This is a genomic window from Cupriavidus neocaledonicus (assembly GCF_000372525.1).
GTDB lineage: Bacteria > Pseudomonadota > Gammaproteobacteria > Burkholderiales > Burkholderiaceae > Cupriavidus > Cupriavidus neocaledonicus.
This window is the reverse complement of the sequence record NZ_AQUR01000096.1, coordinates 1-56,484: the sequence shown is the minus strand read 5'-3', so window position 1 is coordinate 56,484 and position 56,484 is coordinate 1. Positions and strand designations below refer to the sequence as shown.

49 protein-coding genes and 1 tRNA gene (1 of these 50 only partly in view) are annotated in these 56,484 nt (G+C 67.9%); 16 read left to right on the top strand and 34 right to left on the bottom strand.

The annotated features are described in order from the left end of the window. The 3 genes in view from A3AG_RS0115350 to A3AG_RS0115340 are tightly spaced (at most 5 nt apart) and all read right to left on the bottom strand, a layout consistent with a single transcriptional unit that may run on beyond the window. Positions 1–766, bottom strand: partial view of a 2OG-Fe(II) oxygenase gene (locus A3AG_RS0115350; protein ID WP_018006261.1) — the 5' portion only. It extends 125 nt beyond the left edge of the window; only the first 766 of its 891 coding nucleotides appear in the window; it begins with the start codon at positions 764–766; its stop codon lies off the left edge, out of view. Next, a complete protein-coding gene (locus tag A3AG_RS0115345; RefSeq protein ID WP_018006260.1) occupies positions 763–1,524 on the bottom strand; it encodes a transglycosylase SLT domain-containing protein in 762 nt (253 codons plus the stop codon). Before A3AG_RS0115345 ends, A3AG_RS0115350 begins: the two co-directional genes overlap by 4 nt. Positions 1,525–1,529: 5 nt before the next feature. Further along, positions 1,530–3,251, bottom strand: a complete 1,722-nt coding sequence (locus A3AG_RS0115340; RefSeq protein WP_018006259.1) for a proline--tRNA ligase — start codon at positions 3,249–3,251, stop codon at positions 1,530–1,532. A 193-nt stretch (positions 3,252–3,444) separates the two neighbouring features. On the opposite strand from A3AG_RS0115340, the gene A3AG_RS0115335 reads away from it, so the two are divergent. Then, complete coding sequence (locus A3AG_RS0115335) at positions 3,445–4,128, top strand: RNA pyrophosphohydrolase (protein ID WP_018006258.1); 684 nt, start codon at positions 3,445–3,447, stop codon at positions 4,126–4,128. Beyond that, complete coding sequence (locus A3AG_RS0115330) at positions 4,121–4,702, top strand: CNP1-like family protein (protein ID WP_018006257.1); 582 nt, start codon at positions 4,121–4,123, stop codon at positions 4,700–4,702. The genes A3AG_RS0115335 and A3AG_RS0115330 overlap by 8 nt, the downstream gene beginning before the upstream one ends. Before the next feature lie 83 nt (positions 4,703–4,785). Here A3AG_RS0115330 and proB read toward each other — a convergent pair whose 3' ends face one another. The 4 genes from proB to rplU form a co-directional block, all read right to left on the bottom strand. Next, positions 4,786–5,904 carry a glutamate 5-kinase gene (gene proB / locus A3AG_RS0115325; protein WP_018006256.1) on the bottom strand — a complete coding sequence of 373 codons (1,119 nt, stop codon included), beginning with the start codon at positions 5,902–5,904 and terminating at the stop codon, positions 4,786–4,788. A 191-nt stretch (positions 5,905–6,095) separates the two neighbouring features. Continuing rightward, a complete protein-coding gene (gene obgE / locus A3AG_RS0115320; RefSeq protein ID WP_018006255.1) occupies positions 6,096–7,193 on the bottom strand; it encodes a GTPase ObgE in 1,098 nt (365 codons plus the stop codon). A gap of 121 nt (positions 7,194–7,314) precedes the next feature. Further along, the gene (rpmA, locus tag A3AG_RS0115315) at positions 7,315–7,575 is read right to left on the bottom strand and encodes a 50S ribosomal protein L27 (RefSeq protein WP_018006254.1); all 261 of its coding nucleotides are present in this window, start codon (positions 7,573–7,575) and stop codon (positions 7,315–7,317) included. 39 nt (positions 7,576–7,614) lie between these two features. Beyond that, a complete protein-coding gene (gene rplU, locus A3AG_RS0115310) occupies positions 7,615–7,926 on the bottom strand; it encodes a 50S ribosomal protein L21 (RefSeq protein WP_006576525.1) in 312 nt (103 codons plus the stop codon). 491 nt (positions 7,927–8,417) lie between these two features. On the opposite strand from rplU, the gene ispB reads away from it, so the two are divergent. From ispB to A3AG_RS0115270, 8 genes are all read left to right on the top strand, one after another. Continuing rightward, positions 8,418–9,347: an octaprenyl diphosphate synthase gene (gene ispB, locus A3AG_RS0115305; RefSeq protein WP_051073525.1), complete on the top strand. Its 930-nt coding sequence runs from the start codon at positions 8,418–8,420 to the stop codon at positions 9,345–9,347. 90 nt (positions 9,348–9,437) lie between these two features. Further along, positions 9,438–9,514 (top strand) — tRNA-Pro (locus tag A3AG_RS0115300). 284 nt (positions 9,515–9,798) lie between these two features. Beyond that, positions 9,799–11,523 carry a type IV-A pilus assembly ATPase PilB gene (pilB, locus tag A3AG_RS0115295; RefSeq protein ID WP_018006252.1) on the top strand — a complete coding sequence of 575 codons (1,725 nt, stop codon included), beginning with the start codon at positions 9,799–9,801 and terminating at the stop codon, positions 11,521–11,523. Positions 11,524–11,588: 65 nt separating this feature from the next. Beyond that, a complete protein-coding gene (locus A3AG_RS0115290; RefSeq protein ID WP_018006251.1) occupies positions 11,589–12,860 on the top strand; it encodes a type II secretion system F family protein in 1,272 nt (423 codons plus the stop codon). A 3-nt stretch (positions 12,861–12,863) separates the two neighbouring features. After that, positions 12,864–13,787, top strand: coding sequence for a prepilin peptidase (locus A3AG_RS0115285; RefSeq protein ID WP_018006250.1), 924 nt, complete (start codon positions 12,864–12,866; stop codon positions 13,785–13,787). A 94-nt stretch (positions 13,788–13,881) separates the two neighbouring features. After that, entirely contained in the window at positions 13,882–14,508 is a 627-nt protein-coding gene (gene coaE, locus A3AG_RS0115280; RefSeq protein WP_018006249.1) for a dephospho-CoA kinase, read from the top strand. Between the two features lie 209 nt (positions 14,509–14,717). Beyond that, the gene (gene zapD / locus A3AG_RS0115275) at positions 14,718–15,476 is read left to right on the top strand and encodes a cell division protein ZapD (RefSeq protein ID WP_012353939.1); all 759 of its coding nucleotides are present in this window, start codon (positions 14,718–14,720) and stop codon (positions 15,474–15,476) included. A gap of 17 nt (positions 15,477–15,493) precedes the next feature. Continuing rightward, the gene (locus tag A3AG_RS0115270; RefSeq protein WP_018006248.1) at positions 15,494–15,682 is read left to right on the top strand and encodes a DNA gyrase inhibitor YacG; all 189 of its coding nucleotides are present in this window, start codon (positions 15,494–15,496) and stop codon (positions 15,680–15,682) included. Positions 15,683–15,704: 22 nt separating this feature from the next. Here A3AG_RS0115270 and A3AG_RS0115265 read toward each other — a convergent pair whose 3' ends face one another. The 5 genes from A3AG_RS0115265 to secA form a co-directional block, all read right to left on the bottom strand. Next, on the bottom strand, positions 15,705–17,744 hold the full coding sequence (locus A3AG_RS0115265; protein WP_018006247.1) for an OPT family oligopeptide transporter: 2,040 nt from the start codon (positions 17,742–17,744) through the stop codon (positions 15,705–15,707). A 90-nt stretch (positions 17,745–17,834) separates the two neighbouring features. Beyond that, positions 17,835–18,281, bottom strand: coding sequence for an NUDIX domain-containing protein (locus A3AG_RS0115260; protein WP_018006246.1), 447 nt, complete (start codon positions 18,279–18,281; stop codon positions 17,835–17,837). Further along, positions 18,278–19,183: an ATP-binding protein gene (locus tag A3AG_RS0115255; RefSeq protein ID WP_012353943.1), complete on the bottom strand. Its 906-nt coding sequence runs from the start codon at positions 19,181–19,183 to the stop codon at positions 18,278–18,280. Before A3AG_RS0115255 ends, A3AG_RS0115260 begins: the two co-directional genes overlap by 4 nt. Before the next feature lie 71 nt (positions 19,184–19,254). Beyond that, complete coding sequence (argJ, locus tag A3AG_RS0115250; protein ID WP_018006245.1) at positions 19,255–20,493, bottom strand: bifunctional glutamate N-acetyltransferase/amino-acid acetyltransferase ArgJ; 1,239 nt, start codon at positions 20,491–20,493, stop codon at positions 19,255–19,257. Positions 20,494–20,634: 141 nt separating this feature from the next. Then, on the bottom strand, positions 20,635–23,412 hold the full coding sequence (gene secA, locus A3AG_RS0115245; protein ID WP_018006244.1) for a preprotein translocase subunit SecA: 2,778 nt from the start codon (positions 23,410–23,412) through the stop codon (positions 20,635–20,637). A gap of 258 nt (positions 23,413–23,670) precedes the next feature. On the opposite strand from secA, the gene A3AG_RS0115240 reads away from it, so the two are divergent. Further along, entirely contained in the window at positions 23,671–24,174 is a 504-nt protein-coding gene (locus A3AG_RS0115240; protein WP_018006243.1) for a DciA family protein, read from the top strand. Between the two features lie 67 nt (positions 24,175–24,241). Here A3AG_RS0115240 and lpxC read toward each other — a convergent pair whose 3' ends face one another. The 18 genes from lpxC to coq7 form a co-directional block, all read right to left on the bottom strand. Next, entirely contained in the window at positions 24,242–25,159 is a 918-nt protein-coding gene (gene lpxC, locus A3AG_RS0115235; protein WP_018006242.1) for a UDP-3-O-acyl-N-acetylglucosamine deacetylase, read from the bottom strand. Between the two features lie 153 nt (positions 25,160–25,312). Beyond that, on the bottom strand, positions 25,313–25,819 hold the full coding sequence (locus tag A3AG_RS0115230; RefSeq protein ID WP_018006241.1) for a peroxiredoxin: 507 nt from the start codon (positions 25,817–25,819) through the stop codon (positions 25,313–25,315). A 475-nt stretch (positions 25,820–26,294) separates the two neighbouring features. Further along, positions 26,295–27,488 (bottom strand): cell division protein FtsZ, encoded by a 1,194-nt coding sequence (ftsZ, locus tag A3AG_RS0115225; protein ID WP_018006240.1) that lies wholly within the window; start codon positions 27,486–27,488, stop codon positions 26,295–26,297. Positions 27,489–27,678: 190 nt separating this feature from the next. Further along, positions 27,679–28,911 carry a cell division protein FtsA gene (ftsA, locus tag A3AG_RS0115220; RefSeq protein ID WP_012353950.1) on the bottom strand — a complete coding sequence of 411 codons (1,233 nt, stop codon included), beginning with the start codon at positions 28,909–28,911 and terminating at the stop codon, positions 27,679–27,681. Further along, on the bottom strand, positions 28,908–29,858 hold the full coding sequence (locus A3AG_RS0115215) for a cell division protein FtsQ/DivIB (RefSeq protein ID WP_018006239.1): 951 nt from the start codon (positions 29,856–29,858) through the stop codon (positions 28,908–28,910). Before A3AG_RS0115215 ends, ftsA begins: the two co-directional genes overlap by 4 nt. 24 nt (positions 29,859–29,882) lie before the next feature. After that, positions 29,883–30,866 (bottom strand): D-alanine--D-alanine ligase, encoded by a 984-nt coding sequence (locus A3AG_RS0115210; RefSeq protein ID WP_018006238.1) that lies wholly within the window; start codon positions 30,864–30,866, stop codon positions 29,883–29,885. Continuing rightward, positions 30,863–32,287, bottom strand: a complete 1,425-nt coding sequence (gene murC / locus A3AG_RS0115205) for a UDP-N-acetylmuramate--L-alanine ligase (protein WP_018006237.1) — start codon at positions 32,285–32,287, stop codon at positions 30,863–30,865. The genes A3AG_RS0115210 and murC overlap by 4 nt, the downstream gene beginning before the upstream one ends. A gap of 21 nt (positions 32,288–32,308) precedes the next feature. After that, entirely contained in the window at positions 32,309–33,379 is a 1,071-nt protein-coding gene (murG, locus tag A3AG_RS0115200; RefSeq protein ID WP_018006236.1) for an undecaprenyldiphospho-muramoylpentapeptide beta-N-acetylglucosaminyltransferase, read from the bottom strand. 109 nt (positions 33,380–33,488) lie between these two features. Next, entirely contained in the window at positions 33,489–34,730 is a 1,242-nt protein-coding gene (gene ftsW / locus A3AG_RS0115195; protein WP_018006235.1) for a putative lipid II flippase FtsW, read from the bottom strand. Then, positions 34,727–36,238 carry a UDP-N-acetylmuramoyl-L-alanine--D-glutamate ligase gene (gene murD, locus A3AG_RS0115190; protein ID WP_018006234.1) on the bottom strand — a complete coding sequence of 504 codons (1,512 nt, stop codon included), beginning with the start codon at positions 36,236–36,238 and terminating at the stop codon, positions 34,727–34,729. The genes ftsW and murD overlap by 4 nt, the downstream gene beginning before the upstream one ends. Positions 36,239–36,302: 64 nt before the next feature. Continuing rightward, the gene (gene mraY / locus A3AG_RS0115185) at positions 36,303–37,472 is read right to left on the bottom strand and encodes a phospho-N-acetylmuramoyl-pentapeptide-transferase (protein ID WP_018006233.1); all 1,170 of its coding nucleotides are present in this window, start codon (positions 37,470–37,472) and stop codon (positions 36,303–36,305) included. Between the two features lie 13 nt (positions 37,473–37,485). Continuing rightward, on the bottom strand, positions 37,486–38,886 hold the full coding sequence (locus tag A3AG_RS0115180; RefSeq protein ID WP_018006232.1) for a UDP-N-acetylmuramoyl-tripeptide--D-alanyl-D-alanine ligase: 1,401 nt from the start codon (positions 38,884–38,886) through the stop codon (positions 37,486–37,488). Further along, positions 38,883–40,454: a UDP-N-acetylmuramoyl-L-alanyl-D-glutamate--2,6-diaminopimelate ligase gene (locus A3AG_RS0115175; protein ID WP_018006231.1), complete on the bottom strand. Its 1,572-nt coding sequence runs from the start codon at positions 40,452–40,454 to the stop codon at positions 38,883–38,885. The genes A3AG_RS0115180 and A3AG_RS0115175 overlap by 4 nt, the downstream gene beginning before the upstream one ends. Positions 40,455–40,464: 10 nt before the next feature. Beyond that, positions 40,465–42,270 (bottom strand): peptidoglycan D,D-transpeptidase FtsI family protein, encoded by a 1,806-nt coding sequence (locus tag A3AG_RS0115170; RefSeq protein ID WP_018006230.1) that lies wholly within the window; start codon positions 42,268–42,270, stop codon positions 40,465–40,467. Then, a complete protein-coding gene (gene ftsL / locus A3AG_RS0115165) occupies positions 42,270–42,581 on the bottom strand; it encodes a cell division protein FtsL (protein ID WP_018006229.1) in 312 nt (103 codons plus the stop codon). The genes A3AG_RS0115170 and ftsL overlap by 1 nt, the downstream gene beginning before the upstream one ends. Further along, complete coding sequence (rsmH, locus tag A3AG_RS0115160) at positions 42,578–43,579, bottom strand: 16S rRNA (cytosine(1402)-N(4))-methyltransferase RsmH (RefSeq protein ID WP_018006228.1); 1,002 nt, start codon at positions 43,577–43,579, stop codon at positions 42,578–42,580. Before rsmH ends, ftsL begins: the two co-directional genes overlap by 4 nt. Positions 43,580–43,586: 7 nt before the next feature. Then, on the bottom strand, positions 43,587–44,015 hold the full coding sequence (gene mraZ, locus A3AG_RS0115155; RefSeq protein WP_018006227.1) for a division/cell wall cluster transcriptional repressor MraZ: 429 nt from the start codon (positions 44,013–44,015) through the stop codon (positions 43,587–43,589). A gap of 437 nt (positions 44,016–44,452) precedes the next feature. Then, a complete protein-coding gene (gene coq7, locus A3AG_RS0115150) occupies positions 44,453–45,076 on the bottom strand; it encodes a 2-polyprenyl-3-methyl-6-methoxy-1,4-benzoquinone monooxygenase (protein WP_018006226.1) in 624 nt (207 codons plus the stop codon). Between the two features lie 336 nt (positions 45,077–45,412). On the opposite strand from coq7, the gene A3AG_RS0115145 reads away from it, so the two are divergent. From A3AG_RS0115145 to A3AG_RS0115125, 4 genes are all read left to right on the top strand, one after another. Further along, a complete protein-coding gene (locus tag A3AG_RS0115145) occupies positions 45,413–46,546 on the top strand; it encodes a porin (protein WP_018006225.1) in 1,134 nt (377 codons plus the stop codon). Between the two features lie 167 nt (positions 46,547–46,713). After that, positions 46,714–47,715, top strand: a complete 1,002-nt coding sequence (locus tag A3AG_RS0115140) for a tripartite tricarboxylate transporter substrate binding protein (protein WP_018006224.1) — start codon at positions 46,714–46,716, stop codon at positions 47,713–47,715. 144 nt (positions 47,716–47,859) lie between these two features. Continuing rightward, positions 47,860–48,363, top strand: coding sequence for a MarR family winged helix-turn-helix transcriptional regulator (locus A3AG_RS0115130; protein WP_018006222.1), 504 nt, complete (start codon positions 47,860–47,862; stop codon positions 48,361–48,363). Beyond that, positions 48,360–48,803, top strand: a complete 444-nt coding sequence (locus A3AG_RS0115125; protein WP_018006221.1) for a hypothetical protein — start codon at positions 48,360–48,362, stop codon at positions 48,801–48,803. Before A3AG_RS0115130 ends, A3AG_RS0115125 begins: the two co-directional genes overlap by 4 nt. Before the next feature lie 75 nt (positions 48,804–48,878). On the opposite strand, the gene A3AG_RS0115120 is transcribed toward A3AG_RS0115125, so the two are convergent. The 4 genes from A3AG_RS0115120 to A3AG_RS0115105 all read right to left on the bottom strand — a co-directional run bounded on the left by A3AG_RS0115120 (position 48,879) and on the right by A3AG_RS0115105 (position 54,715). Continuing rightward, positions 48,879–50,561 (bottom strand): long-chain fatty acid--CoA ligase, encoded by a 1,683-nt coding sequence (locus tag A3AG_RS0115120; protein WP_018006220.1) that lies wholly within the window; start codon positions 50,559–50,561, stop codon positions 48,879–48,881. Positions 50,562–50,749: 188 nt separating this feature from the next. Continuing rightward, the gene (locus A3AG_RS0115115; protein WP_018006219.1) at positions 50,750–51,412 is read right to left on the bottom strand and encodes a TetR/AcrR family transcriptional regulator; all 663 of its coding nucleotides are present in this window, start codon (positions 51,410–51,412) and stop codon (positions 50,750–50,752) included. 64 nt (positions 51,413–51,476) lie between these two features. Further along, the gene (locus A3AG_RS0115110; RefSeq protein ID WP_018006218.1) at positions 51,477–52,610 is read right to left on the bottom strand and encodes an aminopeptidase; all 1,134 of its coding nucleotides are present in this window, start codon (positions 52,608–52,610) and stop codon (positions 51,477–51,479) included. Next, entirely contained in the window at positions 52,607–54,715 is a 2,109-nt protein-coding gene (locus A3AG_RS0115105) for a molybdopterin-containing oxidoreductase family protein (RefSeq protein WP_018006217.1), read from the bottom strand. Before A3AG_RS0115105 ends, A3AG_RS0115110 begins: the two co-directional genes overlap by 4 nt. Positions 54,716–55,004: 289 nt before the next feature. On the opposite strand from A3AG_RS0115105, the gene A3AG_RS0115100 reads away from it, so the two are divergent. Beyond that, on the top strand, positions 55,005–56,207 hold the full coding sequence (locus tag A3AG_RS0115100; RefSeq protein ID WP_018006216.1) for an ABC transporter substrate-binding protein: 1,203 nt from the start codon (positions 55,005–55,007) through the stop codon (positions 56,205–56,207). Positions 56,208–56,484: the final 277 nt, after the last annotated feature.

The following is a 56,484-nucleotide window of genomic DNA, read 5'->3' as shown; positions in this document are numbered from 1 at the left end:
TGAAGTAGACCGCGTTGCCCTTGACCGGCGCCACCTCCAGGCCCACGCGCGGAAACGCGGTGGCGCCGCCCGCCTCGGGCGTGTTCAGGTAGATCACCAGGGTGGCGATGCGCTGGCCGCCGACGGACAGCTGCCGCGCTTCGCCGGGACGCTGCGGATTGAAGTAGTCGAAGTGCGGCTGGTACTCGCCGCCCGGCTTGTAGTTGAGGATCTGCAGCCCTTCGCCGTGCTCGGCCGGCACCCCGGTGACGGCGGCGATGCGGGCCTCGATGCGCGCGATCAGGGCGTGCTCGGCGACCTGGAACATCGCTCCCATGCTGGTGCGGGCATCGATCAGGTTCTCGTCGCCGGTGTCGGGATTGACCACCGGCGAACGCGCCAGCCGGCCGCGCGACAGCGCCACCAGGGCATCGCACTCGTCGTCGCTCAGCAGCTGCTGGAACAGCTGCACCTGCGGCGACGCCAGCCGGAATAGCACCGGCACCTGGCGGTCGCCGCCGTCGGCCGCGTATACCGCGGGCGTGCCGGCGGCCGCCGCTTCAGCTTGCGCCACCCGAGCCGGCGCCGCGGCGACGGTGTCCTGCGCAAACGCCGCGGCCACGGCACGGCGCGCGAAGGCGTCGTCGTAGCCCGAGCGCAGCATCGACAGCACCAGCGCATCGGCGGCAAAGCCCTGGGCGATATGCCGGGCCAGCCATTGTTCGAGTTCGGGCGAGGATTCGGTGTAGCCGGCCTTGCCGCCGGCAACGGATGCTTCGCGGATCATGACGGATTGGCTGCGACGCGCTGCGACGAGAACGGGTTGCGTGCCGGCGGCTCCGCCACCGGCGCGCGCGGGCGCGACGGCGCGATCTCGGCATCGCCGGCCACGGTGACGGTGGCTTCGGAATACTGCCAGCGCTTCCACGCCGCCAGCACCGCGTTGGGATATTCCGGGCGGCCGCGGCTGCCGTTGTAGCGGCCCAGCGCCAGGTACAGGTCGCCCTGCTCGCGGTCCAGGTAATAGCGCAGGATGGTGCAGCCGTAGCGCAGGTTGCTTTGCAGGTGGAACAGCTTGCGCGCGTCGCTGTCGCCGATGGTGCGCACCCAGAACGGCATCACCTGCATCAGCCCGCGCGCGCCGGCCGAACTGATCGCGTACTTGCGGAAGTTGCTTTCGACCTGGATCAGGCCCAGCACCAGCGCCGGCTCCAGGCCGGCGCGCTTGGCCTCGTAGTAGGCCACCTCAATCAGCTCGACCCGCACCTGCGGCTCGGGGATGCGCGCGGCCAGCCGCGCCGACATCTCGCCCAGCCACTTCAGGTAGGCCAGGCGCTCGCCGCCGGACGCGAACACCGGCCGCAACGGCCGGTCATCGGCAATCGCAGCGGCCAGCGCGCCGCGCACGGAATCGGCCAGGTCTTCTTCCTTCTGCGCGCCGGCGTGCGCCGCCGTGGCCGCCAGGGCCAGCAGCGCTACCAGCAGCGCGCCCGCCAGGCGGCGGGCGGCGGCAGCTGCGGCGTTCATGCCGCGGACGGCGCGCATGGGCCTCAGTTCGCCAGCAGGTTGCGTACGTGGCCGACCACTTCGGCCACGCCGACGGCGGTGGCCTGCGCGTCGCGCCGGCCCTGGTACTCGACCTTGCCTTCCTTCAGGCCGCGGTCGCCCACCACCACGCGGTGCGGCACGCCGATCAGCTCCCAGTCGGCGAACATCACGCCCGGGCGCTCGCCGCGGTCGTCGAGGATCACGTCCACGCCGGCGGCGAGCAGCTCGGCATGGATGCGGTCGGCCTCGGCCTTGACGGCTTCGGAGCGGTCGTAGCCCACCGGGCAGATCACCACCGCGAACGGCGCGATCGCGGCCGGCCAGATGATGCCGCGCTCATCGAAGTTCTGCTCGATCGCCGCGCCCAGGATGCGGGTGATGCCGATGCCGTAGCAGCCCATCTGCATCGGCTGGGTCTTGCCGTTCTCGTCGAGGAAGGTGGCGTTCATCGATTCCGAGTAGCGCGTGCCGAGCATGAACACGTGGCCCACCTCGATGCCGCGGCAGATCTCCAGCGTGCCCTGGCCGTCCGGCGAGGCGTCGCCCGCCACCACGTTGCGCAGGTCGGCCACGATCGGCTCGGGCAGGTCGCGGCCCCAGTTGACGCCGGTGTAGTGGTAGTCGCGGTAGTTGGCGCCGCAGACGAAGTCGCTCATGTTGGCGACGGTGCGGTCGGCCACCACCTTGACCGGCTTCTTCATGTCGATCGGGCCCAGGTAGCCCGGCGGCGAGCCGAAGGCCTCGACGATCTCGTTCTCGGTGGCGAAGCGGAACTCGGCCAGCCCCGGCACCTTCGAGGCCTTGATTTCGTTCAGCTCGTGGTCGGCGCGGATCAGCAGCAGCCAGATCTGGACACCGGCCTCGCCCTCGGTGGCCAACACGATCGACTTGACGTTGGTCTCGAGCGGAATGTTCAGGAATTCGGCCACCTGCTCGCACTTGACCTTCTCCGGGGTGAAGGTCTTGACCAGGTCCTGCGTGGGCGCGGCGCGCTCGGCCAGCAGCGGCAGCGCCTCGGCGGCCTCCATGTTGGCGGCGTAGGCCGAGGTCGGGCAGTAGACGATGGCGTCCTCGCCGGTTTCGGCGATCACGTGGAACTCATGCGAGCCCGAACCGCCGATGGCGCCGTTGTCGGCGGCCACGGCGCGGAATTCCAGCCCGAAGCGGCGGAAGATGCGCACGTAGGCGTCGTACATGTTCTCGTACGACTTGCGCAGGCCATCGGTGTCGCGGTCGAAGGAATAGGCGTCCTTCATGGTGAACTCGCGCCCGCGCATGATGCCGAAGCGCGGCCGGCGCTCGTCGCGGAACTTGGTCTGGATCTGGTAGAAATTGACCGGCAGTTGCTTGTAGCTGCGGATTTCCGAGCGGGCGATATCGGTCACTACCTCTTCGGAGGTGGGCTGCACGGCGAAGTCGCGCTCATGGCGGTCCTTCAGGCGCAGCAGCTCGGGGCCCATCTTGTCCCAGCGGCCGGTTTCCTGCCACAGCTCGGCCGGCTGGATCACCGGCATCGACAGTTCCACCGCGCCGGCCCGGTTCATTTCCTCGCGCACGATGTTTTCCACCTTGCGGATCACGCGCAGCCCGATCGGCATGTAGTTGTAGATGCCGGCACCCAGCTTCTTGATCATGCCGGCGCGCATCATCAGCTTGTGCGAAACGATTTCCGCGTCGGCGGGCGCTTCCTTGAGGGTGGAAATGAAGAATTGCGAGGCTTTCATCCGTAATTTCTCTCTGGGCCGCCGCGGTCGGAAAAATCCGTCCCGGCACAATCCGGCGGGCCGGCGGCGCTGAATTATGCGCACGCGCCTGAAACTGCCCTTCCGCTCGGGGAAAACCACCATCCCCCGGTCCGGGCCCGGCTGCGCGCTTCCTTTATAATCAGCGTAATTCTAAAGGATTCGAGGTGCAGTCATGCTCGATCGTGAAGGCTTTCGCCCGAACGTCGGCATCATCCTCCTCAACGCAAGAAACGAGGTTTTCTGGGGCAAGCGAATCGGCGAACACTCCTGGCAGTTCCCGCAGGGCGGCATCAAGTACGGCGAAACGCCGGAACAGGCCATGTACCGCGAACTGCATGAGGAAATCGGCCTGCTTCCGGAGCACGTCAGGATCGTCGGTCGCACGCGCGACTGGCTGCGTTACGAGGTGCCGGACAAGTTCATCCGCCGCGAGATCCGCGGCCACTACAAGGGCCAGAAACAAATCTGGTTCCTGCTGCGCATGGCCGGCAGGGACTGCGACATCCACCTGCGCGCCACCGAGCACCCCGAGTTCGATGCCTGGCGCTGGAGCCATTACTGGGTGCCGCTCGAGGCCGTGATCGAGTTCAAGCGCGATGTCTACCAGATGGCGCTGACGGAATTGTCACGCTTCCTGAACCGGCACCCGCGCGTGCCGCTCAGCCCGTATGGGACGCACGGCAACCATGGTGGCCACGGCGTGCACGGGCGCCACGGCGGGCCGCGCGGCCAGGCGCTGAGCCGCGCCCAGGCCGCGCAGCAGGCCGACGCCGACGGCAATGCCGAAGCCCCGGCCACGGCCGACTTCGATTCGCCGGCGACGCCGGTATCCACTTCACGGAGCACTGATGACTAGTTTGACCGGCGTGGGCCGCCGCGGCGGCCTGAGCGGTGCCGCATTGCTGCTTGCCGCGGCCAGCCTGGCGCTGGCCGGCTGCAAGACCACCGGCAAGGAAATGGCCGAGGAAGAAAGCACCTGGAACAACCCGTTCGCGCCCAAGACCTTCGAGGAAGCTAAGGCCATGCTGCCGGCCTTGCCGCAGGAGGCCAACCTGATCCCGTTCTCGGTGGCGGGCACCGGCACGCTGTCGTTCGCGGTGGACAGCAAGTCGATCTCGGTGGGCAAGGACAACGTGGTGCGCTACACCGTGGTCACCACCAGCCAGAGCGGCGCGCGCAACGTGACCTTCGAAGGCATGCGCTGCGACGCGTTCGAGCGCAAGCTGTACGCCACCCTGCCCCCGGGCGCCACCGAATGGGTGCCCAACAGCAGCGACTACGGCGAGACCTGGCACCGCATGCAGGCCGGGGTGCGCAACGCCTACGCCGCCACGCTGGCGACCGATTTCTTCTGCGAGGGCCGCACCGTGGCCGGCAAGCCCGCCGACATGGTGCTCGAGCTGCAATCGCGCGCGCCGCACAAGCGCTGACGCACCCGCTGACGCAACCGGTGCAGGCATGAAAAAACGGCGGGACTGCCAGGCAGTCCCGCCGTTTTTTTTGCTTGCCCCGCTCAGACCAGCACCAGGTTGTCGCGATGGATCAGCTCGGGCTCGTTCAGGTGGCCGAGCACGGATTCGATCTCGGACGATGGCTTGCGCGCGATCAGCCGCGACTCCGCGCTGGAATAGTTGGTGATGCCGCGCGCCACCTCCCTGCCTTGCGCATCGACACAGGCTATCACCTCGCCTCGGGCGAATTCGCCCTGCACCTCGACCACGCCGATCGGCAACAGCGACTTGCCGCCGCTGGTCAGCTTCTCGACCGCGCCGTTGTCGATCACCACTCGCCCGCGCAGCTGCAGGTGGTCGGCCATCCATTGCTTGCGTGCCGTCAGCCGGCCGGTCGGCGCCAGCAGCTGCGTGCCGATGGCCTCGCCGGCGGCCAGCCGCTCCAGCACGTTGGCCTCGCGGCCCGAGGCGATGGTGGTGTGGGCGCCCGACTTGGCCGCGCGCTTGGCCGCCAGGATCTTGGTCAGCATGCCGCCGCGCCCGATCGAGGTGCCGGCGCCGCCGGCCATGGCTTCCAGCTCGGGCGTGCCGGCCAGGGCCTCGTCGACGAACTGCGCTGCCGGGTCCTTGCGCGGATCGGCGGTGTACAGGCCGCGCTGGTCGGTCAGGATCACCAGCGCGTCGCCTTCGATCAGGTTGGTGACCAGCGCGCCGAGCGTGTCGTTGTCGCCGAACTTGATTTCGTCGGTGACCACGGTGTCGTTCTCGTTGATGATCGGTACCACGCCCAGCGACAGCAGCGTCAGCAAGGTCGAGCGGGCGTTCAGGTAGCGCTCGCGGTCGGCCAGGTCGGCGTGGGTCAGCAGCACCTGCGCGGTGCGGATGCCATAGCGGCCGAACTGGCTCTCGTAGACCTGCGCCAGCCCCATCTGGCCGACCGCGGCCGCGGCCTGCAGCTCATGGATTTCCTTCGGGCGGCGCGCCCAGCCGAGCCGCTGCATGCCTTCGGCAATGGCGCCGGAACTGACCAGCACCACTTCCTTGCCGGCCACGCGCAGCTTGGCGATCTGGGCCGCCCAGCGGGCGATGGCGTCGTGGTCCAGCCCCTTGCCGTCGTTGGTGACCAGGCTGGAGCCCACTTTGACGACGATGCGCTTTGCCTGCGCGATGACCGATTGCATGACGGGAATCCTGTCTCTAGGAACGCGTTTTACACGGGGGCCTGCGCCGCCCCATTGTGTTCCCCTCTCCCTTCATGGGGAGAGGGCAGGGTGAGGGGTGGTTTGACAAGGCGCCACGCCTGATCGGGCCCCCGCCCTCACCCCCGCCCCTCTCCCGCAAGCGGGAGAGGGGAGCAAACCGTTGGCCCTGCTTATGCCTCGCGCTGGTCCTGGTCGACGTTATGCAGGCGGTCGTCCAGGCGGATGTCCGGCTCTGCCAGCGCCGCGGCCTCTTCGGCCTTGATCGCCTGCAGGTGGTCCTTGATCGCGTAGATCAGCTCGCGGCAGCCTTCGCCGGTGAGCGCCGAGATCTGGAACACCGGACCCTTCCACTTGTAGCGCTTGAGGAAGTCCTTCACCTTCGCCGCGCGTTCGTCCTCGGGCACCATGTCGAGCTTGTTCAGCACCAGCCAGCGCGGCTTTTCATACAGCGTTTCGTCGTACTTCTTCAGCTCGTTGACGATGGCCCTGGCCTCGGCGACCGGATCGACTGCCTCGTCGAACGGCGCCAGGTCGACGATATGCAGCAACAGCCCGGTGCGCTGCAGGTGGCGCAGGAACTGGTGTCCCAGGCCCGCGCCCTCGGCCGCGCCCTCGATCAGGCCGGGGATGTCGGCGACCACGAACGATTGCTCATGGTCCACGCGCACCACGCCCAGGTTGGGATGCAGCGTGGTGAACGGATAGTCCGCCACCTTGGGGCGCGCGTTGGAGATATGCGAGATAAAGGTCGACTTGCCGGCGTTGGGCATGCCCAGCAGGCCGACGTCGGCCAGCACCTTCAGTTCGAGCTTGAGCATGCGGCGCTCGCCCGGCTTGCCGTCGACCTGCTGGCGCGGCGCGCGGTTGGTACTGGACTTGAAGTGCAGGTTGCCCCAGCCGCCCATGCCGCCTTCGGCCAGGCACACGCGCTGGCCGTGCTCGGTCAGGTCGGCGATGACCTCGCCGGTGTCCATGTCGGTGATCAGCGTGCCCACCGGCATGCGCAGCGTGATGTCTTCGCCGGCCGCGCCGTAGCAATCGGAGCCGCGGCCGTTCTCGCCGTTCTTCGCCACGTGCTTCTTGGCGTAGCGGAAGTCGATCAGCGTATTGATATTGCGGTCCGCCACGGCGAACACGCTGCCGCCGCGGCCGCCGTCGCCACCATCCGGGCCGCCGAAGGGCACAAACTTTTCGCGCCGGAACGAGGCGCTGCCATTGCCGCCGTTGCCGGCGATGGCTTCGATTCGGGCTTCGTCGATGAACTTCATGATGGGTTTTCCGTGATGGATCGGCAGGGATCGGCAGATCGGGCGCCGGCGTAGTTTACTTCGCCAGAAAAGAAAAAGCCCCGCAAGCGTTGCGGGGCCTTTCGTGCTGCAAAGGCTGTTATCAGGCCGCCGGAACGACGCTGACTTGCTGCTTCTTGGCAGGGCCCTTGACGGCGAACTGCACGTGGCCGTCGACCAGGGCGAACAGCGTGTGGTCCTTGCCCACGCCGACGTTGTCGCCGGGATGCACGCGGGTACCGCGCTGGCGCACGATGATGCCGCCGGCGTTGATGGCCTGGCCACCAAACACCTTCACGCCCAGACGCTTCGATTCGGAATCACGGCCGTTCCGCGTGGAACCGCCGCCTTTTTTCTGTGCCATGTCTTACTCCTGTCGCTTTACCGGATTACGCTCGATCGATCAGGCAACGATCGCTTCGATGCGCAGTTCGGTGTAATTCTGACGATGGCCCTGACGCTTCTGGTAGTGCTTGCGACGGCGCATCTTGAAGATCTTCACCTTGTCGTGACGACCCTGGGAGATAACGGTAGCCTTGACGGAAGCCCCGCTCACCAGCGGCGTACCAAACTTGATTTGGTCGCCGGCGCCCACTGCGAGCACCTGGTCGAGCGTGATTTCTGCGCCAATGTCTGCCGGTATCTGTTCTACTTTCAGTTTTTCGCCAGCAGCAACCTTGTATTGCTTGCCGCCGGTTTTTACGACCGCGTACATTGTCGAACCTCTCGGATGTGAATAAAACGCCGAAACCGCGCGCTGCGGTCCGGTTATCTCCCGCCGGCAAGGACCCGCAAGGCGAGCGACTACCGGAGGAAACCGGGAATTGTAAACGAGATTGGGGAAAACCGCAAAGAAAACAGGCACATAGCCTGTGAGCGGCGCGCCCGGCACAATCGGCGGCGGCTACGCTCAGGTCAGATCGGCGAGAAGGAACCCCGCCAGTGCGGCAAACGCCACCCACCAGGCGGTGCGGCGCAGTTGGCGGCGAGGTATGGGCTTGTCCATGGCTGCAATTATAGTGGCGCCCATGATCGGCGCCGCTGCGCGCATACCCTGAGCCCATTGCCCGGCGGACAGCCCGGCAAACTATGCGGGGCATGCGTAGAACGCCCCCTGCATCGCATATAATCGTCCGGTTTTGCGTAACGGTGATCATCTTGTCCCAGCCTTCCGCCACTGCCTTGCTTGCCCCGGTCGCTGCAGACATGCGCGCGGTCGATGCTGTTATCCGCCAGCGGCTGTCCTCTGAAGTCCCGCTGATCGAGCAGATCGGCGAATACATTATCGGTGCCGGCGGCAAGCGCCTGCGCCCGGTGATCCTGCTGCTGACGGCGCGCGCGCTGGGCTACGACGGCAACCGCCACCACGAGCTGGCCGCCGTCGTCGAGTTCATCCACACCGCCACGCTGCTGCACGACGATGTGGTCGACGAGTCCGAGCTGCGGCGCGGGCGTGATACCGCCAACGCGGTGTTCGGCAACGCGGCCAGCGTGCTGGTGGGCGACTTCCTCTATTCGCGCGCGTTCCAGATGATGGTCGATGCCGGCAGCATGCGCATCATGGAAATCCTCTCCAACGCGACCAACGTGATCGCCGAGGGCGAGGTGCTGCAGCTGCTGAACATGCACGACCCCGACGTCACCATCGAGCGCTACCTGCAGGTGATCCGCTACAAGACCGCCAAGCTGTTCGAGGCCGCCGCGCAACTGGGCGCGGTGCTGTCCGGCGCCGACGCGCAGATGGAAGAAGCCGCCGCCGAATATGGCCGCCGCATCGGCACCGCGTTCCAGCTGATCGACGACATGCTGGACTACACCGCCAGCGCCGAGCAGATGGGCAAGAACGCCGGCGACGACCTGCGCGAAGGCAAACCCACCCTGCCGCTGCTGCACCTGCTGGAGCACGGTACCGCCGAGCAGCGCCAGCTGGCCCGCGACGCGATCGTGCAGGGCGGCACCGAGCATTTCGACGCGGTCTTCGCCGCGATCCACGCCAGCGGCGCGCTCGAGGTCACCTTCGAGGCGGCGCGGCGCGAAGCCGAAGCCGCCGAGCAGGCAGCCCGGCAGTTCCCGCCGTCCGAGCTGAAGGAAACGCTGATCCAGCTCTGCGCATTCTCGCTGCAGCGGCAGTCCTGAGGTTTGCAACACCTCTTCCATTTCAGGAAAAACGCTGTTATAGTTACCTTCTTTGCTGCTGACGCACGGCGACGGCAAGCAAAACCAAATCGGGGTGTAGCTTAGCCTGGTAGAGCGCTACGTTCGGGACGTAGAGGCCGGAGGTTCGAATCCTCTCACCCCGACCAGATTTAGAAAGGCCGAACTCACGTCAGTGGTTCGGCCTTTTGCCATTCTGGCTTCGCACAATGTCTCCGACCTTGGGGATGCTCCAAAGCCCCTAAGCTGTCCTTCATCGGCGCCATTTCTCCCCGCGCAAGTAGGGTTGCGCCCGTGTCGCGCAAACGCCAATACCGGGCCGTCCTCGCCTTTACAAAAAGTGACCCCAGCGTCAAACTGCCCCGAGCCGGGGACGTGGGTTCGTCCGCCCTTGCCTGCATGCCTTACCGCCTAACCGCACTGCGCACCTGCCATGACACTCGGACTTGCCCTGGCCCAGAGCCGGCGTATCGCGCCCGCCCTGCTTGCTCAGCTGGAGCAGGCCGCGCGTGAAAAGCAATCGCAGCTGATCGACGAGATCGTCGGCAGCGGCACCATGAGCGCGCACGACCTGGCGCTGTTCGCCGCCGACAAGTACCAGCTGCCGCTGCTGGACCTGGCCCAGTACAACCTCGCCAAGGTGCCGCCGGCGCTGGCCGGCAACCGTGAATTCCATGCCCACCGGCTGCTGCCGCTGGGCCGGCGCGAGAACCGCCTGGTGCTGGCGCTGTCCGATCCGTCCAACCAGGCCGGCCTGGACGCCATCCGCGACAAGTACAAGCTGCCGGTCGAAGCGGTGGTGGTCGAGCACGACAAGCTGATGAAGCATGTGCGCGCCGCCGGCGAGGCGCTGGGCACGCTGAAGAACATCTCGCCGGTGCAGGCCGAGCGCAAGATGATCGAATACGATCCGGTCGCCGCCGCCGCCAACCCGCGCAACCGCACCACGGCCGACAACATCGACGACGCCCCGGTGGTGCGCTTCCTGCAGAAGCTGCTGACCGAGGCCTTCCACCGCGGCGCCTCGGACCTGCACTTCGAACCGTTCGAAACCTTCTACCGCATCCGCTTCCGTGTCGATGGCGTGCTGCAGGAGGTCGCGCGCCCGCCGCTGGATATCCGCGACAAGATCGCGACCCGCATCAAGGTGCTGTCGCGGCTGGATATTTCTGAAAAGCGCGTGCCGCAGGACGGCCGCATGAAGCTGCTGATCGCGCTGCCCAAGGACAAGGATGCCAAGGAAACCGTCGAGAAGGCGGTGGACTTCCGCGTGTCGACGCTGCCGACGCTGTTCGGCGAGAAGATCGTGATGCGGATCCTGGAATCGTCGTCCGACAAGCTCGACATCGACCAGCTCGGCTATGAGCCGGAGCAGAAGGCGCTGCTGCTGGACGTGATCAAGCGCCCCTACGGCATGGTGCTGGTGACCGGCCCGACCGGCAGCGGCAAGACCGTGTCGCTGTACACCTTCCTGAACCTGCTGAACCAGGGCGACATCAATATCTCGACGGCCGAGGATCCGGCCGAAATCCAGCTGCCGGGCATCAACCAGGTCAACGTCAACGACAAGGCCGGGCTGACCTTCGCCACCGCGCTGCGCTCGTTCCTGCGCCAGGATCCGGACATCATCATGGTCGGCGAAATCCGCGACCTGGAAACCGCCGACATCTCCATCAAGGCCGCGCAGACCGGCCACCTGGTGTTGTCGACGCTGCACACCAACGACGCGCCGACCACGCTGACGCGCCTGATGAACATGGGCGTGGCCGCCTTCAATATCGCGTCGAGCGTGCTGATGATCACCGCGCAGCGGCTGGCGCGGCGACTGTGCACCTGCAAGCGCGAAGGCGAGATCCCGCGCGAGGCCCTGCTGGAAGCGGGCTTCCGCGAGCAGGACCTGGACGGCAGCTGGCAGCCCTACCATCCGGTCGGCTGCGAGCGCTGCAACGGCAGCGGCTACAAGGGCCGCTGCGGCATCTACCAGGTGATGCCGATCACCGAGGCGATGCAGGAGATCATCCTGGCGCACGGCACGGCGCTGCAGATTGCCGAGCAGGCGCGCAAGGACGGCGTGCTATCGTTGCGCGAAGCGGGGCTGCTGAAGGTCAGGCAGGGCGTCACGTCACTCGAAGAAGTGCTGGCGACCACGAACACGTAGGCAAGCGGGACACAACGTAAAGACAAGACGCACAACAAGCGTCATTTACATCGGGGGTCAATACCATGGCGACGCGCGCACCAGCAGCGGCCGCCCGGACGGGGGCACCGTCACGGGCCAAATCAGGGAAGGGACGCAAGGCCCCCACCCAGTACATCTTCGAGTGGGAAGGCAAGGACCGCAAGGGCAAGACCTTCACCGGCGAACTGCGCGCCGAAAACCAGGCCGAGGTCACCGCCACGCTGCGCAAGCAGGGCCTGACCATCGTCAGGCTGAAGAAGCGCAAGGCCGCGCGCGGGCGCAAGATCACCGAGAAGGACATCGCCTACTTCACCCGCCAGCTGTCGACCATGCTCAAGGCCGGCATCCCGCTGCTGCAGTCGATCGACATCATTGCGCGCGGGCACGTCAACCCCAACTTCACACAGCTGCTGTCCGACATCCGCTTCGACATCGAGGCCGGCAGCAGCATGGCAGCGGCGTTCCGCCGCCACCCCAAGTACTTCGACACGCTCTACTGCAACCTGATCGATGCCGGCGAACAGGGCGGCATCCTGGACTCGCTGCTGGAGCGCCTGTCGCTGTACATGGAGAAGACCATCGCGCTGAAGGGGCAGATCAAGTCCGCGATGATCTACCCGATCGCGGTGCTGACGGTCGCCTTTGCCGTCACGGTGATCCTGATGCTGTTCGTGATCCCGGCGTTCAAGGGCGTGTTCTCCAGCTTCGGTGCCAACCTGCCCGCGCCGACGCTGCTGGTGATCGCGATCTCGGACTTCTTCGTCCAGTACTGGTACCTGGTGATCGGCGCGCCGGCGGCCGGCATCAGCTTCTATCTGCGCGCGCTGAAGAAATCCGAGAAGGTGCAGCGCGCCACCGACCGCACGCTGCTGAAGCTGCCGATCTTCGGCAGCCTGTTCCGCAAGGCCGTGATCGCGCGCTGGACCCGTACCCTGGCGACGATGTTCGCGGCCGGCACGCCGCTGGTGGAGTCGATGGAGTCCGTGGCTGGCGCCGCCGGCAACTGGGTCTACTACGACGCCACCCGCGAGATCGAGCAATCGGTGCGCATCGGCACCAGCCTGACCAACGCGATGCAGGCGACCCATGTGTTCGACAACATGGTGCTGCAGATGACGCAGATCGGCGAAGAGTCCGGTGCCCTGGACAACATGCTGCTGAAGGTGGCGGAGTTCTATGAGCGCGAGGTCGACGACGCCGTCGCGGCCATCTCCAGCCTGATCGAGCCGCTGATCATCGTGGTGCTGGGCGTGCTGATCGGCGGCATGGTGGTGGCGATGTACCTGCCGATCTTCAAGCTCGGACAGGTGGTGTAAGCGATGCAGCCGGTGTGGTCCGCTTCCCCTTTTCCGACCGGAGCCGCGACCGGAGCCGCGACCGGCACCGCGCCGCTGCTGCACGCGCTGGCGGCGCTGCCGCCAGTCTTCCTGGTGGCGGCAGCGGCGCTGCTGGGGCTGGTGGTCGGCAGCTTCCTCAATGTGGTGATCCATCGCGTGCCGCGCATGATGGAACGCGACGAGGCCAACTACATTGCCGAGCTGCGCGGCGACCCGCTGCCCTACCCCGGGCGCTACAACCTGATGGTGCCGCGCTCGGCCTGCCCGCATTGCGGCCACGCCATCGCCCCGTGGGAAAACGTGCCGGTGCTGAGCTACCTGTTCCTGCGCGGCCGCTGCTCGGCGTGCAAGGCGCCGATCAGCGTGCGCTATCCGCTGGTGGAACTGGCCTGCGGCGTGCTGAGCGCGCTGGTGGCATGGCGCTTCGGCCCGAACGCGCAGGCGCTGGCTGCGCTGGTGCTGGTGTGGGGGCTGCTGGCGCTGACCATGATCGATGCCGATACCCAATTGCTGCCGGACCAGATCACGCTGCCGCTGCTGTGGCTCGGCCTGCTGCTGAACCTGGCCGGCCTGTTCGTGGCGCTGCCCGACGCGGTGATCGGCGCCGCCGCCGGCTATCTGGTGCTATGGCTCGCCTACTGGCTGTTCCGGCTGCTGCGCGGCAAGGAAGGCATGGGCTTCGGCGACTTCAAGCTGATGGCGGCGCTCGGTGCCTGGTTCGGCTGGCAGGCGCTGCCGGCGCTGGTGCTGCTGTCGTCGGTGGCCGGCGTGCTGTTCGGGCTGGCCAATATCGCGCTGCGGCGCCAGGATCGCGACACGCCGTTCCCGTTCGGGCCCTTCATTGCGCTGGCCGGCGTGGTGGTGCTGCTGCTCGGCCCCGGCGTGCTGCCACTGTTCGCCTGGTAATGGCCGCCTCCGGCGCCCGGCGCCCGGCATCGGACCGGGGCCGAAGCGGCCGATGCTGGTATCGTTGCGGCAACAACGTCTGACAGAACCTCACATGCTGGAAATCGGACTGACCGGCGGCATCGGCAGCGGCAAGACCCGCGTTGCCGACATGTTTGCCGCGCGCGGCGCCGCGATCATCGATACCGACCTGCTCGCGCACGAGATCACCGCCCCGGGCGGGCGCGCCATCCCGGCGCTGGTCGAAGCCTTCGGGCCGGCCTGCCTGCGCCCGGACGGCGCCATGGACCGCGACGCGATGCGCGCACTGGTGTTTGCCGATCCCGCCGCCAAGGCGCGGCTCGAAGCCATCACGCACCCGCTGATCCGCGCGCTGACCACCGAACGCGCGCAGTCGATCCGCGCTGCCGGCGCGCACCCCTACCTGATCTACGTGGTACCGCTGCTGGTGGAGTCGGGCTCGTGGCGCGAACGCGTCGGCCGCGTGCTGGTGGTCGACTGCACCGAAGCCACGCAGGTGGCCCGCGTGATGTCGCGCAACGGCTTCAGCCGCGAACAGGTGCTGGCGATCATGGCCAGGCAGGCCACGCGCGCCGCACGCCTGGCATGTGCCGACGACGTCATCGACAACGACGGACCGGTGCAGGCGCTGGTGGCGCAGGTCGACCGGCTCGATCGCTACTACCGTGAACTGTCGGCCGCGGGCACGGTCCATCCATAACGCGCCGGGCCGGCGCGGTGGCGCATGGCATCATGCGGGCGACATTGTCCTCGGACCTGGTCTCGCATAGAATGCGCTGGAACATGCCGGGAAATCGCCGCATAGTGCCGGTATTCCACACGCATAGATCGCCCTTTCCGGTATTTCCCGGGCCTCATTCTGCACCGGGCCGCCCCTGAAGCGCCCGACGCCCTGCACGGACACAGCACTTGATTCTGTACGAATACCCTTTCAACGAACGCATCAGGACTCTTCTGCGCCTGGAAGACCTGTTCGATCGGCTGGAATACTTCCTCGGCCAGGATCATGCCCAGCAGCACCATGTCGCGCTGACCACGCTGTTCGAGATCATCGACGTCGCCGGCCGCGCCGACCTCAAGACCGACCTGATCAAGGAACTGGAGCGCCAGCGCCAGGCGCTGGCGCCGCTGCGCGCCAATCCGCAGATCGACCAGGACGCGCTCGACTCGGTCATCGGCGAGATCGAGCAGGGCATCGCCATGCTCAACCAGACCGTGGGCAAGGCCGGGCAGTTGCTGACCGACAACGAGTGGCTGACCAGCATCCGCAGCCGCGCCATCATCCCCGGCGGCACCTGCGAGTTCGACCTGCCCGCCTACTATGCATGGCAGCATCGCCCCGCCGAAGACCGCCGCGCCGACATCCTGAAATGGGCGCGTCCGCTGGTGTCGCTGCGCATGGGCACCACCATCGTGCTGCGGCTGCTGCGCGAAGCCGGCCAGAGCGGCAAGGTGATCGCCACCGGCGGCAGCTACCAGCAGATGCTGTCGGGCCGCAGCTACCAGCTGATGCAGGTCTACCTGGACGACTCGCTGCTGGCCTTCATCCCCGAGATGAGCGCCAACAAGTACATGCTGTGGGTGCGCTTCACGCAGCAGGACGGCGACCTGCGCCCGCGCTCGGTCGATGCCGATATCCCGTTCCTGCTGAAACTCTGCAATTTCTGAAGCCCGCGCTGAACGCCATGCCTGCTGTCGTCAAATGCCCCACCTGCGGCACCGAGGTGGCCTGGGTGCCCGACAACAAATTCCGCCCGTTCTGTTCCGAGCGCTGCAAGCAGATCGATCTCGGCGCCTGGGCGTCGGAGAAATACGTGATCGGCGGCAAGCCGGGCGAGACCTCCCCGGACCGGTCCGAAGACGAGGACGACTGAAGGCGCGCCAGCGCCTTCGTCCTCAGTGCGCCGCCGCCAGCACGCGGCGGTAGAAGCCCACGCACACCAGCCCGAACACCGCCAGGCCCAGCCACTGCGCGGTCGCTTCAAACCCGCCCCCGACCACGGCCAGCGGCGCATCGCTGCCTGACAGGCCGATCACCCCGGCCAGCATCACGCCGACCAGGCTTTCGCCGACGATCAGGCCGGAGGCCAGCAGCGTGCCGCGCCGCTCGGCGTGCTCCAGTGCCAGCTGCACGTCGTCGCCGCGCGCGGTGGCGCGGCGGCGCTCGGCGCGCAGCAACAGCCACGACAGTACCGCCCCCACCACCAGCGCCGAGCTGATCGTCGGCGGCAGGTAGATGCCGATGCCCACCGCCAGCACGGGCAGCCGCGCCGCGCCGCCGCGGCGGCGCAGGATCTCGTCGATGGCGATCAGCACCACGCCCAGCCCGATGCCGGTCAGGATCATGTTCCAGTTGAGCTGGTGCGTGAAGATGCCGGTGGCGATCGCAGTCATCAGCGTCGCCTGCGGCGCGGCCAGCGCCTGGTTCGGGTCCATGCCCGCGCGCGGCAGCGCCCCGGCGAAGCCATAGGCGCTGTAAAGCAGCTCGAGCACCGGCGGGATCACCGCGGCGCCGACCACGCAGCCGATCAGCAGCGCCACCTGCTGGCGCCACGGCGTCGCGCCCACCAGCCAGCCGGTCTTCAGGTCCTGCAGGTTGTCATTGGCGATGGAGGCCACCGCCACCACCGCGGAGGTGGTGAAGATCGCCAGCGCGATCGCGAACTTGCCGCCCTCGGGCGTGGCCAGCAGGCCATCGGCCTGGCCCGCCAGCAGGATCAGCAGCGACACCAGGATCACCGCGATGATGCCGATGCCCGAGATCGGGCTGGCCGACGAGCCCACCAGTCCGGCCATGTAGCCGCACGCCGCCGCCACCAGGAAGCCGAAGATGAAGGCGAACACCACCGCGTAGGCCACCAGGCGCCAGCGCGCCCCGCCATCGAGCGGCGCCGGCGCGAGGAACCAGGCGAACACCGTCACCAGCACCACCAGCAGGGCCAGCATCACCAGCCCGATCCACTTCGCCGGCATGTCCTGCTGCGTGCGCGGCACGCTGCCCTGCCCCGCCGGGCCGGCCTGCAGCGCGCCGAACGAGGCGCGGATGCCATAGAGCATCGGCCTGGCCAGTGACAGCAGCGTCCAGATCGCGGCGATGCCGATGGTGCCGGCGCCGATAAAGCGTGCCTGCTGGCTCCACACCATGGTGCCGAAGGCCGACAGCGTGGCGCCGTCCGGGCGCGGCGTGACCGCGGTCAACCACGGCACCGCGACGCCCCAGGTCAGCACCAGCCCGAGCAGCATGGCCAGCCCGCCGACGATGCCGACCAGGTAGCCCGCGCCCACCAGCGCCAGCGAGAACCCCATCGACAGCCGCACCACCGAGGCGCCCGCCGCCAGCCAGAAATTAGCGCCCTCGGCCAGCACGCGCAAGCCGCCGGCGGCGAAGCTGAACAGCCCCGCCACCAGCCCCCCGGCCATCAGGTCGGCCAGGCCGGTCGCCTGTGGCTTCTGGCCCGGCGCAGCGTCAGCCGGCGCGGCGCTGCCCACGCGCAGGATTTCCGCCGCGGCCACGCCCTCGGGATAAGGCAGCTCGCTCTGCACCACCATGGCATGGCGCAGCGGGATGCTGAACACCACGCCCAGCATGCCGCCGGCCGCGCAGATCGCCAGCGTCTGCCAGAACGGGAAGCCCTGCCAGTGGCCCAGCATCACCAGGCCGGGCAGGATAAAGATGATCGACGACAGGGTGCCCGCGGCCGAGGCCTGCGTCTGCACCATGTTGTTTTCCAGGATGTTGGCGCCGGGGAAGAGCCGCAGCACGGCCATCGAGATCACCGCCGCGGGGATCGCCGACGAGAAGGTCAGGCCGACCTTCAGGCCCAGGTAGATATTGGAGGCGGTGAACACGACCGTGATCAGCGCACCGAGGACGATGCCGCGCAGGGTCAGTTCAGGCAGGGAAACGTCGTCGGCGATACGATCGACACGTAGCATGCAGGTTCCTTTCCTGTGGAGCCGGGCCACTGGCCCGGGCGGCGCACAAGCGGGCGCCGCGGCCGCTTGTCGGTGACGCGGGACGGCAGGTCAGCCGTTGCGCGCTTCCTCGGCCAGCCATGCCACCACGGGAATGGTGGCCGGCAGCAGCGGCCCCACCGTCACTGGCGTGCCCTGCCACGAGAAGGCCTGGCCTTCGCGGCCGACGGGCTCGCCCTGCCAGGCCGTGACCTTGCAGAAATGCAGCCGCACATAGGCGTGCGGGTAGTCATGTTCCAGGATGTGCCAGCGCTCGCATTGCGTGACATCAAGACCCAGCTCTTCGTGCAGTTCGCGCGCCAGCGCTGCCTCCACCGACTCGCCCGGCTCCAGCTTGCCACCGGGGAATTCCCAGTAGCCCTCGTAGGGCTTGCCGGCCGGGCGCTGCGCCAGCAGGAAGCGGCCGTCGGGCTGCACCAGCACGCCGACCGCGACCTCGGTCACCTTGCGCGGCGGGTTGCCGCCGGTGATTGCGGGGTTTTGCGTCGCCGCGCTCATGCCTTGGCGTCCCCCGCGACATCGGCGATGTAGGGCTTGCCGTGCTTGCCGCCCCAGTCGCGCGCGAACTGCCAGGCCACGCGGCCAGAGCGCGAACCCCGCTCCAGCGCCCACACCAGCGCGTCGCCGCGCGCCGCGGCGATGTCGGCGTCGGTACAGCCGAAGTGCCGCAGCCAGTGGCCGACGATGGCCAGGTACTCGTCCTGCTTGGGCGGGTAGAACGACAGCCACAGGCCGAAACGCTCGGACAGCGAGATCTTTTCTTCCACCACTTCGCCCGGATGGATCTCGCCGTCGTCGGTGTGGCGGTAGCTCTCGTTGTCCTTCATGTACTCCGGCAGCAGGTGCCGGCGGTTGGACGTGGCGTAGATCAGCACGTTGTCCGACTGCGCCGCGACCGAGCCATCCAGCGCCGACTTGAGCGACTTGTAGCCCGACTCGCCCTCCTCGAACGACAGGTCGTCGCAAAAGATCACGAAGCGCTCGGGCCGCTGCGAAACCAGCTCGACGATATCGCCGAGGTCGCCCAGGTCGTCCTTGTCGACCTCGACCAGCCGCAGCCCGTCCTGTACGAAGGCATTGAGGCAGGCCTTGATCAGCGACGACTTGCCGGTGCCGCGCGCGCCGGTCAGCAGCACGTTGTTGGCGGGCAGGCGGTTCACGAACTGGCGGGTATTGCCGACGATGGCATCCTTCTGGCGCTCGATGTTCTTCAGGTCGTCCAGGTGGATCGGCGGCAGCTGGCGTACCGGCTGCAGGTAGCCGATATTGCCGAACAGGCTCTGGCGCTTGCGCCAGCGGAACGCGACCGCCTCCTGCCAGTCCGCATCGCTCAGTTGCGGCGGCAGCCATTGTTCGAGTCGGGCAAGGAAATTGTCGAGGCGGGCGGCGAGGTCAGACATGGCAGCGGGGCGGTGGCGACAGGCAGGGAGAATCGATGCCCTTCCCGCGTGCGCGGGAAGGACGGACAGGCTCAGGAACGGTAGTCGGCGTTGATCGACACGTAGTCGTGCGACAGGTCGCAGGTCCACACGGTGGCTTCGGCATTGCCGCGGCCGAGCGCGATGCGCACGGTGATCTCGGCCTGCTTCATCACGCGCTGGCCGTCTTCCTCGCGGTAGTCGGGATTGCGGCCGCCGTCGCGGGCGACCCAGACATCGTCCAGCCACAGGTTGACGCGGCCGACATCGAGATCGTCCACGCCGGCGTAGCCGACCGCGGCCAGGATGCGGCCCAGGTTGGGGTCCGAGGCATAGAACGCGGTCTTGACCAGCGGCGAATGCGCCACCGCGTAGGCGATCCGGCGGCACTCGGCCACGTCCTTGCCGCCTTCCACGCGGATGGTGATCAGCTTGGTCGCGCCCTCGCCGTCGCGCACGATCATCTGCGCCAGCTCCTGCGCCAGGCTCGTCACCGCCTCGTGCAGCGCTTCAAAGGCCGGACCTTCGGCGCGGTCGATCACGGCGCCCGACTTGCCGGTGGCGATCAGCACGAACGAATCGTTGGTCGAGGTATCGCCATCGATGGTGATGCTGTTGAACGAGTGGTCGGCGGCGTGCGTCACCAGCGCCTGCAGCACCGGCTGCGCCACGGCGGCATCCATGGCGATGAAGCCCAGCATGGTCGCCATGTTCGGGCGGATCATGCCGGCGCCCTTGCTGATGCCCGACAGCGTCACGGTCTTGCCGTCGATCTGCACCGTGCGCGACGCGACCTTGGGCTGGGTGTCGGTGGTCATGATCGCTTCCGCGGCGGCCAGCCAGTTGTCGGCGCTGGCGTTGGCGATGGCGGCGGGCAGCCCGGCCAGCAGGCGGTCCATCGGCAGTTGCTCGAGGATCACGCCGGTCGAGAACGGCAGCACCTGCGCGGCCTCGATGCCCAGCTGCGCGGCCAGCGCGTCGCAGGTGGCGCGGGCGTTGGCCAGGCCCTGCTCGCCGGTGCCGGCATTGGCATTGCCGGTATTGACCACCAGCGCGCGGATGCCCTTGCCAGCTTTGTTCGCTGCCTCCAGGTGCTCGCGGCACACCTGCACCGGCGCGGCGCAGAAGCGGTTGCTGGTGAAGACGCCGGCCACGGTGCTGCCTTCGGCCACGCGCACCACCAGCACGTCCTTGCGGTTGGCCTTGCGGATGCCCGCCTCGGCCCAGCCGAGCTCCACGCCGGCGACGGATTTCAGGTTCTCTGCCTGGGGCAGCGGAAGATTGACGGGCATGCAGGACTCCTCGATGTTGCTGCTAGCGACTTGCTGGTCTCAGACGAACATGCCCGCGAAGGGCGGGCATGTTCGATTCCTCTTGCGCCACTCCCGTGCTGCGGGGAGCGGCGTCATACCGGATGCCCGGCCTGGCTCAGTTCAGCTGAGCTTGCCGTGGCACTGCTTGAACTTCTTGCCCGAGCCGCACGGGCACGGATCGTTGCGGCCGACCTTGGGCATGCCCGCCAGCGCCAGTTCGGCGGCGGCCAGGGCCGTGCCGGTGCGCGGCGACGGCGCTTCCTCGACCGGCTCGCGGCCTTCGGCGAACTCGTCGTGCTTGTACTGCACGTTCTCCAGGTGCGACAGGCCTTCCTCGATCTGCTCCGAAGCCTGTTCCAGCTCTTCCGGCGACTGGATCTGCACGTTGAAGGTCACGCGCGTGACTTCGTTCTTGATCACGTCGAGCAGGCGCGCAAACAGCTCGAACGACTCGCGCTTGTACTCCTGCTTGGGGTCCTTCTGCGCGTAGCCGCGGAGGTGGATGCCCTGGCGCAGGTGGTCCAGCGCGGCCAGGTGCTCGCGCCAGTGCGTGTCGATGCTCTGCAGCATGACCGAGCGCTCGAAGCCGGCGAACGACTCGCGGCCCACCATGGCCACCTTGCTGTCGTAGCGCTCCGTCGCCGCCTTCATGATCAGGTTGAGCAGCTCTTCGTCCTCGATGCTCTGCGCGCCCTCGATGGTCTTTGCCAGCGGCACTTCCAGGCCCCAGTCCTCGCGCAGGCGCGTTTCCAGGCCGGCAATGTTCCACTGCTCTTCCATGGTGTCGGCCGGCACGTGGTCGCGGAACAGCTCGATCAGCACGCTCTCGCGCAGGTTGGTGACCATCTCGCCGACATCATTGGCCTCGAGCACGTCGTTGCGCAGCTTGTAGATTTCCTTGCGCTGGTCGTTGGCGACGTCGTCGTACTGCAGCAGCTGCTTGCGGATGTCGAAGTTGCGGCCTTCCACCTTGCGCTGCGCCGATTCGATCGAGCGCGTGACGATGCCGGCTTCGATCGGCTCGCCCTCGGGCATCTTCAGGCGCTCCATGATGGCGCGCACACGGTCGCCGGCGAAGATGCGCAGCAGCTGGTCGTCCAGCGACAGGTAGAAGCGCGACGAGCCCGGGTCGCCCTGGCGGCCGGCGCGGCCACGCAGCTGGTTGTCGATGCGGCGCGACTCGTGGCGTTCGGTGCCGACGATATGCAGGCCGCCGGCGGCCTTGACCTGCTCGTGCAGCGACTGCCATTCATCCTTGAGCTGCTGGACGCGCGCGGCCTTGTCGGCGTCGGACAGGTTCGGGTCCGCTTCGATAAAGCCGGCCTGCTTCTCGACGTTGCCGCCCAGCACGATGTCGGTGCCGCGGCCCGCCATGTTGGTGGCGATGGTGATCATCTTCGGGCGGCCGGCCTGCGCCACGATCTCGGCTTCGCGGGCGTGCTGCTTGGCATTGAGCACCTGGTGCGGCAGCTGCTCGCGCTCGAGCAGGCCCGACAGGTATTCCGAAGTCTCGATCGAGGTGGTGCCGACCAGCACCGGCTGGCCGCGCTCGTAGCAGTCGCGGATATCGCGCACCACGGCGTCGTAGCGCTCCTTGCCGGTCTTGTAGATCTGGTCCTGCAGGTCCTTGCGCTGGGTCGGGCGGTTGGTCGGGATCACCACCACTTCCAGGCCGTAGATCTCCTGGAACTCGTACGCTTCGGTATCGGCCGTGCCGGTCATGCCGGCCAGCTTCTCGTACATGCGGAAGTAGTTCTGGAACGTGACGGTCGCCAGCGTCTGGTTTTCCTGCTGGACGGTGACGCCTTCCTTGGCTTCCACGGCCTGGTGCAGGCCGTCGGACCAGCGGCGCCCGGTCATCAGGCGGCCGGTGAATTCATCGACGATCACGACTTCGTCGTTCTGCACCACGTAGTGCTGGTCGCGGTGGAACAGGCTGTGCGCGCGCAGGGCCGCGTACAGGTGGTGCATCAGCGTGATGTTCTGCGGCGCGTAGAGCGATTCGCCCTCGCCGATCAGGCCCAGCTGCGACAGGATCTCTTCGGCCTTTTCATGGCCGGCCTCGGTCAGGTAGACCTGGTGGCCCTTCTCGTCGACGTAGTAGTCGCCCGGCTTCTCGACCCCGGTGCCGTCGGCCTTTTCCTCGCCGATCTGGCGCTCGAGCAGCTTGGGGATGCCGTTCATGCGCTGGTACAGGTCGGTCTGGTTCTCGGCCTGGCCGGAGATGATCAGCGGGGTGCGGGCCTCGTCGATCAGGATCGAGTCCACCTCGTCGACGATGGCGTAGTGCAACGGCCGCTGCACGCGCTGTGACGGGTCGTAGACCATGTTGTCGCGCAGGTAGTCGAAGCCGAACTCGTTGTTGGTGCCGTAGGTGATGTCGGCGTTGTACGCCGCCTGCTTCTGGTCGTGCGCCATCTGCGACAGGTTCACGCCCACCGACAGGCCCAGGAAGTTGTACAGCCGGCCCATCCACTCGGCATCGCGCTGCGCCAGGTAGTCGTTGACGGTGACCACGTGCACGCCCTTGCCGGTGATGGCATTCAGGTACACGGCCAGCGTCGCGGTCAGGGTCTTGCCTTCGCCGGTGCGCATCTCGGCGATCTTGTTGTCGTTCAGCACCATGCCGCCGATCAGCTGCACGTCGAAGTGGCGCATCTTCATGACGCGCTTGCTGGCCTCGCGGCACACGGCGAAGGCTTCGGGCAGCAGCGCCTCGAGCGATTCGCCGCCGGCGTGGCGCTGCCGGAAGGCCTCGGTCATGCCGCGCAGCTCGTCGTCGGAGAGCTGCTCGAACTTCGGCTCCAGCGCATTGATCTGCGCCACCGTGCGGCGGTATTGCTTGATCAGCCGCTCATTGCGGCTGCCGAAGACTTTCTTGAGAAGGCCCGTGATCATCGATTGCTTTCACCTGCGCGGAACCGGGTGGCATCCCCAGGGAAGGCGGACTGCCCCGGAGGCCGGGCGCGGTAATGGATAGATTGGCGCAAAACGCCGAGTTTATCATGTGCCGGGGTCACGCCCGGCGGCGCGGGGCCCCGGCGCGGGCCCTGCGGCAAGCAGTTTGGGATGGTTGCGCCGGCTTCAATCCGGCCGCCCTCGCCTTGGGCCCGCTCTGCCCTGCGTGCACGCGCCGCCCCTTGCTAGAATGGACCCATGCGCCGCTTCACCCATCCCGCCCTGCAGACCCCCGCCGCCAAGCCGCTCAACGACTGGCTGGACAAGGCCGGCCCGGTGTCGGCGCTGCTGCAGACGGCGCGCCAGCTGTCGGTGCTCGAGGCCGAGGTGCTGGCGCTGCTGCCGGCCGGCATGCGCGCGGGCCTGGCCGTGGCCGGCATCAAGCGCGACCCGTCCGACCCGAATGGCCAGGTGCTGCTGTTGCTGGCCGCCCATGGCGCGGCCGCGGCGCGGGTGCGCCAGGTCGTGCCCACGCTGCTGGCACGGCTGCAGCAGCGCGGCTCGCCGGTCACCTCGATCCGCGTGCGGGTGCAGCCCGAGGTGCAGCGCCATTCCGACTGGGAGGTGGAGCCGGTAGCACGGCCTCGCACCGGCGGCCGCATGACCCCCACCGGGCTGGCCAACCTGGACCAGCTCGCGCGCAGCCTGCCCGATTCGCCGCTGCGCGACGCGCTCAATACCCTGCTGTCCCACCACCGCTAAGCGCCGGACCCGCGCCCCAAACAAAAAAGCCGACCGGTCAGGGTCGGCTTTCTGCAGGCGCGGCAGCTCAGGCGAAGGCCGGCTGGGCCTGCGGCAGGAACGCCGCCGGGGCTTCCTCGACGCGCTCGAAGGTAACCAGCTCGTAGGCTTCCTGGTCCGCCAGCAGCGCGCGCAGCAGCTGGTTGTTGAGGCCGTGGCCGGACTTGTTCGCCACATAGGCGCCGATCAGAGGATGGCCCACCACGTACAGGTCGCCGATCGCATCCAGGATCTTGTGGCGCACGAACTCGTCGCCGTAGCGCAGTTCCTCGTTGTTGAGCATGCGGTGCTCGTCCAGCACGATCGCGTTGTCCAGGCTGCCGCCGCGCGCCAGGCCCATTTCGCGCAGGGCCTCGACTTCATGCGCAAAGCCGAAGGTGCGGGCGCGGGCAATCTCGCGCACATAGCTGGTGTCGGCAAAATCGATCGAGAAGGTCTGGCCGGTCTTGTCGACCGCCGGGTGGCGGAAGTCGATGGTGAACGACAGCTTGAAGCCGAAGAACGGCTCCAGCCGCGCCAGCTTGTCGCCCTCGCGCACCTCCACCGGCTTCTTCACGCGGATGAAGGTCTTGGGCGCGTTCTGTTCCTCGATGCCGGCCGACTGCAGCAGGAACACGAACGACGCGGCGCTGCCGTCCATGATCGGGATTTCCTCGGCATCGACGTCGACATAGAGGTTGTCGATGCCCAGGCCGGCGCAGGCGGACATCAGGTGCTCGACGGTGGAAACGCGCGCACCATCCTTCTGCAGCACCGACGCCAGGCGCGTGTCGCCGATGGCCGAAGCGGCCACGGGAATCTCGACGGCCTCGGGCAGGTCGACGCGGGTGAAGACGATGCCGGTACCGGCCGGCGCCGGACGCAGCGTCAGCGTGACCTTGCGGCCGGAGTGCAGGCCGATGCCAACGGTCTTCACCAGGGATTTGATCGTGCGCTGTTTGAGCATGACAGCCTCAACAATTATTAAAATCTATCGTGTTATCTTTTTGATTAAGGGATTTTACCACCACATCCGGGTCGCTGCAGCCGGCTTTTGTTTCTGGCTGTTAACACGCCTGTCACAAGTTGCGTATTATCCACGTTTACCCGGATGACTGTGTCAGCCACGCAACGCCGCCAGAACGGCCTCGGCGCTGCTGACGCGGAATTCGCCCGGCGCCTCGACGTCGAGCCGGGTCACCACGCCATCCTCGACCACCATGGCGAAGCGCTTGGCGCGCACGCCCAGGCCGCGCGCGCTCAGGTCCTGGTCCAGGCCCAGTGCGCGGGTCCACTCGGCGCTGCCGTCGGCCATCATCCGGACCTTGCCGGCCACCTGCTGCTCGCGGCCCCAGGCGCCCATCACGAAGGCATCGTTGACCGAGACGCACCAGACCTCGTCCACGCCGGCGTCGCGCAATGCCTCGGCATGCTGAACGAAGCCCGGCACATGCTTGGCCGAACACGTCGGGGTGAAGGCGCCGGGCAGGCCGAACACGACGATCTTGCGGCCGCGGACCAGGTCCGCCACCTTGAAGGCATTGGGACCGAGCGCGCAGCCGTTGCTTTCGGTTTCGAAGAATTCGTACAGCGTGGCGTCGGGGACGCGGGAACCGACAGTGATCATGGCGCTCTGGTTTTCCTGGGGTGTCTGAACGGGTCTATGAAGGATAGGACGGATGCGGGACCGCATGGCGGCGCATTGCCGCGGGGCAACCTAACGATCATAGGCGCCCGGCCGGCGCTGCTAAAGCCGGATCACATCCGCTTACGTCCGGACCAATATTCGGACGAATTCCGGTACACCTGAAGACGCTACAAAGACGTCCGCGCGGCGCACCTTTTGGGTGCGCCGCGCGGACGCCGATACATCCCGACCGGGAAGGCGGGAAACCAGTCCGGGGAGGCGGCCAGCGGCACGCCCGACCCGGCGACGGGATGCGGGTGAAGTCAGTCCGGCGCAGGCGCGGCGCCGCCGGCAGCCCGGCGGTTCACGTCAGCCATGCAAGGCACGCGCGGATGGGGAGCGCACGTGCATCGCGACCAGGCGACGCGTTCCGTCAGGCGGCCGGTGGAGGCACCGATGCCGCGCCAGGCAGGCTTCAGTCTGCCTGCTTGCGCAGGAAGGCCGGGATGTCGTACGTATCCACACCCTTTTCCTGCAGCGCCGCCACGTGGGCCGAAGCCGACTCACGCGAGCTGCGCCACACCGCCGGCGTATCCAGGTTGCTGTAGTCCGGCGAGCTGTGCTGCGCGGCGGTGGCGGCCATGTTGGCCATCATCTGCACCGGCATGTTGTCGGTGCCGGTCTTGAGCAGCGTCATCGGCTGCTGCTTCTTGGCCGAGCGGCCCAGGCCGGTCGCGACCACGGTCACGCGCAGCGCATCGCTCATCGAGTCGTCGTACACCGTACCGAAGATCACGGTCGCATCTTCCGCGGCGTAGCTGCGGATGGTGTTCATGACTTCCTTGGTTTCCGACAGCTTCAGCGAACGGCTGGCGGTGATGTTGACCAGCACGCCGCGCGCGCCGGACAGGTCCACGCCTTCCAGCAGCGGGCTGGCCACGGCCTGCTCGGCTGCCAGGCGGGCGCGGTCGACGCCCGACACGGTGGCCGTCCCCATCATGGCCTTGCCCTGCTCGCCCATCACCGTCTTGACGTCTTCGAAGTCGACGTTGACCAGGCCGTCAACGTTGATGATCTCGGCAATGCCGGCCACCGCGTTGTGCAGCACGTCGTCGGCGCACTGGAAGCACTTGTCCATCTCGGCATCGTCGCCCATCACTTCGAACAGCTTCTCGTTGAGCACCACGATCAGCGAGTCGACGCTCGATTCCAGCTCGCTGGAACCGTGCTCGGCCACCTTGGCGCGGCGCGCGCCTTCGAAGTCGAATGGCTTGCTGACCACGCCCACGGTCAGGATGCCCATCTCCTTGGCCACCTGCGCGACGATCGGCGCGGCGCCCGTGCCGGTGCCGCCGCCCATGCCGGCAGTGATGAAGACCATGTGCGCGCCGCGCAGCGCGTCGGCGATCTGATCGCGCGCCGATTCGGCGCAGTTGCGGCCCACTTCCGGCTTGGCGCCGGCGCCCAGACCCGTGTTGCCGAGCTGCAGCACGCGCGAAGCGCTCGAACGCTTGAGCGCCTGGGCGTCGGTGTTCATGCAGATGAATTCGACGCCTTGCACGCCGCGGCTGATCATGTGCTGCACGGCGTTGCCGCCCGCGCCGCCCACGCCGACCACCTTGATGATGGTGCCGTCCTGCACTTCCGTTTCGATCATGTCAAAGTCCATCACTGCCTCCGAGAAAAATCAGTCCCCAGACGATGCGGCCTCCCCGCCGCAACCCCTGGTTTCTGAACAAGAAACCAAAAAAAGAAAACCTGAAAACCGTTACCTGGCACGCAAGCCTGTCCGGTAGACCGTCCTGCCCGCGCACCGTTGCATCGCCGGCGCACCGCCGGCGCATCCATTCGCGCGCGGCTCAGAAATTGCCAACGAACCATTCCTTCATGCGGGTCCACACCTGCTTGACCGACCCGCTCTGCACCGCCACCTTGCGCCCGCGCATCCGTTGCACGCGGCCCTCCAGCAGCAGGCCCATCACCGTCGCGTAGCGCGGGCTCTTCACCACCTCGTGCAGGTTGCCGCGGTACTCGGGCACGCCGACGCGCACGGGCTTGAGGAAGATGTCCTCGCCCAGCTCGACCATGCCCGGCATCATCGCGGTCCCACCGGTGATGACCACGCCCGACGACAACAGTTCTTCATATCCCGACTCGCGCACCACCTGGTGCACCAGCGAGTACAGTTCCTCGATGCGCGGCTCGATCACCGCGGCCAGCGCCTGGCGGCTGAGCGTGCGCGTGCCGCGGTCGCCCACGCCGGGCACCTCGATCATGTCTTCCGGGTCGGCGATCGCCTGCTTGGCGATGCCGTACTGGATCTTGATGTCCTCGGCGTCGGGCGTCGGCGTGCGCAGCGCCATCGCGATATCGTTGGTGATCTGGTCGCCGGCGATGGGGATCACGGCCGTATGGCGGATCGCGCCTTCGCTGAAGATGGCGATGTCGGTGGTGCCGCCGCCGATGTCGACCAGCACCACGCCCAGTTCCTTCTCGTCCTCGGTCAGCACCGCCAGGCTCGACGCCAGCGGCTGCAGGATCAGGTCGTGCACTTCCAGCCCGCAGCGGCGCACGCACTTGACGATGTTCTGCGCGGCGCTGACCGCGCCGGTGACGATATGCACCTTCACTTCCAGGCGGATGCCGCTCATGCCGATGGGCTCGCGCACGTCTTCCTGGCCGTCGATGATGAATTCCTGCGTCAGGATGTGCAGGATCTGCTGGTCGGTCGGGATGTTGACCGCCTTGGCGGTCTCGATCACGCGCGCCACGTCGGTCTGCGTGACCTCCTTGTCCTTGATCGCCACCATGCCGCTGGAATTGAAGCTGCGGATATGGCTGCCGGCAATGCCGGTGAAGACCTCCGAAATCTTGCAGTCGGCCATCAGCTCGGCCTCTTCCAGCGCCTTCTGGATCGACTGCACGGTGGCCTCGATGTTGACCACGACCCCTTTCTTCAGACCCTTGGACTCAGACTGGCCCATCCCGATCACCTCGTAGCTGCCGTCGGGGCGCAGTTCCGCCACCACGGCCGCCACCTTAGAGGTGCCGATATCGAGACCGACCAACAGGTCCTTGTATTCCTTGCTCATCGGGTTTTCTCCGCGTTCTTGCTCTTCAGTCGCGTCGGATTGTTGTTGGATGTACCTGAAACCGTTGCGGCCGCCCCCGGCCTGGCGGCGCCGGTCGCCGCACTCGTCGCCGCACTCGCCGCCTTTGCCTTGGCCGCTTTCTCGGCCTTTTCCGCCCGCACCGCCGCCGCGATCTGCGCCTCGGTCAGGAAGCGCGCGTTGGCGGCACGGATGGCAAAGCCGTTCGGATAGCGCAGGTCGGCATATTCGATCTGGCTGCCCCACTGCTGCGTGACCTGCGGCCAGGCCGCGACGAAGCGGCGCACGCGCTGGTCCATCGCGCTGCGGTCCTCGTCGTTCTGCTCGCGCCCCAGTTCGACCTCCATGCCGTTGGACAGGCGCGCGCGCCAGGCGTAACGGCCGGACAGCGCCACCGCCAGCGGCTCGGCCTTGAGCGGCTTGAACCACTGGCGCATGACCTCGAGTTTCTCGATCACGTCGGCTTCGCTATCCGGCGGCCCGTCCAGCGCCAGCAGCTGCGCGTCTTCTTCCGCCTCGGCGGTGTTGGCGACAAAGATCTCGCCATAGGTGTTGATCAGGCGGCCGCTGTCGGGCGCACCCCAGGTGCCCAGCGCCTCGTGTTCCTCGACCTCGACCGCCAGGCCGTTGGGCCATTCGCGCCGCACGCTGGCGCGCCGCACCCACGGCACCGACTCGAACGCCTGGCGCGCCGCGTTCAGGTCCAGCGTGAAGAAGTTGCCGCTCAGCTTGCCCAGCGCGCTGGCGCGCACGCTCGGCGCGTTCACGTGGCGCAGCGCGCCGCCGTCCATCGGGCCGATCTCCACATGCGTGATGGCAAACACCGGCCGCTGCGCCAGCCACAGCAGGCCCGCCGCGAGCGCCATCAGCGCCACCACCGCATACAGCGTGGAGGCGATCAGGTTAAGCAGGCGTGCGTTATGCCACATGGTCCGGTGCGGTCTCGGGTGAAGTTATTCGGGTTTCCAATGCTCGTTGGGATGCAGGTCCAGCGTCGCGGCGGCCAGCACCTGCAGCACGAAGTCCTCGTAGCTGATGCCGACCGCGCGCGCCGCCATCGGCACCAGCGAATGGCCGGTCATGCCGGGCGAGGTATTCATCTCGAGCAGGAAAGGCGTGCCGTCGGCGCGCAGCATCACGTCGGCGCGCGCCCAGCCGCGGCAGCCCAGCACGCGGTAGGCCTGCACCGCCAGCGCCTGCACCTGCCGTTCGACTTCGGCATCCAGGCCCGACGGACACAAGTACTGGGTATCGTCAGTAAAGTACTTATTTTGATAGTCGTAGTTGGCCTCGGGCGCGACGATGCGGATCACCGGCAGCGCTTCGGCGCTGTCGCCCTCGCCCACCACCGGGCAGGTCAGCTCGGCGCCGTCGATAAAGGTCTCGGCGATGACGTCGTTGTCCAGCGCCGCGGCCTTGTCGAACGCCGCGCGCATCTGGTCCGCGGCGGTGACCTTGGTCAGGCCGATCGACGAGCCTTCGCGCGCCGGCTTGACGATCAGCGGCAGGCCCAGGTCGGCCGCCACCGCGTCAAAGTCGGTGTCGGCATGCAGCATGGCGAAGCGCGGCGTGGCCAGCCCGTGCGTCATCCACAGGCGCTTGGTGGCCTGCTTGTCCATCGCCAGCGCCGACGCCAGCACGCCGCTGCCGGTGTACGGCACGCCCAGCTGCTCGAGCAGGCCCTGGATGGTGCCGTCCTCGCCGTAGCGGCCGTGCAGCGCGATGAAGACGCGGTCGAAGCCGGCCGCTGCCAGCTCGGCCACGCCCTGCAGGCCGGGGTCGAAGCCGTGCGCGTCGACGCCGCGCGACTGCAGCGCGGCCAGCACGCCATTGCCGGACATCAGCGAGATCTCGCGCTCGGCCGAGCGCCCGCCCAGCAGCACGCCGACCTTGCCCAGCGAGCCGGGATCGATATTGGGATGCGCGACGAAGCTCATGCCTGGCTCCCTTGCAGCGGTTGCTGGTGCGACACCAGTTGCCCCGGCACGCCGCCGATCGAGCCCGCGCCCATGGTCACGACCACATCGCCGGGCCGTACGGCATTCAGGATGGCCTGCGGCATCTCTTCCATCTGCTCCACGAAAACAGGTTCGACCTTGCCGGCCACGCGCAGCGCGCGGGTCAGCGCACGGCCGTCGGCGGCCACGATCGGCGCCTCGCCGGCGGCATACACCTCGGACAGCAGCAGGGCATCGACCGTACCCAGCACCTTGACGAAGTCTTCAAAGCAATCGCGCGTGCGGGTGAAACGGTGCGGCTGGAACGCCAGCACCAGGCGGCGCCCGGGGAACGCGCCGCGCGCCGCGGCCAGGGTGGCGGCCATTTCCACCGGGTGATGGCCGTAGTCGTCGACCAGCGTAAAGGTGCCGGCGCCGTCGGGCGTAGCCACCTCGCCGTAGCGCTGGAAGCGGCGGCCAACGCCATGGAACTCGCGCAGCGCCTTGACGATGGCGGCGTCGGGCACTTCCAGCTCGGTGGCGATGGCGATCGCCGCGAGCGCGTTCTGCACGTTGTGCAGGCCGGGCAGGTTCAGCACGATCTCCAGCGGCGGCTCGGTATGGCCGTTGAGCTGGCGCAGCACGGTGAAGTGCATCTGGCCGTCGACCGCGCGCGCATCGACGGCGCGGATCTGCGCGTCTTCGGCAAAGCCGTAGCGCACCACCGGCTTGGACACGAGCGGCAGGATCTCGCGCACGTTGGGATCGTCCACGCACAGCACCGCGATGCCGTAGAACGGCAGCCGCTGGGTGAATTCGATGAACGCCTGCTTGAGCCGGGCGAAGTCATGCCCGTAGGTGTCCATGTGGTCGGCATCGATATTGGTGATGACCTCGATGACCGGGAACAGGTTCAGGAACGAGGCATCCGATTCGTCGGCCTCGGCCACGATGAAATCGCCGGTGCCCAGGCGCGCGTTGGCGCCGGCCGAATTCAGCCGGCCGCCGATGACGAAGGTGGGATCGAGGCCGCCTTCGGCCAGCACCGAAGCCACCAGGCTGGTGGTGGTGGTCTTGCCGTGCGTGCCGGCGATGGCCACGCCCTGCTTCAGCCGCATCAGTTCGGCCAGCATCACCGCGCGCGGCACCACCGGGATGCGCCGGCTGCGCGCGGCCAGCACTTCGGGGTTGTCGCCGCTGACCGCGGTCGACACCACCACCGCGTTGGCGCCGCTCACATTGGCGGCGTCATGGCCGTGCATGACGGTGGCGCCGAGCGACGCCAGGCGCCGCGTGGCGGCATTGTTGCCCACGTCCGAGCCCGAGACCTTGTATCCCAGGTTCAGCAGGACCTCGGCGATGCCGCTCATGCCGGCGCCGCCGATGCCCACGAAGTGGATGTTCTTGACGATATGCTTCATTGGATTGCTGCTTCGCTCACTTCAGTCCCTGGCCAGCTCGCGGCATACCTCGGCGACGCGCCGGGTTGCCTCAGGCCTGGCCAGTCCGCGCGCCAGGCGCGCCATGTCCTTCAACTGCGACCGGGTCAGGCTGGCAATGGTTTGCGCCAGGCCCTCGGCCGTCAGGTCTTTCTGCTGCACGAGCAGGGCCGCGCCCTGGCTCGACAAAAACTGTGCGTTGGTGGTCTGGTGGTCGTCCACCGCGTGCGGGAACGGCACGAACAGCGCCGCCACGCCCGCCGCGGCCACTTCCGATACCGTCATCGCGCCGGCGCGGCAGATGACCAGGTCGGCGTCGGCATAGGCCTGCGCCATGTCGTCGATAAACGGCAAGGTCTGCGCCGGCACCTGCGCCGCGGCGTAGTTGGCGCGCAGCGTGTCGATCTGCTTCGCGCCGGCCTGGTGCGTCACCACCGGACGCCGGTCCTGCGGCAACAGCGCGATGGCCCTGGGCACCACCTCGTTGAGCGCGGCGGCGCCCAGGCTGCCGCCCACCACCAGGAGGCGCAGCGGGCCGTCGCGCCGGTCGTAGCGCGCCTCGGGGGCATCCAGTTGCGCCAGTTCCGCGCGCACCGGGTTGCCGGTCCATTCGCTGCCGGGCAGCGCATCGGGGAACGCGCACAGCACGCGGTCGGCCACCCGCGCCAGCACCTTGTTGGCCAGCCCGGCGATCGAGTTCTGCTCGTGCAGCACCAGCGGCCGCCCCAGCAGCGAGGCCATCATGCCGGCCGGGAAGGTGATGTAGCCGCCCATGCCCAGCACCACGCTCGGACGCACCCGCCGCAGCGCGGCAATGCTTTGCCAGAACGCGCGCAGCAGGTTCAGCGGCAGCAGGAACTTGGTCACCAGCCCCTTGCCGCGCAGCCCGCCGAACTGGATGAATTCCATCGGGATGTCGTGCTTCGGCACCAGCGTGGCTTCCATGCCGGTGCGGTTGCCCAGCCAGACCACGTTCCAGCCCTGCGCGCGCAGCGCCTGCGCGACCGCCAGCCCGGGGAACACATGCCCCCCGGTGCCGCCGGCCATCACGAGCAGGGTGCGCGGCTGGGTCATACCTTCCCTCCACGCATCATGACTCTGTTTTGGCTTCGGCCGCTGCGCTTAACTTCCTGCAGTCGCAGGAAGTTAGCCTTCGCCGAAATCGCGTGCTGCTGCGTTCCGGTCATACCTTCCCTCCACGCATCAGCACGCGATTTTCATAATCAATGCGAAGAAGGATCGCCAGCGCCACGCAATTCATCAGGATGCCCGAGCCGCCATAGCTGACCAGCGGCAGCGTCAGCCCCTTGGTCGGCAGCAGGCCCAGGTTCACGCCCATGTTGATAAAGGTCTGCCAGCCGATCCAGACGCCGATGCCCTTGGCCACCAGGCCGGCAAAGGTGCGGTCGAGCTGAAGCGCGGTGCGGCCGATATTGAAGGCGCGCCGCACCAGCCAGTAGAACAGCACGATCACCACCAGCACGCCGATAAAGCCGAACTCCTCGCCGATCACGGCTAGGATGAAGTCGGTGTGTGCTTCGGGCAGGTAGTGCAGCTTTTCGATGCTGCCGCCCAGCCCCACGCCGGTCCATTCGCCGCGCCCGAAGGCAATCAGCGAGTGCGTCAGCTGGTAGGCCTTGCCGAGCGCATTGCTCTCTTCCCATGGATTCAGGTAGGCGAAGATCCGCTCGCGCCGCCACGGCGACGCGGTAATCAGCAGCGCGAACGCGCCCACCGCCACCCCGACCAGCCCGGCGAAGAGCTTGCCGTTGATGCCGCCCAGGAACAGGATGCCCATCGCCACCGCGGCGATCACCAGGAACGCGCCCATGTCGGGTTCCAGCAGCAGTAGCAGGCCCACCACCACCACCGCCACGCCCATCGGCAGGAAGCCCTTGGACACGGTCTGCATCCACTCCTGCTTGCGCACGGTGTAGTTGGCGGCATACAGCACCACCGCCAGCTTCATCAGCTCGGACGGCTGGAAGTTCATCACGCCCAGCGGAATCCAGCGCCGCGCGCCGTTCACGCCCTTGCCGACGAACGGCACCAGCACGATCACCAGCAGGATCAGGGCAAGGATAAAGAGCTTGGGTGCGTAGCGGTCCCATACCTTGACCGGTACCTGGAACGCGGCCAGCCCCACCGACAGCCCGATCCCCAGCGCGAACGCATGGCGCAGCAGGAAGTGGCTTTCGCGATAGTTGGCGTAGCGCGGCGAGTCCGGCAGCGCGATCGAGGCCGAGTAGACCATTACCAGGCCGAGCGCGAGCAGCACGATCGAGACCCACAGCATGGGCTGGTCGTACTCCATCATGCGCGAGCGGGTCGGCTTGACGCCCGACACCGCGTCGCGCAGGCCGCCCCAGGCATTGCCGATGGTGGCGCCGATAAATCCGCTGCGCTTGACCTGTGCGTCACTCATGGCAGGATCCCCCGGGACAGCGCCAGTTCTTCCACCGCGCCGCGGAACACCTCGGCGCGATGCACGTAATTGCGGAACATGTCCAGGCTGGCGCACGCCGGCGACAGCAGCACCGCGTCGCCGGCCTGGGCCAGCGCGGCGGCCTGTGTCACCGCCGCTTCCAGCGTGGCGGCGTCGACCAGGCTGGCGCCGCTGCCCTGCAGCGCATCGCGCAGCTCAGGCGCGGCGCGGCCGATCAGCACCACCGCGCGCGCGTACTGGGCCACCGGCGCCGCCAGCGGCGAGAAATCCTGCCCCTTGCCCTCGCCCCCTGCGATCAGCACCACGCGCTTGTCCAGCCCCGACAGCGCGGCCATGGTGGCGCCCACGTTGGTGCCCTTGCTGTCGTCGAAATACTCGACGTCGTCGATGGTGGCGACCCATTCCACCCGGTGCGGCTCGCCGCGGTACTCGCGCAGGCCGTGCAGCAGCGCGTTCAGCGGCAGGTCGATGGCCCGGCACAGCGCCAGCGCCGCCATCGCGTTGGTGGCGTTATGCATGCCGCGGATATGCAGCGCGTCGGCCGGCATCAGGCGCTTGTGGCGCACCGGCACCGCTTCCGGCACGGCCTCGGCGGCCTTGCGGCGGCGCGGCTTGCCCTCCCCTTCCGCGTCGGGATCGGGCTCGGCCAGCACCAGCCAGGGCATGCCGCCCTCGCGCAGGATGCCAAAGCTGCCCGGCACTTCCGGCAGGTCGATGCCGAAGGTCACCGGCATCGAGCCCGGGCGCGCCATGTCCAGCGTCAGGCGGTCGTTGCGGTTCAGCACCTGCACGCACGTGCTGCCGGCCGGGCCGAAGATGCGCGCCTTGGACGCGGCGTAGGCTTCCATCGAGCCATGCCAGTCGAGGTGGTCCTGCGTCACGTTGAGCACGGTGGCGGCATGCGGCGCCAGCGTATGAGTGGTTTCCAGCTGGAAACTCGACAGTTCCAGCACCCAGACCTCCGGCAGCGAGGCCGAGGCGATGCAGGCCGACAGCTTGTCCAGCGCCGACGGGCTGATATTGCCCGCCACCGCCACGCTCTTGCCGGCGCGCTCGACCAGGCGGCCGGTCAGCGCGGTGGTGGTGGTCTTGCCGTTGGTGCCGGTGATCGCCAGCAGCCTGGGCGCATAGCCGGACTCGGCTTCGAGGTGGCGCAGCGCGCGCACGAACAGCTCGATCTCGCCCCACACCGGGATGCCGCGTGCCTGCGCCGCCGTCAGCAGCGCGCCGGTGGCGGGCTCCAGCGGCGACAGGCCGGGGCTGATCGCCACCAGGCCGATGCCGTCGAGCAGGCTTTCGGCGAAGGGGCCGCCGACGAATTCGGCCGAAGTCAGTTCGGCCTGCAGGAACACAAGGTTGGCGGGCGCCTCGCGCGTGTCGGCCACGCGCACCGCGCAGCCGTTCAGGCCACACCAGCGCGCCATGGCCAGCCCCGACTCGCCGAGGCCCAATACCAGCACATGAGGTTTTTGCAGCTCGCCAAACACTTCGATTTCCTGCCTTTGGTTTCCTGTAACGATAAAGCCGCGCCTCTTCAGCGCAGCCTCTTTCCTAACGCAGCTTCAGGGTCGACAACCCGATCAGCACCAGCAGCATGGTGACGATCCAGAAGCGCACCGTGACCTGGGTTTCCTTCCAGCCGCCAAGCTCGAAATGGTGATGCAGCGGCGCCATGCGGAACAACCGCCTGCCCTCGCCATAGCGGCGCTTGGTGATCTTGAACCACGTGACCTGCGCCATCACCGACAGCGTTTCCACGACGAAGATGCCGCCCATCACGAACAGCACGATTTCCTGGCGCACGATCACCGCCACCGTACCCAGCGCGCCGCCCAGCGCCAGCGCGCCCACGTCGCCCATGAACACCTGCGCCGGATGCGCGTTGAACCAGAGGAAGGCCAGCCCCGCCCCGCCCAGCGCCGAGCAGAAGATCAGCAGCTCGCCCGCGCCCGGGATATGCGGGAACAGCAGGTACTTGCTGTAGACCGCGTTGCCCATCACGTAGGCAAACACGCCCAGCCCGCCGCCGACCAGTACCACCGGCATGATCACCAGTCCGTCCAGGCCGTCGGTCAGGTTGACGGCGTTGCTCGAGCCCACGATCACCAGGTAGGTCAGCACGATGAAGCCGGCCACGCCCAGCGGATAGCTGATCTCCTTGAAGAAGGGCACGATCAGGTTGGACTTGTACGGCATGTCCAGCGACAGCCCGCCCTCGACCCAGTTCAGGAACAGCTCCCAGACCCGTACGTTGCTGCTCTCGGACACCGAAAACGCCAGGTAGACCGCGGCCACCAGGCCGATCAGCGTCTGCCAGAAAAACTTCTCGCGGCTCGACATGCCGCGCGGGTCGCGATACACCACCTTGCGGTAGTCGTCGACCCAGCCGATCGCGCCATAGCCGAAGGTGACCAGCATCACCACCCAGATAAAGCGGTTGCCCCAGTCGCACCACAGCAGCGTCGATACCGCGATCGACACCAGCACCAGCACGCCGCCCATGGTCGGCGTGCCGGACTTGACCAGGTGCGTTTGCGGGCCGATGGTGCGCACCGCCTGGCCGACCTTCAGTTCGGTCAGCTTGCGGATCACCCACGGCCCGAACGCCAGGCCGATCACCAGCGCGGTGACGTTGGCCATCACCGCGCGGAAAGTCAGGTAGTTGACGACCCGGAGGAAGCTGTAGTCGTTTTGCAGCCACTGGGCCAGAGCCAATAACATCGTGTTGTCTTATTTAGTGTGCGGAAGTGTCTGCGACCAGCGCCGCGACCATCCGTTCCATGCGCATGAAGCGCGATCCCTTCACCAGCACGGCGCCCGCTTGCGCCACCATGCCCCCGCTGTCTTCCTCCAAGGCCCTGGCCAGGTCTTCCGCGCCGCCGAAATGGCGGCCGTTGGCGCCGAACGCCTGCACCGCATGGACCGCCAGCGCGCCGGTGGCCCACAGTGCGTCGATGCCGCGCACCCGCGCGTAGGCCCCGATCTCTTCGTGGAACGCCGGCCCCTGGTCGCCCACCTCGCCCATGTCGCCCAGCACCAGCACGCGCGGCGCGGCAAAGCCGGCCAGCACGTCGATGGCGGCGCGCATCGAGTCGGGATTGGCGTTATAGGTGTCGTCAATCACCACCGTGCCGGCCGGCGTGTACTTGACCTGCAGCCGCCCCTTCACGGGCTTGAACTGCGCCAGGCCCGACTGGATTGCCGGCACCTGCACGCCCGCCGCGAGCGCGCAGGCGATTGCCGCCAGCGCGTTGCGCACGTTGTGCTCGCCCAGCAGCGCCAGCCGCACCTCGAAGGCATGGCCCGGCGCGCGCACCTGCATCCCCTGCACGCCGTCGACCAGTTCCACGGTCGCATGCACGTCGGCCTGCTGCGAGGTGCCGAACGACAGCGTGCGGCGCGCGCCCGCGGCCGCGCGCCACACCGGCGCGTAGGCGCCGCCGCTTTCCGCGTCGAGCGGGAACACCGCCACGCCGTCGGCGGGCAGCGCCGCGAGCGCGGCGGCATGCTCGTGCGCCACGCCCTCCACGCTGACCATGAACTCCTGGTGCTCGCGCTGGGCGTTGGTGATCACCGCCACGGTGGGCTGGGCGATGCCGGCCAGGTAGACGGTCTCGCCCGGATGGTTCATGCCGAGCTCCAGCACCGCCAGCTTGTGCGTGGCGCGCAGGCGCAGCACAGTCAGCGGCAGGCCGATATCGTTGTTCAGGTTGCCGCCGGTGGCCAGGCGCTGATCCTCGCCGACGGCCGCGGCGAAGATCGCCGCGATCATTTCCTTGACCGTGGTCTTGCCATTGCTGCCGGTCACCGCCACCGCGGGCAGCGTGAACTGGCGGCGCCAGCCGGCACCGAGCTCGCCCAGCGCAATGCGCGTGTCCGGCGCGACGATGGCCGGCACCGCGGCATCGACCTCGCGGCTTACCAGCACCGCGGCGGCGCCGCGCGCGACCACGTCGGCAATGAAGTCATGCGCGTCGAAGCGCTCGCCGCGCAGGGCCACGAACAGGTCGCCGGGCTCGACGCTGCGGCTGTCGGTATGCACGCGCGCGAACGGCACGGCGCCGTCGCCGCAAATGCGCGCGCCGGCGATCCAGCCGGCGGCTTGCTGCAAGGTGGTCATGGTGGTCTGGCTCATGCCGATACTCCGCGCGTGGCCAGTGCCAGCCGTACGTGTTCGCGATCCGAGAACGGGCGCTTGCGGCCCTGGATCTCCTGGGTGGCCTCGTGGCCCTTGCCCGCCACCAGCACCACGTCGGCCGGCGCGGCGTGCCGGACCGCATAGAGGATGGCGGCGGCGCGGTCTTCGATCTGGCGTCCGCGCGCGCGTTCGGCCATGCCGTCGGCGATCGCGTCGAGGATGTCCTGCGGGTCTTCGCTGCGCGGGTTGTCGCTGGTCAGCACGATTTCGTCGGCCAGGCGCTCGGCCACGGCGCCCATCAGCGGGCGCTTGATCGGGTCGCGGTCGCCGCCGCAGCCGAACACGCACCACAGGCGGCCATTGCGCGCCTGCGCCACCGGACGCAGCGCGGCCAGGGTCTGCTCGAGCGCGTCGGGGGTGTGGGCATAGTCGACCACGGCCAGCGGCGCCTGCGCGGCGTCGTGGCCGGCACCGGCGCCGAACAGCTCCATGCGTCCTTCCACCGGCGCGAGCGCGCGCAGCGCGGCAATCGCCGCGTCCCACGCCACGCCGTTGGCCAGCGCGGCGCCCAGCACCGCCAGCAGGTTGCTGACATTGAAGGCGCCGATCATCGGCGTCGCCATCTCGGCGTGGCCGAAGCTGCCGTCGATATGGAAGGCGGTGCCGGTGGCCGTGGCGCGCACGTTGGTGGCGCGCAGCCATGCACCGCGCGGGCCACGCACCGTGGCAGCGGCGGGGCCGTCGATGCCGTATTCGATCACGTGCGGCGCGGCCACGGCGGCGGCGTCGGCCGCCAGCAGGCGCTGGCCCATGCCGTCGTCGCGGTTGATCACCGCGGTGCGCAGGCCGTCCCAGCGGAACAGGCGCGCCTTGGCGGCCTCGTACTCGGCCATCGAGCCGTGGTAGTCGAGGTGGTCCTGGGTCAGGTTGGTCAGCACCGCCACCGAGAAATGCGTGCCGGCCACGCGCTCCTGTTCGAGGCCGTGCGAGGACACTTCCATCGCCACGGCGCGCGCGCCGGCGTCGTGCAGCGTGGCCAGGCTGGCCTGCAGCTGCACCGCGTCGGGCGTGGTGAAGCCGGTGGCCTGCAGCGCGTCGGGGAAGCCGGTGCCGAGCGTGCCGATGGCCGCGCAGCGCGTGCCGGCGGCCTGCAGCACCCGCGCCAGCCACTGGCTGCACGAGGTCTTGCCGTTGGTGCCGGTGATGCCGGTCACGGCCAGGCCGCGCGCCGGGTTGCCGTGCCAGCCGGCGGCGATCGGGCCGGCCAGCTGGTGCAGGCGGCTCACGGCCAGGTGCGGCACGGCGTCGCCGAAGGGCCAGTCGAAGCCGTCGGCCTCATAGACCACGGCGCCGGCGCCGGCGGCGATCGCCTGGGCAATATACGGCCGGCCGTCGGTGGCGAGGCGGTCGTTGCCCAGCACGTAGGCGAAGAACACATCGCCGCGCGCCAGGCGCCGGGTATCGCCGGTCAGCTGCGCCGCGGCGGCCACGTTGGTACGCAGCCAGGCCAGCGCGTTGCTGGCCTGGGCGGTGACCTCGAGGGGGAGCAGGGGCTTGGCCGTCATCGGGTCGATCTCATTGGGTCGAACTCCACGGTTCGCTTTCCTGCACCTTGTCGCTGACCACCAGCTGGCGGATCGGCGAATCGGGCTGGACGTTCAGTGCGCGCAGCGTGCCGCCGGTGATGGCCGCGAACGCCGGGCCGGCCACCAGGCCGCCGTAGTGGCTGCCGGCGGTGGGCTCGTCCACGCTGACAGCGACGATGATGCGCGGGTTCGACATCGGCGCCAGGCCGATGAACGAGGCGCGGTACTTGCTGCGGTTGTAGCCGCGCCCTTCGTGCTTGTAGGCGGTGCCGGTCTTGCCGCCGACGCGATAGCCCATCACCTGCGCCTCGGGTGCGGTGCCGCCGGGCGCGGTCACGGTCTCCATCATCGCGCGGACGTCGCGCGCCACCTGCGGCGACAGGATGCGCTCGCCGGTGACGGGGCCGTTGGTGCGGAACATCGTCACCGGGATCAGCTCGCCGTCATGGGCGAAGATGGTGTAGGCATGCGCCATCTGGAACAGCGACACCGACAGGCCGTAGCCGTACGACATGGTGGCCTGCTCGATCGGGCGCCAGCTCTTGTACGGGCGCACGCGCCCCGCCACCGCGCCGGGGAAGCCGATCTTGGGCGCCTGTCCCAGGCCGATGCTGGTGTACATGTCCCACATTTCCTGCGGCTTCATCATCATCGCGATCTTGGTCGTGCCGATGTTGGACGACTTCTGGATCACGCCGGTGACGGTGAGCGCGCCGTAGTTGTGGGTATCGGTGATGGTGGCGCCTTCGAAGTTGTACTTGCCGGTGGTGGCGATCACCGTCGACGGCGACACGCGCTTGAGCTGCAGCGCCAGCCCCACCGTGATCGGCTTCATCATCGAGCCGGGCTCGAAGGTGTCGGTCAGCACGCGGTTGCGCAGCTGCTCGCCCGACAGCCGGGTGCGGTCGTTGGGGTTGTACGTGGGCCAGTTGGCCAGCGCCAGCACCTCGCCGGTCTGGGCATCGAGCACCACCGCGCTGGCGGCCTTGGCCTTGTGCTTGTCGACCACGGCCTTGAGCTCGTTGTAGGCCAGGTACTGGATCTTGGCGTCGATCGACAGCTGGATGTCCTCGCCGTCGCGCGGGGTCTTCAGCACGCCGATGTCCTCGACCACGCGGCCGAGCCGGTCCTTGATCACCTGGCGCGCGCCGGCGCGGCCGGCCAGGCCGCTCTCGCGCGCCAGCTCGACGCCTTCCTGGCCGCGGTCCTCGACGTTGGTGAAGCCGACGATATGCGCCATCGCCTCCCCTTCCGGGTAGAAGCGCTTGTATTCGCGGGTCTGGTGGATGCCTTCGATCTTCAGCGCCGCGATCTTGTCGGCGACGTCGGGCAGCACCTGACGCTTCAGGTAGACAAAGCCCTTGTCCTCGGACAGCTTCTTGCCCAGGTCCTTCTCCGACATGCCGAGCAGCCGCGCCAGCTGGCGGATCTTGCCGGCCTCGACCTGGTTGGGCACGTCCTCGGGCACCGCCCAGATCGCCTTGACCGGGAGGCTGGTGGCCAGCACCAGCCCGTTGCGGTCGAGGATCTTGCCGCGCGTGGCCGGCAGCTCCAGCGTGCGCTGGAAGCGCTTCTTGCCCTCGGCCTCGTAGAACTGGTTGCCGGGCCCCTGGATCCACGCGGCGCGCACGGCCAGCGCGACGAACGCGGCGAACATCAGGAACACCACCAGCTTGGAGCGCCACATCGGCAGGCGCAGGCCCAGCACCGGGCTGGCGGCGAACTGGCCGCTGCGCGGGCGCGAGGCGGTGCCGTTGCGGTCACGGCGGGGTGGATTGGGGCGGGCCATGCTCATCAGCGCGCCTCCGCTGCGCTGGCCGGCGCGGACGGTGCCGGCGGCAGCACGATGCCGGACAGGTACTGGGTCTTGCCGGGGTTGACCGGCGCCATCTTCAGCTGCGCGCGCGCCGCATCGGCGATGCGCGCGCTCTTGCCCAGCGCGCTCTGCTGGTATTGCAGGCGCGACCAGTCGATGTCGAGCTGCCGCTCTTCGGCCTGGGCGCGCTCGAGCGCGACGAACAGCGTGCGCGCCTGGTGCTGCGCGCTTACCAGCGACAGCGCGCACAGGATCAGCGCGGCCAGCAGGAAGAAGGTCAGGCGGTTCATGCGCGCGCACCTCCGCCGGCGGCTGGCACGGCGGGCGCCAGCTTCTCGGCCACGCGCATCACCGCCGAGCGCGCGCGCGGGTTGGCGGCCACCTCTTCGGCGCCCGGCTTGTAGCGGCCGAGCAGGCGCAGCGTCGGTTGCGGCAGGTCGGCCGCGCGCAGCGGCGCGCGGCGCAGCGCCGGGTCGGCATCCTGCTGGGGACGGGCGTGCGCCGCCATGAACCGCTTGACGATGCGGTCCTCCAGCGAATGGAAGCTGATCACCACCAGGCGTCCCCCTACCTGCAGCAGGTCATAAGCCGCCTTCAGCCCTCTTTCGAGGTCCTCAAGCTCTTGATTGACGTGAATCCGTAGAGCCTGAAAGGTGCGGGTCGCAGGGTCCTGACCCTTCTCGCGTGTTTTGACGGCTTTCGCCACGAGCGCGGCAAGGTCGGCAGTAGTGGCGATGGGTCCGCCATCGCCGGATTCGCTCCGGCGAGCAACAATCGCCTTTGCAATCTGTACAGCAAACCGTTCTTCCCCATAGTCTCGTATCACCCTGGCAATGTCCTGCTCATCCGCCTGCGCCAGCCACTGGGCGGCGGTGATGCCGCGCGTGGTGTCCATGCGCATGTCCAGCGGGCCCTCGAAACGAAAGGAAAACCCCCTCGCCGCCTCATCGATCTGGGGCGAGCTGATCCCCAGGTCGAGCAGCACGCCGGCGACATGGCCGCGCCCCGCCAGGCGTTCGGCCATGGCCGCAAAGCTCGCGTGCTCAATGGAGAAGCGGGCATCCTTGATGGTGCCCGCTTCTGCGATTGCTGCTGGGTCCTTGTCGAACGCAACCAGGGCCCCGTCTGGCCCCAGCCGGGCCAGTACCGCCCGGCTGTGCCCTCCCCTGCCGAAGGTGCCGTCGACATAAACCCCGTCGGGCCGCCAGACCAGCGCGTCGACGGCCTCGTCCAGCAGCACGGTGCGATGCTGCAAGGCGGGGGTTGCCGGGGTTCCGGTAGGACTCATGACCTCTTCAGAAAGAGAAATTCTTCAACGCTTCGGGCATGCCCTGCGCCATCGCCTGCTGTTCCTTGGCGGCGTAGGTCGCGGCATCCCACACTTCGAAATGGCTGCCCATGCCGAGCAGCATGACTTCCTTGTCGAGCATGGCGGCACTGCGCAGCTCTGGTGCAATCAGCACCCGGCCAGCGCCGTCCATCTCCACGTCGGCGGCGTTGCCCAGGAAGATGCGCTTCCACCAGTGCGCATCCATCGGCAGCGCTGCAATGCGCGTGCGGAAGTTTTCCCACTCGGGCCGGGGAAACAGCAGCAGGCAGCCATCCGGGTGCTTGGTCAGCGTCACCCGGCCCTCGGCCTGCTGTTGCAGCGCCTCGCGATGCCGCGACGGAATGGACATCCGCCCCTTGGCATCCAGCGACAGCGCCGATGCTCCCTGAAACAAGCTCGCTCCCGGTCCACGCCGGCCCTGCGAATGGTTCGCCGGCCGGCCTGCGCGTGAATCCTTCCGTTCCGACGATGGTGAGAATCATCCCATGGCCGGGGCCCAATTTCACACAAAAATACACTTCCTCACACTATTTCCCACTTTAGAGGAAGCGATATGGGCGGTCAAGGCTGGAGGCGGGGCAGCAAACGAGATTTTTTTAATCAGAACAATGACTTAGCGCGCACACCTCACGCACCGGAAAAGTGAATCCTTAATGAAATGAAGATCTTAGGGAGGAAAGCAGAGAAACCACCTGAGAACCACTTGCGGAGGAACCACCGACCGCGCGGAAATGACCTGTCCCGGGCGCGCGCCCCGAGGATACAACAATTGCCCGCCAGCCCTGCTGAATTCAGGGCTGGCCGGGCGACGCCCGATCGCGGGCGGGGATTTCAGATGCGGTAGGCGGCGGTGGTCATCACGCGCGAGGCGCCGCGCATCAGCGCCCGCACCGGCGCGGGCAGGGGCATGCCGCCGGCCTCGCGCGCGGCGTCGCCATGGCGGATCTCGTCGTCGCGCATCTGCTCGAGGATGGCGCGGGAGCGGCCGTCGGACTCGGGCAGGCGGTCCAGGTGTCCGCCAAGGTGATGCTCGACCTGGCGCTCGGTCTCGGCAACAAAGCCGAGGCTGACGCGATCGCCGGCGCGGCCGGCAACCCAGCCTATGGCGAAGGCGCCGGCGTACCAGAGCGGGTTGAGCAGGCTGGGACGCGAGCCCAGCTCGCGCAGGCGCTCGGCGCACCAGGCCAGGTGGTCTTCCTCTTCGCGCGCGGCGGCGTCCATCTGGACGCGCACGGCGCCGTTGCGCGCGGTCAGCTTCTGCGCCTGGTACAGGGCCTGGGCGCAGACCTCGCCGACATGGTTGATGCGCATCAGGCCGGCCACGTGGCGGCGCTCCTCGGCGCTCATCTGTTCGGTGTCCGGCGCCAGCCGGTCAGCCGGGTTGGCGCGCGCCGAGCGCGTGGCGCCGGCAATGGCGCGCAGGGCCACGTCGAATTCTTTGATCAGGGTGTCCATGTCGCAGAGGCGGTTGGAATCGGTGCCCGGGCAAGCCCCTGCCAGGGTGCGTTGCGCGGCTGCGGCGCGGCACGCCGGGGCGCCATCGGGATTACCCGTATTGTAGCTTGCCTCTAATCGCCGCCAGCCCGCATCCCGCCTTGCGTTGATACGCCCGGCTACTCAGAAACCCTGAGTTGTTAAAACAAGACAAGGGGTTGGGCCCCAATGGTGAACGAAAAGTTGTTTGTTACAGTACTTCGCAACTTCCAAGGAAGTTTGACGCACGGGGGATGGAGACCATCAGGAGGTTCTCCCGCGCCGTCACCATAATTCTTACAGTGGAGATCAACGAGCATGAAGAAATCGCTTCTGGCGCTGGCAGCGCTTGGCGCATTTGCTGGGGCGGCGCAGGCCCAATCGAGCGTGACCCTGTACGGTGTGGTCGATGCCAACATCGAATACGTGAGCAACATGTCCAGCGTCACGCCGTCGGTCGCCAACGGCCTGGCAGTCGGGCCGGCTGAAAACGTCTTCCGGCTGACCTCGGGCGGCCTGTCCGGTTCGCGTTGGGGCCTGCGCGGCGTGGAAGACCTCGGCAGCGGCATGAAGGCGCTGTTCGTGCTCGAAAGCGGTTTCGGTCTCGATGACGGCCGGTCGCAGCAAGGCGGCCGACTGTTCGGTCGTCAGGCTTACGTCGGCCTGGAAAGCGATCGCGTCGGCCGCTTCACCTTCGGTCGCCAGTACACCACGCTGTTCGACATGATGGCCAACTTCTCGCCGACCGGCTACGCCACGCAGTATGAACCGGTGGTGGCGCAGCTGGGCCTGAACTTCCGCTCTGACAATACCGCCAAGTACACCGGCAAGTTCGGCCCGGTGACGGCGATCGCCCACTGGTCGTTCGGCAACGGCGTGGCCGGCGCCGGCGAGGTCCCGGGCCAGTTCCGCCGCGACACCGGCTACGGTGGCGGCCTGTCCTGGGCGGCGGGTCCGTTCGGCATTTCGGCGGCGTACGACCAGTACAACCCGACCCTGAACGCCGCCGGCGGCACCGGCGACTTCAAGAAGGCGGCCGTCGCCGCCAGCTACGCCTTCGGCCCGGCCAAGCTGATGGCCGGCTACCGCTGGGGCATGAACAAGGCCCCCAACGACAACACCATCCTGAAGGACAACTACTACTGGGTCGGTGCCAACTACCAGGTCACCCCGGCGCTGGGCCTGACGCTCGCCTACTTCTACGACGACGTCAAGAACCTGAACCTGGCCGCCACCGGCACCACCAACAACATCAAGAACCCCTGGCAGATCTCGTTTGTCGCGGACTACAACCTGTCCAAGCGCACCGACGTCTACCTGACCACCGCCTACGCGAAGAATGCCGGCGTCAACTTCGACACCTCGGCCATCAGCTTCGCCAACGGCTACTTCCTGGGCACCGGCAAGGACAACATGGTCGCCGTCGCCGTCGGCGTGCGCCACAAGTTCTGATCCGCCTTCCCGGGCCGATCCTGCAAGGCACCTTCGGGTGCCTTTTTTCATTGCCGGCGCCGCGCGCCATAGGGCATCACCTCATCGGCGCCGCCACGGGTGGGGACTAGAATGCACTGACCATACGCACCGTGGGCTATCCAGCGGGCCACAACAGGAGACCAAGCATGCAACCCACTCGCCGGCGCGTCGTTGCGCTGCTGCTGTCCGCCAGCCTCGGCGCGCTCGCCAGCCAGGCGGCGCTGGCCGCCGACCCGTATCCGGCCAAGCCGATCCGGCTGGTGGTGCCCTTCGCCGCCGGCGGCACCACCGACATCCTGGCGCGCGCGGTCGCGGCCGAGCTGGCCAAGCTGCCCGGCTGGAACGTGGTGGTCGACAACAAGCCGGGCGCCGGCGGCAATATCGGCGCCGACATCGTCGCCAAGGCCGCTCCCGACGGCTACACGCTGCTGATGGGCACGGTCGGCACCCATGGCATCAACCAGTCGCTGTACGGCAAGCTGCCGTTCGACCCGATCAGGGACTTCGCGCCGATCACCGAGGTGGCGGCGGTGCCCAATGTGCTGGTGCTCAATCCGGCGTTTGCGCAGCAGAACAAGATCGACAGCGTCAAGGACCTGATCGCCTATGCGCGCGCCAATCCCGGCAAGATCAACATGGCCTCGAGCGGCAACGGCACCTCGATCCACCTGGCCGGCGAGTTGTTCAAGACGCAAACCCGGACCTTCATGGTGCACTTCCCGTACAAGGGCAGCGGGCCTGCGCTGACCGACCTGGCGGGCGGCACCATGCAGGTGATGTTCGACAACCTGCCCTCGTCGATGGCGCTGATCAAGAGCGGCAAGCTCAAGGCGCTGGCCGTCACCAGCGCCAGGCCGTCGCCGGCGCTGCCGGGCGTGCCCACCATCGCCCAGGCGGCCGGCCTGCCGCAGTACGAGGCCAGTTCCTGGTTCGGCATGCTGGCGCCGGCGGGCACGCCGCCGGAGGTGATCCAGCGCATCCAGCAGGAAGTGGCCAAGGCGCTGGGCGCCCCGGCGGTGCGCGAACGGCTGCAGGCGCAGGGCGCCGAGCCGGTCGGCAACACGCCCGAGCAGTTCGCCGCCTTCATCCGCGCCGAAACCACGAAATGGGCCAAGGTGGTCAAGGATTCAGGCGCCAAGGTAGATTGACGCCGGGTCGACGCTGCATGGATCGCCGGCAAGGCCGCGGCGCGCATCGCGCATATACTTGAGGCATGAAATGTCGGCCGCCCGCAGCGTGGGCGGCCCCTGGCGGCGCTTGCCGCACACCTGCCATTCCAGGCCGCACCGAAGATGCCAAACCTGTCTCCTGCGGCCGGCGCCGAGAGCGCGCCGGTCGATCTCGAAACCCGCGCCGACCACACCGAGCACGAGGCCCTGCGGCTGTGGCTGCGGCTGCTGACCTGCACCAACCTGATCGAAGCCGATATCCGCTCGCGGCTGCGCCAGGACTTCGCCTGCACCCTGCCTCGCTTCGACCTGATGGCGCAGCTCGACCGCCATCCGGAAGGGCTCAAGATGGGCGAGCTGTCGCGCCGCATGATGGTGACCGGCGGCAACGTCACGGGCATCACCGACCAGCTGCAGCAGGAAGGGCTGGTCTCGCGCGAGGCCCTGCCCACCGACCGGCGCGCCTACCTGATCCGCCTGACGCCGGCCGGGCGCACCGCGTTCTCGCGCATGGCGCGCGCGCACGAGGACTGGATCGGGCAACTGTTCTCGGGCCTGGCCGAGACCGACCGGCGCGCCCTGTTCCGACTGCTTGGCCGGCTCAAGTCCGGCCTGATCTCGCCATGAAACCGCTTGCCTTCCTTACCCTGTGCGGTGTGCTGATGCTGGCAGCTTGCAGCAGCACGCCACAGCCACCGCAGGTCACACCGGTGAATGCCACCATCAAGCTCGGCCGGGTCACCGAAAGAGTGTTCCTGACCCGCCTGGACGTGGCCCAGGTGCCTTCCTACTACGGCGGCGGCACCAGCGTCGGCGTGGGTGCGGCCAGCGGCGGCCACGGTGGCGGCGTGGGCGTGGGCTTTGCCTTCGACCTGAGCCGGCTGTTCAACAAGCCGGCGCCGGTGCAGCAGGTGGACCTGTTCCAGTACAAGGTGCGCACCCTGGACGGCGCCACGGTGTTGGCCAACGCACCGGCGGTGCCGGGGCTGGAGCCCGGCGCCTGCGTGCGCGTGATCTACCCGGACGGCGGCCAGGAAGCTCAGCTGGCGCCGTCGAACGAGTGCTGAGCCAGAGCGGCCCCGCCTGAATGCACAACGGCCTCCGCGGAGGCCGTTGTCATTTGCCGTGGCAGGCCTGCAGGTTCAGGCGGCCGCGCGGCTGTCGCGCAGTTCGCGGCGCAGGATCTTGCCGACGTTGGTCTTGGGCAGCTCGGTGCGGAACTCGACGTACTTGGGCCGCTTGTAGCCGGTCAGGCGCTCCTTGCAGAACTCGATCACGTCGGCCTCGGTCAGCCCCGGGTCCTTCTTCACCACGAACAGCTTGACCACCTCGCCCGAGTGCGTGTCCGGCACGCCGACCGCCGCCACTTCGAGCACGCCCGGGCATTCCGCCACCACGCCTTCGACTTCGTTCGGATACACATTGAAGCCGGACACCAGGATCATGTCCTTCTTGCGGTCGACGATTTTGGTATAGCCGCGCTCGTCCATCACGCCGATATCGCCGGTCTTGAAGAAGCCGTCCGGGGTCATGACCTTGGCGGTCTCGTCCGGGCGGTTCCAGTAACCGGCCATCACCTGCGGGCCGCGGATGCAGATTTCGCCGGGCTGGCCCAGCGGCACGTCGTTGCCGTCGTCGTCGCGGATCACGACTTCGGTCGACGGCAGCGGCATGCCGATGGTGCCCGAGAACGCATCGGTGTCAGTCGGGTTGCAGGTGGCCGAGGGCGAGGTTTCCGACAGGCCGTAGCCCTCGATGATGGGGCAGCCGGTCTTGGCCAGCCATTGCTTGGCCACCGCCTCCTGCACCGCCATGCCGCCGCCGTTGGCCACGCGCAGGCCGGAGAAGTCGACCTTGCTGATGTCGGGGTTGTTGAGCAGCGCGTTGTACAGCGTGTTGACCGCCGGGAACATGTTGAACTTGTACTTCTGCAGTTCCTTGATGAAGCCCGGGATGTCGCGCGGATTCGGGATCAGCACGCTGGTGCCGCCGCTGCGCATGCCCAGCAGGCAGCAAACCGTCAGCGCGAAGATGTGGTACAGCGGCAGCGCCGTGATGGTGATGGGCTGGTCGATATGGGCGCCCTTGTTCAGCGCCGGCTGCATCCACGCCTCGGACTGCAGCACGTTGGCGACCACATTACGGTGCAGCAGCACAGCGCCCTTCGATACCCCCGTGGTGCCGCCGGTGTACTGCAGGAAGGCGATGTCGTCGGGCCCGGTGGTGGCCGGCTGCAGCGCCAGCTTGCGGCCTTCGGCCAGCACGCTGTTGAAGCGCACGCAGTGGGGCAGCTCCCACGCCGGCACCATCTTCTTGACGTTGCGCACGACGAAATTGACGATCGCGCCCTTAAGCCCGCCCAGCATGTCGCCCATGCTGGCCACCACCACGTGCTTGACCGGGGTCCGGGGCAGCACCTGCTGCAGCGTCGCGGCAAAGTTCTCCAGGATCACGATGGCCTCGGCGCCGCTGTCCTTGAGCTGGTGCTCGAGCTCGCGCGGGGTGTAGAGCGGGTTGACGTTGACCACCACGAAACCGGCGCGCAGCACCGCGGCCAGCACCACCGGGTATTGCAGCACGTTGGGCATCATGATCGCCACGCGCGCGCCGGGACGCAGCCCGCGCGACTGCAGCCATGCGGCAAAGTGGGACGAGAGCCGGTCCAGCTCACCATAGGTAATGGCCTTGTCCATGCAGATGAAGGCCTTGCGGTCGGCATAGGTGTGGAAAGACGCCTCGAGCAGCGCAGCGAGCGAGCGGAACTGGCTGGCATCGATCTCGGCTGGCACGCCGGCCGGGTAGTGTTTCAGCCAAATTCTTTCCATAGCACCGTCTCCTGAATTTCTGAATGGTCGTTCGATTTTTCCGAGATGCTAAACGTGCGTCCCGGTTAAAACAACAACTTAGACGAAGTCCTCAGGATCGTTCGCCAATCCTGGCCGCCCCTGGCGAGCATTATGCGCCACCGATCGGACATGGGCAGCGGGATAACCCCTAGGTGCCCGCGCCGGGCTTACCCGTCGCTGGGCAGCACCAGCTTCATCATGCTGGCCGCGAGTTCCTGCGCCAGGATCTCGGGCTCGGTGCGCCCGGGTTGGTGCCAGGTGTACAGGAACCCGACCACGCTGCCGATCGCATGCGCGGTCACGCGCGCGTCGCCAAAGGCGAACACGCCCGCGCGCTTGCCTTCCTCCAGCAGTGCATAGAGGTCGCGATAGAACTCGCGCGCCATGCTGTCGAGCCACGCCACGGTATCCGGGCGCAGGTACTGACGGTCGCGAAAGCTCAGCGTGGCCGGCACGTGGCAAGCGATGCAGCGCCGCGCCATCTCGAGCAGGCAGGCGTGCAGGCGCTGCGCGACGGGTTGCCCCGGGTCGGCGGTCTCGCGGATCACGGGCAGGCAGGTCTGGGCCGACTCGCGGCACAGGATGTCGAAGATCTCGTATTTGTCGGTGAAGTAGTAGTAGACCGCCGGCTTGGTCACGCCCAGCGCGCGGCACAGGTCGTTCATGGTCATGCCGGGGTAGCCCTTGCTGTAGAAAAGCTGGGCGGCGGTATCAAGGATCTGCCGGCGGCGCGCCTCCTTGCGCTCGGCGATATGCGGGCGGGCCGGCTGGGGCTCCGTCGGCGCGCCCGAAGGCGGCGCCAGCGGTTCGGAACTGGGAGCAATCGACATGACGGCATTCTCGCATGGGCGCACCGGCGCGGCACCTTGGGCCCGCCGGAAACCAGGGTGCGGCCTAGTTGGCCGCTGCCTGGCCGCCCGCGGCCAGCGTCTCGGTGCGGGTGGCCGGCGGCGCCAGCCGGCGCAATGCCGCCTCGCGCTCGCGGGCGGGCAGCGCGCCGATGCGGCGCGCCTCGTCGTAGAAGCGCTGCCAGTCGCCGTCGCAGCGCACCAGCAGCGCGGTGAAGGCCGGCACCCATTGCTGGTACGTCGCCACCGCCGCCAGGTGGGCATTGGTCAGCGGCTGCTCGAACCAGCGGTCATAGCCGCTGTAGCCGCCCCACTCTGCGCGCAGCCGCGCATAGCCGGCGCGCAGGTCGGCGAAGATCCTGGCCTTGCCCTCGCGCTTGGCGGCGTCGTCGAGCGGGGTCTGGTACAGCGCCACCAGCCGGTCGCGCGTGCCCAGCAGCAAGGCGCGGAACTGCTGGCGCCGGGCATCGTACTGGCGATAGCTGGTGCGCGCATCCTCCGACGCATCCTGGTCCAGCCAGCGCTCCACGCCGGCCGCTTCCACCGCGGTGGCAAAGGACTCGTTGAAGGCGGTGTCGTTGCGCACGTACACCACCTGGTGCGCCAACTCATGGAAAATCAGCCGCGCCAGCTCGCCCTCGGGCAGGTAGACGAAGGTATTGAGCAGCGGGTCATCGAAATAGCCGAGCGTCGAATAGGCGGGGACGCCCGCCACATAGGTCTCGAGCCCGTCGCGGCGCAGGCCTTGCGCGTACTGCTCGGCGTCGGACTGGGCGTAGTAGCCGCGGTAGCTGATGCAGCCGACGATGGGGAAACACCACTTGCGCAGTTCCATCGACAGCTCCGGCGTGGCAAACACGCTCCACACCACATAGGGCCGGTGCAGGTTGGCGTAGCGGCGGTAGCTGCCGTTGTCGGGCAGCTTCAGCTCGCGCGAGGCAAAGTCGCGCATGCGGCCGGCCAGCGCCAGCCGCTGCGCCAGGCGCGCATCGTTGGCGTCGCGCGCGCTGGCGATGGCGTCGGTCAGGGGCTGCGCCTGGGCCATCACGCCGAGGTGGCCGCCGATCGACTGCGCATAGTAGCCGACCGCTTCGCACCCCGCCGTCAGCAGCACCAGGGCCGACAGCGCCGCCGCCCCGACGAGTGCCGCCCATCCGCGGCGGCCGCGCGGCCGCGTCATGCCGCCTGGACTGCCCCTTGCGCGCAGGCTTCGACCTGCACCAGGCAGTCGTAGAACACCGGCGCGCGACCCAGGTCGGTCAGGCGCTGGCTGGTCAGCTCATTGGCATTCTTGCCGTCGGATGCGAGCTTCTTCCACCAGATCGACAGCCCCACCACGAGCCCGCGCCGGGCGCGATCGGTCACGCGCGCGCGTGCCACCATGCTGCCGCGATCGTTGAAGGCCCGCACCAGCGCGCCGTGCACGATGCCGCGCTCGGCGGCGTCGGCCGGATGGATGTCCAGGTGCGGCTCGCCCTCGGTGGCGCGCAGGCTGTCGACGTTGACGAACGAGCTGTTGAGGAAATTGCGTGCCGGCGGCGAGATCATCGCCAGCGGATAGCGCGCCGCCAGTTCCGGCGCGGTCTGCGGCGCTTCGTACTGCGGCACGTAGTCGGGCAGCGGATCGAAGCCGTCGCGCGCCATCGGCTCCGAATAGAACTGGCACTTGCCCGATGGCGTGGGGAAACCGCCCTCGGCGAACGGCGCCGCCGGCAGCGCCAGCTTCTGCCAGCCCTGCGCTTTCAGCGAATCCCAGCTGATGCCGGCCGCGCGCGCATCGTCCGGCAGGATCGCCTGCGCGGCGATGGCCTCGTCGCTGTCGGCAAAACAGGCCTCGGTAAAGCCCATGCGCCGCGCCAGCCGGCGGAAGATCTCGGTATTGGGCAGGGCCTCGCCCAGCGGCGCGATGGCGGCGTTGTTGGCCAGGAAATAGGTATGGCCGTAGGCCTTGTGCACGTCGGTGTGCTCGAGCTGCGTGGTCGCGGGCAGGATGATGTCGGCGTAGTCGGCGGTGTCGGTACGGAAGTGCTCCAGCACTACCGTGAACAGGTCCTCGCGCGCGAAGCCCGCGGCGACCTTGCCGGACTCCGGCGCCACCGCCACCGGGTTGCTGTTGTAGACCACCACCGCCTCGATGCGCGGCGCGCCGGGCGCACCCTCGGCCAGCAAGGCATCGCCGATGGTGCTCATGTTGACCAGGCGCGGCAGTTGTTGCGGCCATCCCGGCAGCAGGTCCGGACGCTGCAGCGCGGCCTCGTTGACCGGGAAGAAACCCGAGGTCGACAGCTGCAGCCCACCCGCCGCATGGCGCCACGCGCCCACCAGCGACGGCAGGCACGCCACCGCGCGCACCGCCTGACCGCCGCCGTGCACGCGCTGCATGCCGTAGTTCAGCCGGATTGCCACCGGCTGGCGCTCGCGCACCGCCAGCTGGCCGTAGAGCCCGGCCAGCCATTCGATGTCCTCGACCGGGATGCCGCAGATCTCGGCGGCACGCGCCGGCGGATAGGCCTGCGCGCGCTCGCGCAGCGCCCCGAAGCCCACCGTGTGGCGTTCGATGTAGTCGTGGTCGAGCAGGCCGTCGCGGATCAGCACGTGCATCATCGCCAGCGCCAGCGCGCCGTCGGTGCCCGGCATCGGCGCGATATGGCGGTGGCACTTCTCGGCGCTGAGCGAGCGGTACGGGTCGATCGCCACCAGCGTGGCGCCGCGCCGCTTGGCCTCCTGCGCGCGGGTCCAGAAGTGCAGGTTGGACGCAATCGGGTTGCCGCCCCAGATGATCACCAGCCTGGCATCGACCACGTGCTCCATGTCCATGCCCACGCTGGCGCCGTAGGTGTAGCGCAGCGCGGTGGCGCCGGCACTGGCGCAGATGGTGCGGTCCAGCCGCGACGCACCCAGCCTGTTGAAGAAGCGCGCCGCCATGCTCTCGCCCTGCACCAGTCCCATGGTGCCGGCATAGCTGTACGGCACGATGGCCTGCGGATCGCGCGCGGCGATCGCCTGCAGGCGCGTGGCGATGGTATCGAGCGCCTCATCCCACGAGATCGGCGCGAACTTGCCCTCGCCCTTCCTGCCGATGCGCTTCATCGGCGTGAGCAGGCGGTCCGGGTGATAGGTGCGCTCGGTGTAGCGCGACACCTTGGTGCAAAGCACGCCCTGCGTGCCGGGATGGTCGGGATCGCCCGCTACCTTGACGGCGCGGCCGTCCTCGACGGTGACGAGCAAGGCACAAGTATCGGGGCAGTCATGCGGGCAGGCGGCGCGGACGATGCGGGAAGCCATGGGGTCTCCGGGCGGGGCTGTGTTGTTTTCGTTCGGTCGTACGGAACGGAAGATGCCGGCGCAGGCCGCGGATGGCAGCGCCTGCGTCGCGCCGGCCGGCGGCGCATTCCCCCCGGGCGTGCGGGGCGACGGCGGGGAGTATCTCGTCCCGATTGTATTCGATTATGATGTGCCGGCGCGCTCGCGGCACAGACCGGGACGCGCACCATGCCGCACGATCCAGCAGCTCGCCGGCGCAGACCGGCCAACGCGGCGAACGGGTAACCGAACCATCATTCGCGGGGGGTTTATGTCTTTCCGATCCGGGGTCAATGGCCGGCTTGCCGGCCTGCTGGTGGCGTGCGCCATCGGCACGGGCGGCGCGTCCTGCGCCGCGCTGGCGGCGAACACCGCGGCCACTGCCGCCACATCCGAGCACGGCGTCACCGCCGACACCATCCTGCTGGGCCAGTCCGCCGCGCTGACGGGCCCGACCGCCGTACTCGGCAAGCAGATGAACTCGGGCGCGCGGCTTTATTTCGACCACATCAACCAGCAGGGCGGCATCCATGGGCGCAAGATCCGGCTCGAGGCGCTGGACGACTATTACGAACCCGAACCGGCGGCAAAGAACACGAAGAAGCTGATCGAAGAGGACCGCGTCTTCGCCCTGTTCGGCTATGTCGGCACGCCCACCAGCCAGGCCGCGCTGCCGCTGGCAATCCAGGCCAAGGTGCCGTTCTTCGGTCCGTACACGGGCGCGCAGTCGCTGCGCGAGCCGCGCAGCCGCTATGTGTTCCATGTGCGCGCCGGCTACAACGAGGAAACCGCGGCCATCCTGCGCCAGATCCAGACCACCGGGCTCAAGCGCGTGGCGGTGGTCTACAACGAGGATGCCTACGGCAAGGCTGGCCTGGACGGGCTCGAGCGCGCGCTCAAGGCCGCGCCCGACAGCGGCGTGCAGATCGTCGCGCGCGAGCCCGTGGTGCGCAACACCACCGAGATCGGCGACGCCATGCAGGGTTCGATGAAGGCAAAGCCGGACGCGGTGGTCATGATCAGCGCCTACCGCACCGCCGGCGCCTTCGTCAAGGAAGCGCTGCGCCGCGGCTACAACGGTCAGTTCTACAACGTGTCCTTCGTCGGCACGCAGGCGCTGGCCAACGAGGTCGGCGCGCAGGGCAGCGGCGTGATCATCTCGCAGGTAATGCCGCACCCGGGCAACGCCACGCTGCCGGTCGTGCGCGAATACCTGCGGCTGCTGCAGGCCGCCGGCAAGCCCAGCGAATTCGACTACGCCAGCATCGAGGGCTTCATCGCCGCCAAGACCTTCACCGAGGGCCTGCGCCGCGCGGGCAAGGACCTGACGCGCGAGAAGCTGGTGAGCGCGCTGGAATCCATGCGCAACTACGACCTGGGCGGATTTATCGTCAACTTCACGCCGGAGAACCATGTCGGCTCGAAGTTCGTGGAGATGACGATCATCAATTCGAAGGGGCAGGTGATTCGGTGAGCTGCCTCGATCCCTCCTTGGTTCTCCCCTCTCCCATTTATTGTATGGACCGGGGACATGGGTAACACATGTGCCAGGACATGGGTAACAGTCCAGTCTCCAGTTTAATAGGCTTGCTGTAGGTCTATCGTGGCCACCTTTTGATGGCAGAAGTAGACGTCAAAGGTGCCGTCCAGATCCACGCGAGGGCGCAGCGCTACGGGCGTTCCGATCAGGGCTCTTCCGACCCGGAACGTCTTTCCCCGGAAGCAGATGCGCCCACCGTCGCCCACCTTCC

Excerpts from the sequence above, each read along its gene's own strand:
- murG (WP_018006236.1), bottom strand. The coding sequence starts at position 33,379 with ATGACCCAGCCGCGCACCCTGCTCGTGATGGCCGGCGGCACCGGGGGG.
- A3AG_RS0115115 (WP_018006219.1), bottom strand. The coding sequence starts at position 51,412 with ATGTCGATTGCTCCCAGTTCCGAACCGCTGGCGCCGCCTTCGGGCGCG.
- obgE (WP_018006255.1), bottom strand. The coding sequence starts at position 7,193 with ATGAAGTTCATCGACGAAGCCCGAATCGAAGCCATCGCCGGCAACGGC.
- ftsL (WP_018006229.1), bottom strand. The coding sequence starts at position 42,581 with ATGAACCGCCTGACCTTCTTCCTGCTGGCCGCGCTGATCCTGTGCGCG.
- ftsW (WP_018006235.1), bottom strand. The coding sequence starts at position 34,730 with ATGAGTGACGCACAGGTCAAGCGCAGCGGATTTATCGGCGCCACCATC.
- murC (WP_018006237.1), bottom strand. The coding sequence starts at position 32,287 with ATGAAGCATATCGTCAAGAACATCCACTTCGTGGGCATCGGCGGCGCC.
- ispB (WP_051073525.1), top strand. The coding sequence starts at position 8,418 with ATGCGCGCGGTCGATGCTGTTATCCGCCAGCGGCTGTCCTCTGAAGTC.
- mraY (WP_018006233.1), bottom strand. The coding sequence starts at position 37,472 with ATGTTATTGGCTCTGGCCCAGTGGCTGCAAAACGACTACAGCTTCCTC.
- pilB (WP_018006252.1), top strand. The coding sequence starts at position 9,799 with ATGACACTCGGACTTGCCCTGGCCCAGAGCCGGCGTATCGCGCCCGCC.
- A3AG_RS0115230 (WP_018006241.1), bottom strand. The coding sequence starts at position 25,819 with ATGATCACTGTCGGTTCCCGCGTCCCCGACGCCACGCTGTACGAATTC.
- secA (WP_018006244.1), bottom strand. The coding sequence starts at position 23,412 with ATGATCACGGGCCTTCTCAAGAAAGTCTTCGGCAGCCGCAATGAGCGG.
- coq7 (WP_018006226.1), bottom strand. The coding sequence starts at position 45,076 with ATGGACACCCTGATCAAAGAATTCGACGTGGCCCTGCGCGCCATTGCC.
- coaE (WP_018006249.1), top strand. The coding sequence starts at position 13,882 with ATGCTGGAAATCGGACTGACCGGCGGCATCGGCAGCGGCAAGACCCGC.
- A3AG_RS0115145 (WP_018006225.1), top strand. The coding sequence starts at position 45,413 with ATGAAGAAATCGCTTCTGGCGCTGGCAGCGCTTGGCGCATTTGCTGGG.
- A3AG_RS0115345 (WP_018006260.1), bottom strand. The coding sequence starts at position 1,524 with ATGCGCGCCGTCCGCGGCATGAACGCCGCAGCTGCCGCCGCCCGCCGC.
- A3AG_RS0115335 (WP_018006258.1), top strand. The coding sequence starts at position 3,445 with ATGCTCGATCGTGAAGGCTTTCGCCCGAACGTCGGCATCATCCTCCTC.
- A3AG_RS0115290 (WP_018006251.1), top strand. The coding sequence starts at position 11,589 with ATGGCGACGCGCGCACCAGCAGCGGCCGCCCGGACGGGGGCACCGTCA.
- ftsZ (WP_018006240.1), bottom strand. The coding sequence starts at position 27,488 with ATGGACTTTGACATGATCGAAACGGAAGTGCAGGACGGCACCATCATC.
- rplU (WP_006576525.1), bottom strand. The coding sequence starts at position 7,926 with ATGTACGCGGTCGTAAAAACCGGCGGCAAGCAATACAAGGTTGCTGCT.
- A3AG_RS0115140 (WP_018006224.1), top strand. The coding sequence starts at position 46,714 with ATGCAACCCACTCGCCGGCGCGTCGTTGCGCTGCTGCTGTCCGCCAGC.
- A3AG_RS0115125 (WP_018006221.1), top strand. The coding sequence starts at position 48,360 with ATGAAACCGCTTGCCTTCCTTACCCTGTGCGGTGTGCTGATGCTGGCA.
- A3AG_RS0115340 (WP_018006259.1), bottom strand. The coding sequence starts at position 3,251 with ATGAAAGCCTCGCAATTCTTCATTTCCACCCTCAAGGAAGCGCCCGCC.
- rsmH (WP_018006228.1), bottom strand. The coding sequence starts at position 43,579 with ATGAGTCCTACCGGAACCCCGGCAACCCCCGCCTTGCAGCATCGCACC.
- lpxC (WP_018006242.1), bottom strand. The coding sequence starts at position 25,159 with ATGCTCAAACAGCGCACGATCAAATCCCTGGTGAAGACCGTTGGCATC.
- A3AG_RS0115330 (WP_018006257.1), top strand. The coding sequence starts at position 4,121 with ATGACTAGTTTGACCGGCGTGGGCCGCCGCGGCGGCCTGAGCGGTGCC.
- A3AG_RS0115210 (WP_018006238.1), bottom strand. The coding sequence starts at position 30,866 with ATGAGCTTCGTCGCGCATCCCAATATCGATCCCGGCTCGCTGGGCAAG.
- ftsA (WP_012353950.1), bottom strand. The coding sequence starts at position 28,911 with ATGAGCAAGGAATACAAGGACCTGTTGGTCGGTCTCGATATCGGCACC.
- A3AG_RS0115240 (WP_018006243.1), top strand. The coding sequence starts at position 23,671 with ATGCGCCGCTTCACCCATCCCGCCCTGCAGACCCCCGCCGCCAAGCCG.
- A3AG_RS0115270 (WP_018006248.1), top strand. The coding sequence starts at position 15,494 with ATGCCTGCTGTCGTCAAATGCCCCACCTGCGGCACCGAGGTGGCCTGG.
- proB (WP_018006256.1), bottom strand. The coding sequence starts at position 5,904 with ATGCAATCGGTCATCGCGCAGGCAAAGCGCATCGTCGTCAAAGTGGGC.
- A3AG_RS0115255 (WP_012353943.1), bottom strand. The coding sequence starts at position 19,183 with ATGTCTGACCTCGCCGCCCGCCTCGACAATTTCCTTGCCCGACTCGAA.
- A3AG_RS0115180 (WP_018006232.1), bottom strand. The coding sequence starts at position 38,886 with ATGAGCCAGACCACCATGACCACCTTGCAGCAAGCCGCCGGCTGGATC.
- A3AG_RS0115215 (WP_018006239.1), bottom strand. The coding sequence starts at position 29,858 with ATGTGGCATAACGCACGCCTGCTTAACCTGATCGCCTCCACGCTGTAT.
- A3AG_RS0115120 (WP_018006220.1), bottom strand. The coding sequence starts at position 50,561 with ATGGAAAGAATTTGGCTGAAACACTACCCGGCCGGCGTGCCAGCCGAG.
- A3AG_RS0115105 (WP_018006217.1), bottom strand. The coding sequence starts at position 54,715 with ATGGCTTCCCGCATCGTCCGCGCCGCCTGCCCGCATGACTGCCCCGAT.
- A3AG_RS0115170 (WP_018006230.1), bottom strand. The coding sequence starts at position 42,270 with ATGAGCATGGCCCGCCCCAATCCACCCCGCCGTGACCGCAACGGCACC.
- A3AG_RS0115100 (WP_018006216.1), top strand. The coding sequence starts at position 55,005 with ATGTCTTTCCGATCCGGGGTCAATGGCCGGCTTGCCGGCCTGCTGGTG.
- A3AG_RS0115175 (WP_018006231.1), bottom strand. The coding sequence starts at position 40,454 with ATGACGGCCAAGCCCCTGCTCCCCCTCGAGGTCACCGCCCAGGCCAGC.
- rpmA (WP_018006254.1), bottom strand. The coding sequence starts at position 7,575 with ATGGCACAGAAAAAAGGCGGCGGTTCCACGCGGAACGGCCGTGATTCC.
- A3AG_RS0115285 (WP_018006250.1), top strand. The coding sequence starts at position 12,864 with ATGCAGCCGGTGTGGTCCGCTTCCCCTTTTCCGACCGGAGCCGCGACC.
- argJ (WP_018006245.1), bottom strand. The coding sequence starts at position 20,493 with ATGCCCGTCAATCTTCCGCTGCCCCAGGCAGAGAACCTGAAATCCGTC.
- A3AG_RS0115260 (WP_018006246.1), bottom strand. The coding sequence starts at position 18,281 with ATGAGCGCGGCGACGCAAAACCCCGCAATCACCGGCGGCAACCCGCCG.
- A3AG_RS0115265 (WP_018006247.1), bottom strand. The coding sequence starts at position 17,744 with ATGCTACGTGTCGATCGTATCGCCGACGACGTTTCCCTGCCTGAACTG.
- A3AG_RS0115130 (WP_018006222.1), top strand. The coding sequence starts at position 47,860 with ATGCCAAACCTGTCTCCTGCGGCCGGCGCCGAGAGCGCGCCGGTCGAT.
- A3AG_RS0115110 (WP_018006218.1), bottom strand. The coding sequence starts at position 52,610 with ATGACGCGGCCGCGCGGCCGCCGCGGATGGGCGGCACTCGTCGGGGCG.